Origin of the sequence: Acinetobacter sp. Gutcm_16 (genome assembly GCF_028649355.1) — a bacterium.
GTDB classification, from domain to species: Bacteria; Pseudomonadota; Gammaproteobacteria; order Pseudomonadales; family Moraxellaceae; genus Acinetobacter; species Acinetobacter johnsonii.
In genome coordinates, this window is record NZ_JAQSUV010000021.1 from 1 (window position 1) to 57,671 (window position 57,671).

The 57,671-nt window shown below is 43.9% G+C and carries 44 protein-coding genes (1 of these 44 running past the window's edge); 27 read left to right on the top strand and 17 right to left on the bottom strand.

Going from position 1 to position 57,671, the window contains the following annotated elements:
- Positions 1–2,531: type VI secretion system Vgr family protein (locus tag PTT44_RS04455; RefSeq protein ID WP_273795549.1), on the bottom strand; the 2,531-nt coding region annotated here is incomplete at its 3' end.
- A gap of 171 nt (positions 2,532–2,702) precedes the next feature.
- Complete coding sequence (gene tusA / locus PTT44_RS04460; protein ID WP_004692640.1) at positions 2,703–2,960, bottom strand: sulfurtransferase TusA; 258 nt, start codon at positions 2,958–2,960, stop codon at positions 2,703–2,705.
- Between the two features lie 212 nt (positions 2,961–3,172).
- On the opposite strand from tusA, the gene PTT44_RS04465 reads away from it, so the two are divergent.
- Together PTT44_RS04465 and lnt are read left to right on the top strand one after the other, a co-directional pair.
- Positions 3,173–4,012: an HlyC/CorC family transporter gene (locus PTT44_RS04465; RefSeq protein ID WP_004978829.1), complete on the top strand. Its 840-nt coding sequence runs from the start codon at positions 3,173–3,175 to the stop codon at positions 4,010–4,012.
- On the top strand, positions 4,009–5,568 hold the full coding sequence (gene lnt / locus PTT44_RS04470; RefSeq protein WP_168159338.1) for an apolipoprotein N-acyltransferase: 1,560 nt from the start codon (positions 4,009–4,011) through the stop codon (positions 5,566–5,568). The genes PTT44_RS04465 and lnt overlap by 4 nt, the downstream gene beginning before the upstream one ends.
- Before the next feature lie 66 nt (positions 5,569–5,634).
- On the opposite strand, the gene PTT44_RS04475 is transcribed toward lnt, so the two are convergent.
- From PTT44_RS04475 to gspF, 4 genes are all read right to left on the bottom strand, one after another.
- Positions 5,635–5,973, bottom strand: a complete 339-nt coding sequence (locus PTT44_RS04475) for a tRNA-binding protein (RefSeq protein WP_004692646.1) — start codon at positions 5,971–5,973, stop codon at positions 5,635–5,637.
- 160 nt (positions 5,974–6,133) lie between these two features.
- Positions 6,134–6,469, bottom strand: a complete 336-nt coding sequence (locus tag PTT44_RS04480; RefSeq protein WP_168159339.1) for a hypothetical protein — start codon at positions 6,467–6,469, stop codon at positions 6,134–6,136.
- A gap of 283 nt (positions 6,470–6,752) precedes the next feature.
- Entirely contained in the window at positions 6,753–7,190 is a 438-nt protein-coding gene (gene gspG, locus PTT44_RS04485; protein ID WP_010325797.1) for a type II secretion system major pseudopilin GspG, read from the bottom strand.
- 33 nt (positions 7,191–7,223) lie between these two features.
- The gene (gene gspF / locus PTT44_RS04490) at positions 7,224–8,429 is read right to left on the bottom strand and encodes a type II secretion system inner membrane protein GspF (RefSeq protein ID WP_273795550.1); all 1,206 of its coding nucleotides are present in this window, start codon (positions 8,427–8,429) and stop codon (positions 7,224–7,226) included.
- Positions 8,430–8,581: 152 nt separating this feature from the next.
- On the opposite strand from gspF, the gene PTT44_RS04495 reads away from it, so the two are divergent.
- From PTT44_RS04495 to PTT44_RS04525, 7 genes are all read left to right on the top strand, one after another.
- Complete coding sequence (locus PTT44_RS04495) at positions 8,582–10,804, top strand: primosomal protein N' (protein ID WP_168159340.1); 2,223 nt, start codon at positions 8,582–8,584, stop codon at positions 10,802–10,804.
- 82 nt (positions 10,805–10,886) lie between these two features.
- On the top strand, positions 10,887–12,728 hold the full coding sequence (locus tag PTT44_RS04500) for a monovalent cation:proton antiporter-2 (CPA2) family protein (RefSeq protein WP_010325794.1): 1,842 nt from the start codon (positions 10,887–10,889) through the stop codon (positions 12,726–12,728).
- Positions 12,729–12,778: 50 nt separating this feature from the next.
- Positions 12,779–13,654 carry an Hsp33 family molecular chaperone HslO gene (hslO, locus tag PTT44_RS04505; protein WP_168159341.1) on the top strand — a complete coding sequence of 292 codons (876 nt, stop codon included), beginning with the start codon at positions 12,779–12,781 and terminating at the stop codon, positions 13,652–13,654.
- 201 nt (positions 13,655–13,855) lie between these two features.
- Complete coding sequence (locus PTT44_RS04510) at positions 13,856–14,308, top strand: DUF2147 domain-containing protein (RefSeq protein ID WP_168159342.1); 453 nt, start codon at positions 13,856–13,858, stop codon at positions 14,306–14,308.
- Positions 14,309–14,453: 145 nt separating this feature from the next.
- Positions 14,454–15,407: a DnaJ C-terminal domain-containing protein gene (locus tag PTT44_RS04515; RefSeq protein WP_168159343.1), complete on the top strand. Its 954-nt coding sequence runs from the start codon at positions 14,454–14,456 to the stop codon at positions 15,405–15,407.
- Between the two features lie 10 nt (positions 15,408–15,417).
- Positions 15,418–15,774 carry a chaperone modulator CbpM gene (locus PTT44_RS04520; RefSeq protein WP_004978810.1) on the top strand — a complete coding sequence of 119 codons (357 nt, stop codon included), beginning with the start codon at positions 15,418–15,420 and terminating at the stop codon, positions 15,772–15,774.
- Positions 15,775–15,847: 73 nt separating this feature from the next.
- Positions 15,848–16,108 carry a YdcH family protein gene (locus PTT44_RS04525; RefSeq protein WP_004692664.1) on the top strand — a complete coding sequence of 87 codons (261 nt, stop codon included), beginning with the start codon at positions 15,848–15,850 and terminating at the stop codon, positions 16,106–16,108.
- 120 nt (positions 16,109–16,228) lie between these two features.
- Here PTT44_RS04525 and PTT44_RS04530 read toward each other — a convergent pair whose 3' ends face one another.
- The 3 genes from PTT44_RS04530 to rpsO form a co-directional block, all read right to left on the bottom strand.
- On the bottom strand, positions 16,229–17,464 hold the full coding sequence (locus PTT44_RS04530; RefSeq protein ID WP_004978806.1) for a magnesium transporter CorA family protein: 1,236 nt from the start codon (positions 17,462–17,464) through the stop codon (positions 16,229–16,231).
- A gap of 141 nt (positions 17,465–17,605) precedes the next feature.
- Positions 17,606–19,693: a polyribonucleotide nucleotidyltransferase gene (gene pnp / locus PTT44_RS04535; RefSeq protein WP_273795551.1), complete on the bottom strand. Its 2,088-nt coding sequence runs from the start codon at positions 19,691–19,693 to the stop codon at positions 17,606–17,608.
- 260 nt (positions 19,694–19,953) lie between these two features.
- Positions 19,954–20,223, bottom strand: a complete 270-nt coding sequence (gene rpsO / locus PTT44_RS04540; RefSeq protein WP_004692669.1) for a 30S ribosomal protein S15 — start codon at positions 20,221–20,223, stop codon at positions 19,954–19,956.
- A 251-nt stretch (positions 20,224–20,474) separates the two neighbouring features.
- Here rpsO and PTT44_RS04545 point away from each other — a divergent pair, with 251 nt between their 5' ends.
- Positions 20,475–21,773 carry a serine hydrolase domain-containing protein gene (locus PTT44_RS04545; protein ID WP_168159344.1) on the top strand — a complete coding sequence of 433 codons (1,299 nt, stop codon included), beginning with the start codon at positions 20,475–20,477 and terminating at the stop codon, positions 21,771–21,773.
- Between the two features lie 698 nt (positions 21,774–22,471).
- Here PTT44_RS04545 and recD read toward each other — a convergent pair.
- Genes recD through PTT44_RS04560 form a run of 3 tightly spaced genes read right to left on the bottom strand, consistent with a single transcriptional unit; the run spans position 22,472 to position 31,732 of the window.
- Positions 22,472–24,256 carry an exodeoxyribonuclease V subunit alpha gene (recD, locus tag PTT44_RS04550; protein WP_168159345.1) on the bottom strand — a complete coding sequence of 595 codons (1,785 nt, stop codon included), beginning with the start codon at positions 24,254–24,256 and terminating at the stop codon, positions 22,472–22,474.
- 39 nt (positions 24,257–24,295) lie between these two features.
- Positions 24,296–28,048, bottom strand: coding sequence for a UvrD-helicase domain-containing protein (locus tag PTT44_RS04555; protein WP_168159346.1), 3,753 nt, complete (start codon positions 28,046–28,048; stop codon positions 24,296–24,298).
- A 3-nt stretch (positions 28,049–28,051) separates the two neighbouring features.
- A complete protein-coding gene (locus tag PTT44_RS04560) occupies positions 28,052–31,732 on the bottom strand; it encodes an exodeoxyribonuclease V subunit gamma (protein WP_168159347.1) in 3,681 nt (1,226 codons plus the stop codon).
- Between the two features lie 178 nt (positions 31,733–31,910).
- Here PTT44_RS04560 and PTT44_RS04565 point away from each other — a divergent pair, with 178 nt between their 5' ends.
- Entirely contained in the window at positions 31,911–32,453 is a 543-nt protein-coding gene (locus tag PTT44_RS04565) for a hypothetical protein (RefSeq protein ID WP_004692676.1), read from the top strand.
- Positions 32,454–32,505: 52 nt separating this feature from the next.
- Here PTT44_RS04565 and pap read toward each other — a convergent pair whose 3' ends face one another.
- Positions 32,506–33,933: a polyphosphate:AMP phosphotransferase gene (pap, locus tag PTT44_RS04570; protein WP_168159348.1), complete on the bottom strand. Its 1,428-nt coding sequence runs from the start codon at positions 33,931–33,933 to the stop codon at positions 32,506–32,508.
- Between the two features lie 196 nt (positions 33,934–34,129).
- Between pap and PTT44_RS04575 the strand changes: the two genes are divergently transcribed.
- The 16 genes from PTT44_RS04575 to PTT44_RS04650 all read left to right on the top strand — a co-directional run bounded on the left by PTT44_RS04575 (position 34,130) and on the right by PTT44_RS04650 (position 52,413).
- Positions 34,130–34,834 carry an FFLEELY motif protein gene (locus PTT44_RS04575; RefSeq protein WP_004978789.1) on the top strand — a complete coding sequence of 235 codons (705 nt, stop codon included), beginning with the start codon at positions 34,130–34,132 and terminating at the stop codon, positions 34,832–34,834.
- A gap of 167 nt (positions 34,835–35,001) precedes the next feature.
- Positions 35,002–35,946, top strand: a complete 945-nt coding sequence (gene ubiE / locus PTT44_RS04580) for a bifunctional demethylmenaquinone methyltransferase/2-methoxy-6-polyprenyl-1,4-benzoquinol methylase UbiE (protein ID WP_058868807.1) — start codon at positions 35,002–35,004, stop codon at positions 35,944–35,946.
- Positions 35,947–35,969: 23 nt separating this feature from the next.
- Positions 35,970–36,641, top strand: coding sequence for a ubiquinone biosynthesis accessory factor UbiJ (locus PTT44_RS04585; protein ID WP_168159349.1), 672 nt, complete (start codon positions 35,970–35,972; stop codon positions 36,639–36,641).
- 12 nt (positions 36,642–36,653) lie between these two features.
- Positions 36,654–38,273, top strand: a complete 1,620-nt coding sequence (locus PTT44_RS04590) for an ABC1 kinase family protein (RefSeq protein ID WP_168159350.1) — start codon at positions 36,654–36,656, stop codon at positions 38,271–38,273.
- 161 nt (positions 38,274–38,434) lie between these two features.
- Positions 38,435–39,511 (top strand): patatin-like phospholipase family protein, encoded by a 1,077-nt coding sequence (locus PTT44_RS04595; RefSeq protein WP_062035151.1) that lies wholly within the window; start codon positions 38,435–38,437, stop codon positions 39,509–39,511.
- 72 nt (positions 39,512–39,583) lie between these two features.
- Entirely contained in the window at positions 39,584–40,642 is a 1,059-nt protein-coding gene (locus tag PTT44_RS04600; protein ID WP_168159351.1) for a DUF7738 domain-containing protein, read from the top strand.
- A 12-nt stretch (positions 40,643–40,654) separates the two neighbouring features.
- Entirely contained in the window at positions 40,655–41,941 is a 1,287-nt protein-coding gene (locus PTT44_RS04605) for an FAD-dependent oxidoreductase (RefSeq protein WP_168159352.1), read from the top strand.
- Between the two features lie 189 nt (positions 41,942–42,130).
- Positions 42,131–42,913 carry a bifunctional phosphoribosyl-AMP cyclohydrolase/phosphoribosyl-ATP diphosphatase HisIE gene (gene hisIE / locus PTT44_RS04610; RefSeq protein ID WP_168159353.1) on the top strand — a complete coding sequence of 261 codons (783 nt, stop codon included), beginning with the start codon at positions 42,131–42,133 and terminating at the stop codon, positions 42,911–42,913.
- 11 nt (positions 42,914–42,924) lie between these two features.
- The gene (locus PTT44_RS04615; RefSeq protein WP_168159354.1) at positions 42,925–44,427 is read left to right on the top strand and encodes a 3'-5' exonuclease; all 1,503 of its coding nucleotides are present in this window, start codon (positions 42,925–42,927) and stop codon (positions 44,425–44,427) included.
- A gap of 38 nt (positions 44,428–44,465) precedes the next feature.
- On the top strand, positions 44,466–45,830 hold the full coding sequence (locus tag PTT44_RS04620) for an ATP-binding protein (RefSeq protein WP_168159355.1): 1,365 nt from the start codon (positions 44,466–44,468) through the stop codon (positions 45,828–45,830).
- A 361-nt stretch (positions 45,831–46,191) separates the two neighbouring features.
- On the top strand, positions 46,192–49,032 hold the full coding sequence (locus PTT44_RS04625; protein WP_168159356.1) for a monovalent cation/H+ antiporter subunit A: 2,841 nt from the start codon (positions 46,192–46,194) through the stop codon (positions 49,030–49,032).
- A 1-nt stretch (position 49,033) separates the two neighbouring features.
- Positions 49,034–49,399, top strand: a complete 366-nt coding sequence (locus PTT44_RS04630; protein ID WP_004692695.1) for a Na+/H+ antiporter subunit C — start codon at positions 49,034–49,036, stop codon at positions 49,397–49,399.
- Positions 49,399–51,207, top strand: a complete 1,809-nt coding sequence (locus tag PTT44_RS04635) for a monovalent cation/H+ antiporter subunit D (protein WP_114836918.1) — start codon at positions 49,399–49,401, stop codon at positions 51,205–51,207. The genes PTT44_RS04630 and PTT44_RS04635 overlap by 1 nt, the downstream gene beginning before the upstream one ends.
- Positions 51,208–51,209: 2 nt before the next feature.
- The gene (locus PTT44_RS04640; RefSeq protein WP_004692699.1) at positions 51,210–51,731 is read left to right on the top strand and encodes a Na+/H+ antiporter subunit E; all 522 of its coding nucleotides are present in this window, start codon (positions 51,210–51,212) and stop codon (positions 51,729–51,731) included.
- Positions 51,728–52,003, top strand: coding sequence for a monovalent cation/H+ antiporter subunit F (locus tag PTT44_RS04645; protein WP_004692700.1), 276 nt, complete (start codon positions 51,728–51,730; stop codon positions 52,001–52,003). The genes PTT44_RS04640 and PTT44_RS04645 overlap by 4 nt, the downstream gene beginning before the upstream one ends.
- A gap of 11 nt (positions 52,004–52,014) precedes the next feature.
- Positions 52,015–52,413, top strand: coding sequence for a Na+/H+ antiporter subunit G (locus PTT44_RS04650; protein WP_004692702.1), 399 nt, complete (start codon positions 52,015–52,017; stop codon positions 52,411–52,413).
- A gap of 400 nt (positions 52,414–52,813) precedes the next feature.
- Here the strand turns inward: PTT44_RS04650 and PTT44_RS04655 are convergent, their stop codons facing one another.
- The 4 genes in view from PTT44_RS04655 to rimP are tightly spaced (at most 39 nt apart) and all read right to left on the bottom strand, a layout consistent with a single transcriptional unit that may run on beyond the window.
- Positions 52,814–53,218, bottom strand: a complete 405-nt coding sequence (locus PTT44_RS04655; RefSeq protein ID WP_004978763.1) for a ribosome-binding factor A — start codon at positions 53,216–53,218, stop codon at positions 52,814–52,816.
- On the bottom strand, positions 53,218–55,917 hold the full coding sequence (infB, locus tag PTT44_RS04660) for a translation initiation factor IF-2 (protein WP_010325772.1): 2,700 nt from the start codon (positions 55,915–55,917) through the stop codon (positions 53,218–53,220). Before infB ends, PTT44_RS04655 begins: the two co-directional genes overlap by 1 nt.
- Positions 55,918–55,926: 9 nt before the next feature.
- On the bottom strand, positions 55,927–57,411 hold the full coding sequence (nusA, locus tag PTT44_RS04665) for a transcription termination factor NusA (protein ID WP_004692706.1): 1,485 nt from the start codon (positions 57,409–57,411) through the stop codon (positions 55,927–55,929).
- Positions 57,412–57,450: 39 nt separating this feature from the next.
- Positions 57,451–57,671 carry the 3' end of a ribosome maturation factor RimP gene (gene rimP, locus PTT44_RS04670; RefSeq protein ID WP_004692708.1) on the bottom strand. It continues 304 nt past the right edge of the window, so 221 of the gene's 525 nt are visible here — the last part of the coding sequence; the start codon falls outside the window, past its right edge; its stop codon occupies positions 57,451–57,453.

The following is a 57,671-nucleotide window of genomic DNA, read 5'->3' on the forward strand; positions in this document are numbered from 1 at the left end:
TTAGTCCCACCCAAAAACTGATGCTGCCCCGCCTTACTCTCAAACTTTCCAGCAGTCGTTGAAAAGATACCTGTTCCATTCATCTTGATTTGAGAACCACCTGCTGTCAGATTAATCTCAGTTGGACTCGTGATATAAACGGTATCTTCCGTAGAAATAATCTGAATGCCTTTACGCGCAATAACATCCAGTGCATCACCTTGCGCTTGGATTTCAACCTTGCCCTTGCCTGCATAGGCTCTTAGCCCGTCCTGTGCTGCAAAGAGACTGATTTTCTCACTGGCATGTGCAATCAACGATTTCTGCGTAGAAAGGTTAATACTCTCCCCTGCACTTTGGCTGATCTGACCATCGGCTGAGAGATAAATATCTTCATTACTGCTAACAGCTATGGAGTTTGGTGCAGAGAGAATCATGATGGCTTGTTTAAATGCATCTGCCTTGTTTTGATCTTGTTGTTCAATCTGTTCTAAGAAGCCTTTTAAGTTTTCTAAAACATCAAGCGGATCCGTCTGTTGATTCTTCGCCACTTCACTTAATGCTTGGCTATTGTTTAAAGTCCCTTCAAGTTGTTGTTTGGCAGGTTGAGCATTCAGATGTGTACCTGCAGCTTGATCTTGTTTATGGCTACTGAGCAGTAACCCCTCACCTGCTCGAATCGCGCCCCATTGATCAGTTCGAAGCTCAAAGCCTTCTCCTCGTCCCTCACTTGTCTCCGTTTCTTTGGGGTGGCTGAGGTTGCCGAGGTTCAACTGAGTTGCCCCATGGCTGCTTTGCAGTTGAGTACTGATCTGGTCAGTTGTGTCATCGAAGCGCAGTTGGTTATAACCTTCACCTCCAACTTCTTTAGAGCGAATCCCAGCTAGTTTCTTGGTTTCTGGCAATTGACCTTTCTGATCAAATTTCGTTGGGCTGCGCTGCGCTTCATGAATCCGCCCAACCACAAAGGGACGGTCAAGATTGCCGTCAAAGAAATCAATCACCACGATTTCACCAATGCGTGGTAAAAAGCGTGCGCCATAGCCCTCACCCGCCCATGGGGTCAAGACATCAACCCATGCCGAGTCTGTATCATTGTCATTGGCGCCTGCACCACCGTCATGACTGTGGTCATCGTTGCGGGTAAAGAGGAAGCGAACTTTGATCCGCCCCCATTCATCCACATGAATTTCTTCGCCACTTGGTCCCACGACTTTGGCACGTTGTGGGTGTGTGGCTGGTCGGTGCTCTATCGGGTTATAAACTGGAACGGTCGTGATGTGACGACGCTGTAAACTCAAGTGGTTGGCTTGGCGTTCACTTGGCACTGTGCTGGTTTTGAGTGACCATTGGCTTTGTTTCAGCAAATGCTGAATTTGCTCACTCAAATCTTTGGGCAAGTTGTTTTGATTATAGAAAGTCTTGGTCGTGATCAGAAATTCTTTGTCTGCGTCACTGTGTTGATCAAGTTCAGGATGTTCATGTAACTCAAACCAATACCCTACTTGGGCATCACGTACGGTGCTCTGTGCAGTGAATTGTTTCGCCTGTTGGTTGTAGACATTACTCAGGGTTTGATTGAGTTTTTCAATTTGGCTGTTTGATGCTGCGGTCGCCTGATCTTCTCCATTTAAATCTTGCATCCATGCAGGGCTAATATGCCACGCTTGTTCTAGGCTGAGGCTAGCATTGTCTTGTTGTGTGCTATGTTGATGTTGGCTTTGGACTGAACCTGCGCCTTCTTCTTGACTCAAGTGATCGGCTTGCCAACGTTGGATATAGACTGCAGTCGGTTGTAGGCTGCGCTGTGCACTCAGACTGATGATGCTATCCTTTTGTTCGGTAGCACTAGAACGATGAAAACGAATTTGTCGACGCTTTAAGGCTTGGAACTGACTGTTGTCATCCAAGAGTCTAAGTTTTTGAGCTTGAATCGGATGACGAGTATGAGGTACATACAGTTCAGCTTCATCAATTAGCCAGTTGATGCCTTCACTGCGCCAGAGCCGTGTTAGAAAGTCATAATCGGTTTCATTTGACTGCATGATGAAGGGACGGACATCGGTCTCTGTATTTAAACCAGAAAGATCAAGACTGAGGCTAGCAGCAAATAGCGGACTTTTGCTCTGCCATTCCTTAAAGAGTATTTCACTGACATCTCGCACACTTTTATTCATAAACACTCGGCTGTTGCGACGTTTATGCCAAAGTGCCGTTGCGTCTTCTAAGCGAAGTTTATACAAGGTCAGTGCACCATCACTTTGTCCTTGTTCGGCTTGAGTGATGATCCCTGTGCTGCGAAATAATGTGCCTTGGTCTGTGACCTGATCGACCGCGACTTGTACCCCGATAAATTGTTTCAGTGGAATCAGAGCATTGGTTGAGAGGCAGATCAATTCAACGTTTAAACCTTGGTTTAATGCATGTGTGCCTTCAATATGCTGCAAAAAGATGTCATGATTTAATGCAGCATGTGAAAATTGTGCATGAATGGCACGTTTTTGTGCACTTAACCCCAATTGCTCAAGCACTTGAGTGATTGTATTTATCATCGTCTATATTTTTAAAAAGTAAGTTTCAGTCAACATTGATCGCAAACAACGATCATAAATTAGGCGCCATTATAGCCAGATCAATCCGACAAATGAGCAGAGTTTTATTCTTATTATGTAAACAACATAATGCTCCGAGCAGCTGCGGAGCATTTTTATGGAAAATAGGATTTAACCTTTTTTAACTAAATAATGAAATTCTTTATTGCCGTTTTCATCTAAGCGCTCTTCTTGCAACAAAAGTTCATGTCCAAGATGCATACAAAATTTCGGAATATCCCATGAAGTTGAATTGTCCGTTGCAAATACCTCCACTACATCTCCCGATTTAGACTTGCGAATGGCTTGATGCAACATCATCACAGGCTCTGGACAGCGTAAACCACGGGTGTTTAATTGGATGCTTGGGCTCACTTCCAAATCAGACATATATAAACTCAAAAATTTAAAAACTTGCCAATTTTAACACAACTGCCCATTTCTCATATCTGTTTGCATAGCTTGATGGCAGATGAACCTCGTATTTAAAAGTATTGATCTAATCATTCATGCAATCCTTGCTTAATTACAATAGACAACTGTGTTTTCTACGGTATGATAAAATTAAGTTTTTTAGATATTAAGCGTCTTTAGGAAAGATCATGCACGAGGAATCAGGCCCGTCGTGGGGAATGCGTGGCTTACGCAAATGGTTAGGTACCGCGCCAGAAACTCGCGATGAACTGTTAAAGTTAGTTCAAGATTCACGTCGTTTTTTAGAACCCGACACTGTTGCGATGTTAGAAGGCGTATTAGACCTTCCAGCAACCAAAGTCCGCGAGGTCATGACACCGCGTACCTCAATGATTAGCCTACAAGAAGATGATGAGTTACTCGACATTTTGCATACTCTGGTTGAGTCGGCACATTCACGTTTCCCTGTCTTTTCATCCGATCAACCAGACAATGTCGTGGGCATTTTATTGGCCAAAGACTTATTGCCTTTTTTGACTGAACCAAACAATAAAGTGGATATACGTGCGCTGATGCGCCAACCTTTATATGTCCCTGAAAGCGCACGCTCAGACCAAGTGCTTCGCATGTTGAAAAACACCCAAACGCATATTGCAGTAGTAATTGATGAATATGGCACAACCTCAGGTTTAGTGACGTTAGAAGATATTTTGGAAGAGATCGTCGGTGAAATTGAAGATGAACACGACAAGATCGATGAAGAAGCGGAATATATTATTCCCGACAATGACCCAACGACCGCAAATACGTGGCTGGTTCAAGCACTTACACCAATCGAACACTTTAACAATCTTTTAGATGCAGACTTTTCTGATGATGAGGTTGAAACTGTGGGCGGTTTATTGCTTCAAGAAATTGGTTTAGTGAGTGATTTGCAAGGTCAGGTGATTGATCTTGAAAATTGGGAATTTACCATTGTAGAAGCAGATGCACGTTCTATTCATCTGATTCGAGCCGTTCGTAAATGAGAGCTTACTTTGACAAACTGTTAACCCCCAATCCACAACAAAAACAGTTACCTTTAATTTATCCGCTTTTAATTGCCTTATTTTCAGGGGCGGTCTTTAGTTTTGCACTCGCCCCTTATCATTATTGGTGGTTGGCAATCTTATCCCCTGCACTGCTCTATGCCACTTTACGCAAACGCAGTGCAAAGCAGGCCTTTGGTATTGGTTGGGCCTATGGTTTTGGCCTATGGTTCGTGGGGGCTTTTTGGCTCTACACTTCCATCCATGTCTATGGCGATACCAATAGTGCCTTAAGTGTCGGTATGATCGGCATTATGGCCTTGGTCATGGGCTTATTCACAGCTGTTCAAAGCTTTATTTACCGCCGTTTTTTCCCTGAAACACCCCTAACCTTCGCCCCGCTTTGGGTGCTTTTTGAATGGGCAAAAACGTGGGTTTTCACAGGCTTCCCATGGCTGTTTGCAGGCTATGCCTTTACCGAACGTTTACTGGATGGTTATGCGCCATTATTTGGTATCTTCGGGGTGTCGTTTGTAGTCTTGGTGTTGGCCTGCGCACTGGTCGAAGTTTTAAACCGCCGCATCTTTTGGGTCATCCCCTCTGCTTTATTGGTGCTCGGCGCATGGGGCGCATCAAAAATTGAATTCGTCTCCGCAAAAAATACGCCGCCATTATCGGTTTCTTTAATTCAGGGCAATATCCCACAAGACTTAAAATGGCTCACTGAGTATCAACTGAAAACACTTGGAATCTATGCGGATTTGACCAAAACAGAATGGGGACGAGACCTCATTGTTTGGCCTGAATCCTCTATTCCGATGTTCCAAAGTGATATCGAACCCTTTTTAGCTGCAATGACAGCACAAGCCAAGAAAACCAACACGGCGTGGGTCACGGGTATTCCATACTGGGATATTTCAGGCTCTGAAACGGCAGGTCGACCACTGTACTACAACAGTATTATGGCCAATGGTGCTGAAGCCGAAGGACTCTATAAAAAGCAACGTTTAGTGCCTTTTGGTGAATATATTCCACTATCTGGTTTACTGAAATGGGTGTTGCCTGCCATGCAGAATGATCCGTCGATGAGTGGTTTTTCGCGTGGCGAACAACAGCAACAACCGCTTTCTATTCATCAGCAGCATTTAGGTGCAGCCATTTGCTATGAAGTGGCTTATCCGAACTTGACGCGTCGTAATGCCAGCCAAAGTGATTTCTTGGTGACAGTTTCCAATGATGCATGGTTTACGGGAACCGCAGGCCCTTTACAGCATTTACAGATGGTTCAAATGCGTGCCAAAGAAAATGGACGCTGGTTTATCCGTGCCACTAATACAGGCGTGACGGCGTTTATTGACCATCAAGGGCATATCGTAAAACGTGCCCCACAAGATGTAGCAACCGTGCTTCGCGGCGAACTACCTGCTATGCAAGGTCAAACGCTGTATACCCGTTTAAGTGACTGGCCAATTTTAGGTTTCTCAGTTTTTTTACTGATCTTGGGCTGGATCTATCGTCCACGTAAAGTCGATGTATCGTTTAAGTCTCGTCGATAGTTGCTATTGTTAGATCAGACTTTTCCAAAGAAAAACCCAAGCTGAGCTTGGGTTTTTCTTTTTCATTTATAGTAGTTTGGTACCTACTGGAACCTCTGTATCAGGCACACACAGCACCACGCCTGCATCTGAATCATGAAAGCCTGTCACTAAGCACTCAGACTGGATGGGACCAATTTGTTTGTTTGGAAAGTTAACCACTGCCACCACCAATTTACCCAATAACAGTTCAGGTTGATAACGCTCAGTAATCTGCGCACTCGATTTCTTAATGCCAATTTCATGACCAAAGTCGACATGTAAAATATAAGCGGGCTTACGTGCTTGCTCAAACACTTCGGCCTGAATAATACGCCCGACTCGGAGCTCGACTTTTAAAAAATCCGCCCAATCAATCTGTTCCATATTTCACTCTATATTTATATTTTCTACAGTATAGGGAGCGAACACGAGGATCATATACAACGAAACAGACAAGCGATCCTATCTTTCCGCCATTCTTCATGACGCAATAAAAAACCGAGCGTATGTGCTCAGTTTTTTATCACAACTATAAATGTCAGTATTAAATTTGACTGACCAAATAGGACACCATACTGGCTAAAAAGAGCATCGGGGTATAACGGTAGAACATGACCACTTTTTGTTCTAATGCTGTAATCTGTACTTGATCGAGTGTGAGTACGGTTGCTTTTAACGCAGACCAAAAGCTCAAAACCGCCCATGTGCTGAACAGACTGATTGCAAAGAAACCCACCATAATTTGGCTGCTGCCTTCAGTCGACTGCCAGACACTTAAAACACCTTGAGCAACAGGAAGCATACTCAAAATCAAAAGAACAGATTTGAGCATCGACCAATGGAATTGGCTCATTTCATCCAACAAGGTTAATGCTTTCATTCTATTCTCCTCAGGCAAATCAGTTGCCATTGAGAACATTATGCAAGGATTTAAATAAATAAAAAGCCTATTTTTATCCATAATTTACATTATTTGTAATCAATAAATATGGGAATAATTCTTATTATAAATCTCAGCTGATGCTTATTATATTTAATATTTTAAAATCATAATCTTAGATATTAATTTTAAATTAAGATGTATTATCATTACAGTCCACATCGACATAACCTATGCACTGTAATGATATATTCAATTAACCCCAATATAAAATAATTCTCAATTAAGGTTGATACTGAATATCAGCATCGGTTTCTTCACCACCTTGCTGTCCATCTGCGCCAAAAGAATATAAATCAAATGGTCGTCCATCAGTCCCAGGTGCAACATATTGAATGTCATTATCCCAACTGTCTTTCGGATATCCACCCTTCACATAACCGCCTGGCAACCAATTTTTTGCAGACTCAGGCTTATTCACCAAAGCGTCGAGTCCACCCTCTTGCATTGAAGGGTATTTACCATTGTCCAATTTATATTGATCCAATGCCGCAGCAACACCTTTGAGGGTTATGACAGTAGTATCCACTTTGGCTTTTTCACCGCGTCCCATCACATTGGGTACAATTAAGGCTGCCAACACACCTAAAATAACAATCACCACCATGACTTCAATTAAGGTAAAGCCTGAAGCTTGGCGTCTATAGATTTTTGATTGCATGTGAATTTTCTCTTCCATCTTATATTTTTAAAATTAAATCATGTTGTTCATGTTGACGATTGGCAGCATCACTGCGATCACAATCACCAAGACAATGCTTGCCATCAGAACCAACATCAGTGGCTCAAGTAAAGCCAGCAAGGTCGATATGAGCGTTGTCACCTCTCGGTCTTGCATGGTCGATGCGCGCTCCAACATCCGATCCAATTCACCCGACGTTTCACCACTTTTAATCATTTGTACCATCATCGGTGGGAAATAACCACTGCGCTCCAGCTGGGTCGCAAGGTTTCCACCTTCGGTCACTTTTTCTGCGGCATGATTGACCGCATCGCGAATCACCCAGTTGTTACTCACCGCCGCGCCAATTTTTAATGCATCTACCAAGGGCACACCCGACTGGGTCAAAATCGATAAGGTACTGGCAAAGCGTGCGGCATTTATACCACGTGAAAGTTTACCGAATAATGGCAGTTTGAGCGTTAAACGATCAAAGGCATAATGCCCTGCGGTGGTTCTTAAAAATCGCAATAATAAGCCGATGCCGAGTACACTGCCCACCAATAAAAATGGCCATGCCACTCGAATAAAATCACTGGCTTTCATTAGTGCAACCGTAATCCATGGCAAGGCATCTTTGCTTTGGTCAAAGGTTTTGACAATGTCAGGCACCACATAGGTCATAAGTCCCATCACGATGGAAAAAGACATCAGCATTAAAATAATCGGGTAAATCATCGCGCCTTGGATTTTTTTTTGCATCGCAAAGCGATTTTCGGTGTAATCTGCCAGCTGATCTAAAATTAAGTCTAAATGCCCTGAACGCTCGCCAGCGGCAATCGTGGCAATATACAACTCTGGAAAACGTCCAGATTGCTGTAAACCCTGCGCCAATGAGTGACCTTCCAATACTTTAGAACGTACTGACATCAATAGATTTTGTACATGTGTTTTTTCTGACTGCTTTCCAACCGCACGAATGGCTTCTTCCAACGGAATGGCTGCCGCCACAAGTACCGAAAGTTGACGTGTCAATAAAGCGAAATCATAGGCGGTAATTTGTTTTTGAAACCATGTTTTACTGCTGTGCTTATCTTTTTGTTCAACAGGATCAACCGAGACTGGAATCAGCGCTTTATCACGAAGTTGTTGCCGAATTTGACGTGCTGAATCCCCTTCGAGCACGCCTTTTTGCTGCTTTCCTGCGGCATCGAGTGCGGTAAATTGATATGCTGGCATGTTTACGCTTTCTAATGGTCCATTTAGTCATTTGGCGCTGTTGCATGTCGGCACCAAAATCATTCATATTCTAAGTTATAAATTATGTCATCACTCTAACACAACTCATTCATCGCACAACGACAATTTCATCAGGACATTTTGAGCTTTTTATGCCAGAAAATACACTTTCCACAACACCAAGCTACCGTATTCGTGTGGCTGTTCCCGTTTATCTATATGACTGTTTTGACTATAGTTTAACGGCTGAACAATACCACCAAGCTGAAGTGGGTGCACGTGTGGCTGTCTCATTTGGTCGCCAAAATGTGGTCGGTGTCATTGTTGAGAAACTCACTGATGAGAAACCACTCGATTTAGGCTTTAAACTTAAAGCCATAACTGAGTTGCTCGATGACAACGCTATTCTAGATACTAAAGTTTTAAGTTTATTGACATGGTCAGCGCAATATTACCAATTTCCCATTGGTGAAGTGATGCATGCTGCTTTGCCCAGCTTTTTACGCCAAGGCAAACCTTATAACCTACTGGCGCGAATGTGGAAGCTGATTGATGATCATGCCGAAGACAAATTGAAGCGTTCTGAAAAACAACAAGATGCCTATAAAATTTTAAAGCTGCATCCCACAGGAACGTCTGAAAACATTTTAAATTTGGCTGGCATTGAAACTGCGACCTTAAAAGCCTTAGAAAAAAAGCAAATCACCCAGTGCATACTTGAAGCTCAAGACTTTAAACCGCAAGCGATGACGCTAGCGCAAATGCCCCTCACACCCAATGATGAACAAAAGCGAGCCATTCAAAACATTCTCAAAGCTCGTCATAGCTACCACGCTTTCTTACTGGATGGTTTAACGGGTAGTGGCAAAACTGAAGTCTATTTGCAAGTCATGCAAGAGGTTTTAAAACAAGGCAAACAAGTCTTGGTATTAGTGCCTGAAATTGGTCTCACCCCACAAACAGTGAGCCGTTTTCAGTCACGTTTTCACTGTCATATTGCGCTACTACATTCAGGTTTAAATGATTCTAAGCGCCTGCAAGCCTGGCAAAGCGCACAAACGGGCAAAGCTTCGATTGTGATTGGCACACGTTCTGCCATCTATACGCCCCTTCCACATTTGGGTTTGATTGTCTTAGATGAAGAGCATGACTTATCTTTCAAGCAACAAGAAGGCTTCCGCTACCACGCTCGTGATGTGGCTTTATACCGTGCGCACTTAGAAAACTGTCCGATTATCCTCGGTTCTGCAACGCCAAGTATCGACAGTTATGCATTGGTTGAACAAGGTAAAATGACCCGTTTGGAGTTGGACCAACGTGCAGGTGTGGCCGTGATGCCGAAAATGCATGTGATCGATCTGAAAGTGGCACAAAAACAAAATGGCATCAGCCAACAGCTGATTCATGAAGTACAAAAGCGCTTAGACAAAAAAGAACAGGTGCTGATTTTCTTAAACCGTCGCGGCTATGCACCTGTGTTGATTTGTGAAAGTTGTGGCTGGCAGGCCAAGTGCCCCCACTGCGATGCCAATTTTACCGTGCATCGACAGCCCTACCAGCATTTGCACTGTCACCACTGCGGCACCATCCACCGCATGCCTGAACACTGCCCGCAATGTCAGCATAGCGAACTGAAACCAATTGGTTTAGGCACCGCAAAAGTTGAAGAAAACCTACAAGCACTGTTCCCAAATTTTGACGTAATTCGGGTTGATCGTGATTCGACCAGTCGAGTCGGCAGCTGGCAAAAAATCTATAACAAGATTCAGAAAAGTGAACCCATCATTTTGCTCGGCACCCAAATGCTGGCCAAAGGACATCACTTTCCTTATGTGACTTTGGTGGCGATTTTAGACATCGACTCGGGCTTACTCAGTGTTGACTTTCGTGCCACAGAACGTACTGCACAGCTCATTATCCAAGTCGCTGGACGTGCTGGGCGTGGCGAGAAAAAAGGCGAAGTCTATTTACAGACTCTACGTCCAGATCATCCTTTGCTGAATACCCTGCTGGAATCTGGCTATCGTAGCTTTGCCAAGCAAACGTTGAAAGAGCGTAAAGCTGCATGGATGCCACCTTATCGCTATGCGGCTTTATTGCGCTGTGAATCCAAAGACCAAGAACTGAACCAAAGCTTTTTACAAGAGCATGCACAAGCACTGCGCCAAGCCTCCGAAAACAGTATTGATATTTGGGGGCCTATTCCTGCGCCGATGGAACGTAAAGCAGGCCGCTATCAAGCGCATATGGTATTACTGTCCAAAGATCGGGCGCGTATGCATTTTTACATTCGTCAGTGGTGGCAAAATGTCTGGCATAACAAACCGCATGGTATGAAATTGAGCCTTGATATTGATCCACAAGAGTTAAGTTAAGACTTGACGTGAATAAGGTTTAGACCTGAGTCGCGTTCTCCCTTAAACTTCCAACATAAAGAAAAAAATTTAGGACAGGGCAATGTCTCTACTGCTTCAAATCACCCTCTTTTTGGCTGCGGCACTGATGATCGTTCCGTTGGCAAAACGGCTGGGGATTGCCACGGTACTCGGCTATTTATTCACGGGTATCTTACTCGGCCCCAGTGTATTAAATGTCGTCCATGACCCTGAAGACATTCATAAACTCGCTGAATACGGCGTGATTTTCTTGATGTTCATTATTGGACTAGAACTTCGCCCGCAACGTTTATGGGAAATGCGTAAATCCATTTTTGTGATGGGCAGTTTACAAGTAACACTCTGTGGCGTGCTACTGGCGTGCATCGTCTTTTTTGCCCTGCAGCAACAGATTTCGGCCAGTGTTGTGATTGGTTTTGCCCTTGCCCTATCCTCCACCGCATTTGTGTTGCAACTGCTAAGCGAAAAACAGCAACTTAATACCACTTTTGGTCAGCAGTCCTTTTCCATTTTACTCTTTCAAGATATTGCCGCGATTCCGCTGATTGCGATTATCCCCCTGCTTGCGGGAACAAACTCAACCCATCATGGCGTGGCCTACTTTGCAGCAATTGTGGCCACCTTTACAGGCTTGTTTTTATTTAGCCGCTATCTCATGCGCCCTTTTTTCCGCTTTGTGGCCAAAAGTGGCGCGCATGAACTGATTACTGCAGTCGGTTTGTTTATTGTCTTAGGCGTAGTCGCGCTGATGGATGTCTTAGGCATCAGTACCACCTTGGGCGCATTTTTAACTGGAGTGTTACTTGCTGACTCTGAATTCCGTCATGAACTGGAAGCCAGTATTGCACCATTTAAAGGTCTACTTCTCGGTCTATTTTTCATGACCGTCGGGATGAGCACGCAAGTTTCGCTCCTGTGGGAAAGCCCAAGTCTGATTATTGGCGGTGCGTTATTGCTGATGTTGGTCAAACTACTGGCCTTAACAGCCATCGCTCGCTACTTCGAGTTTTCATGGCGCAATAGTTTGATGCTGGCAACCTGTTTGGCACAAGGCGGTGAATTTGCTTTTGTGGTGCTCAATGTTGCCATGAGTGAACACGTGATTACGCAAGCCATTTTAGAGCCGATCAATTTGATCGTGACGTTGTCGATGATTCTGACGCCTATTCTATACTGGCTGATGAGTTCGTGGGTGGTGCCTCTATTCGAGAAAGAGGCTACACCTGTCTATGATGAGATTCCTGAACAGCATAACCCGATGATCATTGCTGGCTTTGGCCGTGTCGGCCAAATTGTGGCACGACTGGTTCACTTACAGCACCAAACCTTCACGGCGATTGACAGCAATATCGACAAGGTCGATTTCGTTCGTAACTATGGCGGCAAACTCTACTATGGTGATGCCACTCAACCCGATATCCTGCGTGCAGCCGGTATCGAACATGCCAAAGTGTTTGTATTAGCCATTGATGATATTGAAGACTCGATGAATGTGGCACGCCATATCCGACTCAATTATCCAGATTTAAACTTGCTGGTCCGTGCCCGTGACCGACATCATGTGCATTTGCTGCGTGACTTGGGGGTGGAGCATATTTGGCGTGAAACCTATTTATCGTCTTTAGGGATGGCTTATTTTGCCCTGCGTAATTTAGGCATAGCAGAACAAGATGCTTATAAGAGCATTGAGTTATTTCGCGATTATGATGAAAAACTGCTCGCACAGCAGCAAAGTATTTATAACGACGAACAGAAGGTCTACGAAACACATCGTAATGCTTTGGCCGAATTAGAACACTTATTTGAAAGTGATACGCAGCTCCGTCAGAGTCCTGTCGGCGTTGACCTACAACGCGAGTTACAACATGACCGAATAGATGTCACACGGGATGAAGTAAAATGACTTGTGTTTTACAATATCGTCACCATTAAGACAGGATATTGGAGAAATTTATGTCTGATTTGCGTCAACGCTTTTATATTGAAGATAGTCCTGTTCGTGGTGAAGTGGTTCATCTAGAAGAAACCCTACAAACCATCTTGGCGCAGCGTGATTATGCACCTGCAGTACAAGTGCTGTTAGGTGAAATGCTCAGTGCCACGGCATTACTTGCCAGTACTTTAAAAATTAAAGGCCGTATTAGTTTACAAATTCAGGCTTCAGGTAGTTTCAAATGGGCCATGGCTGAATGTAATCACCTTGGTGAAGTGCGTGCCTTGGCGGATTATGAAGCAGATCCACGCTTTAATGCTGCCGAAAGCAGCAGTACGGTATTGAGCACCCTCATTAGCCCTGTACTATTTATTAATATTGAGCCTGAATTTGGTGAGCGTTATCAAGGGATTGTGGCTTTAGACAAGCCAAATCTTGCAGGTTGTTTAATGCAGTACTATGACCTGTCTGCTCAAATTCCAACGCGTATCGTTTTGGCCAGTTCAGCCCAACGTGCTGGCGGTTTACTCATTCAGCTGTTACCACGTAACAGTGAAGAAGAACAAGAACGTGTCGATCAAGACTTATGGCCACGTCTAACCATGTTGACTGAAACGCTCAAAACCGAAGAGTTAACCGACTTAGAAGCGAGTGAAATTCTTTACCGTTTATACAACGAAGAAGAAGTACGCTTACCTGAAGTTGAAGTACTGAAATTTGGCTGTACCTGTTCGAAAGAACGTTGTGCTCAAGCGCTTGAACAAATTGGCGCCGAAGCCGTTCGTGAAACGCTAGAACATCAGAACCCAATTACCATGGACTGCCAGTTCTGTAACACGCAATACAGCTTTAGTGCAGAAGAAGCCTTGGGTTTATTTGGTGAACACTTAAGCTAAGCACATCATGTGCAATAAAAAAAAGAGCAGCTAAACTGCTCTTTTTTTATGCATTTGTTCTCATAAAAATAAGATAATTCAAATGATTCATCACTTTTATTCATAGATATTTCACTGGTCACACCGCATAAATTTCGTTATAAATAAACCCATAATTTTTATATGTCTTTATTTTTCTCTTCCATTTGGGGTTTTATCATCATGAAATTTTCTTGCAGTCTTTTCGTACTCAGCAGTTTATGCGCCTTCTCCAGTTTTGCAGCCACCGATCCCTTGGTCGGCAAATGGAAAACCATCGATGATAAAACAGGATACTCTCTCAGTGACGTCATGATTGAAAAAGACAAAAACAATAGCTATAAAGCAGTCATCGTAAGTACGCGTGAAATTCCAGGTGCGGTAAAAATAGAAAACTGTAGCAAGTGTGATGGGGTCAATAAAAATCAGCCCATCGTCGGCATGACAACGCTCAGCCATTTGCAGTTAGACAATGCCAATGATTCGACCTATAGCCATGGACAGCTCCTCGACCCTTTCACAGGACTACGTTATGACGCATATGCACGACTCAGCAATAATGGTAAGCACTTACGAATTCGAGGAACGTCGACCGAAAATGGCGGTGGGCGCAACATCACATGGGTCAAATATTAAGTATCCCTCATCCATCAAAGCCCCCTTTCATCGGGGGCTTTTTTATTGTCATGTTTTGAAACAATAAGGAACATATCTTTACTGTTGAAATCTGCTGAAAGGCTGAATAATGATTAAAACTTAATCAATTTATTTAATCTTATTTATGCCGAAGAACCATTATGAAATACTCGGTTTAACGCGAGATGCGACCGCCGAACAAATTAAAAAAGCCTATCGAAAATTGGCACGTAAGTATCATCCCGATGTCAGTAAGGAGCCTGATGCTGAGGCACGGATGCAAGAATTAAATGTCGCCTACGACACCTTAAGTAATGAAACAAAAAAAGCTGAATATGACTTTGAACTCGATCATCCGCAAGGCTCACAGCAATTCAACCCCAATACAGGCTTTGGCGGTTTTGAAGATGCATTTCGGAACGCCCAAGGCGGGCAACAGGCACATGATTTTTCAGGGTTTGAAGACTTATTTGGCCGTTTTGGTTCAGGTTTTGGAGGATCAAACTATCAATATCAACGCCAAAATAGCACTCGCCATAAAGGCGAAGACCAACATGCGCGTTTAGAGGTCGATCTTGAGGTTGGATTCCACGGTACCACCCAAACCATTACCTTACAGATTCCCACTTTAAATGCCTATGGTGAAGCGGAAATTCAGCGCAAAACGCTGGAAGTTAAAATTCCCAAAGGCATGAAAGAAGGGCAACAAATTCGCTTAAGTGGTCAAGGACAGTCAGGTATTCAAGGTGGTGAAAATGGCGACCTGTATATCGAAATTTATTACAAAGATACGGAGACCACACGCATTGAAGGAGTTGATGTCTATCACCAACTGAATATCAGTCCTTGGGAAGCTGCTTTGGGGCAAAGCATCACCGCCGCGCTACCCAATGGTCGGACATTACAAATTCAAATTCCGAAAAATGCCAAAACGGGGCAGCAACTCCGTTTAAAAGATCAGGGGATTCCAGCCAAAACGGCAGGACATTTATATTTAATTTTAAACATTGTTCAACCTCCTGCGCAGAGTGAGCAAGAACAGCAAGCCTACCAAGCCTTTGCTGAAGCCTTCCCTCACTTTAAGCCGCGTCAGTCTTAAGGAGAAAATTATGACGACTATTCAATATCGTGAAATTATTTTAGACGGATGTCGACACGCTGAAATTGTTGATGAACAACATAGCTTTGATTTAAAGCATTTTGCTGAAGCCTGCGGACAAAGTCCTGAATGGGTTTTACAGCTGTTGGAATATGACATTCTGCCTAACCGACCCGATAACCGCATTCACCAATTTTTTGGTGATGATGTCTCACGTGCACGGCGAGCCTATCGCTTACAACGTGACTTTGATGCCAGCTTTACTGCAGTCGCAATGATGCTGGATTTGATTGAGGAAGTTCAAAAACTTCGTCGTGAAGTAAAACATTTACATCTCACTGACCCAGTTCAAACGACTCAACACTAGTTCTATAAAGAAAGATTGGCGCGTGCCTTTCTTTCTTTTTTTTATTTTTGAATAAGAGGATTAGACGGCAACCATGAAACTCAAAGTTTGTAATAAAAAGACTAAGCTCATGTTTCCTGAATACCGAGACATGATTCAACAGCTTAGAGAAGACAATCCGCATTTTTCTAAAATGTTTGACGACCATGAAGCTCTCGATCAGGAAATTTGTTTACTCGAACAAGACCCTGTCAGGATTCATCGTGGAGAGATTGAGCCCCTCAAACGCAAAAAGCTGTTCATTAAAGATCAGCTTTACCGGATTTTAAAAGGAGCCCAGTTAAAAACCTCTTAAATTAAATCTCCCTGCGACGCCCACATATCCGAATAATAAATTGAACAAGGATAGCGTCAGCATGTAAAGAAACACCTTAAAGCCCATTTGCTTTAATGGTCTATGTGGAAAATCACCGAATTATTTTAATTTGGTGATTTTCTCTAAATCTTTGATGGTGCCCTTCACGGTTTGCTTGATCGGCTCATAATCGATGAACCAAAATAAATTCATATGTTGATCCGCATGCTGCTGTGCCAACATATCAATGACACTTTTTTCGCCACGCCCGACCAAATGACGTCGATAAAAATAATACAGTAAGATCAATGTCGTCATTAACATGATGCCCAACATGATCCAAAACCCTGTTGGAGACTTCAGCCCCGGAATAAACTCGAAGTTCATACCATACACCCCTGTCAACAAGGTTAGCGGCGCAAAAATCGCGGTAATAATGGCTAAAATCCGCATGTTTTCATTGGTTTGATTGGCAATGGCTGAAAAATGTAGATCGATAGCTGCTTGCACTGCATTTCTCAAGCGAATGGTATGCTTTTGAATACGTTCAATATGACTGGTTAAATCATCGACACGTACTAGCATGATGTCTTGTTTTTCGCTACGCTTTTTCCCTTTCAAGTGCGAATAGTTATCGACAATTTCATCGCGTAATTCCTGCAAAGTTTCGATTTGTTCTTCGCACAAATTTTCCACTTGTTGGAAAGCCATATTCTCTTGTAACAGTTGATGCCACTTGGTAAAACGACGATGCCCTTGTAAAAGCTCTTGCTGCCAAAACTCTACTCGACGTGTCAACGGCACACGTAAATCAAGATAACCATCTACCATATTATTAAGCAGTCTCAAGGTCAAATCTAAAGGCGTTGCGGGTAGTTTTCGGGGTTTATTATGTTCTTCAATCGGACGGCTCAACACCGTTTCCATACGCTGAATATAGCTTTCAACTTCTTTATTGCCCTGCTCTCTAACCGTAATCAAAACTTGCGGCGTAAGCATAAAGCTAATCGGGGTCGTCGCCAGACCAAAAACCCGTTCATGTTTTTCAGCCGCTTGCGTATCAAGCTTGATTTGATCATCAGGTGTGATCAGCTTACGAAAGATCAGCAAGTCATAATCTTCCAAAGTGTCAAAGGCACAAGGGTGTTCTAAATTGAGAATATCGCGCAGATGATATTCATTCATCCACAGTCCCGTTGCCGCATAAATGTCCTGCTGCCAATGTTCTGCCCGATTGACCACATCGTCACGGCTACACTCCACCCAAATAAACTCAGCTTCCTGCTCTGCAATTGGCTGTTTCTGCACATAGGTATGCTGTGCGGTGGGATGTTGATAGAAATAATAGCTTTGCATATCTCATTTATTATTGTCTGTCTTAGCCAGCATGATGCCATAAAAAAAGCCCTGAGCAAGCCAAAGTTTACATTGGCCAAGCTCAGGGCTTTTTAAGACAACTCAATTCACATGGCAAACACCATGTGAATTGACAAGAGATTAAACTTGTTCGATGTCTTTCATCGTCAATTTGATACGACCACGGTTGTCTACATCCGCAACTTGCACCTTAATTTCTTGACCTTCTTTCAACACATCTGCCACGTTTGCAATACGCTCGTTTGAGATTTGTGAAATGTGAAGTAAGCCATCAGTACCTGGAAGGATGTTGACAAACGCACCGAATTCAACGATACGAATGACTTTACCAACGTAAATTGTACCTGGTTCAATTTCAGCAGTCAGTGCTTGAATTTTTGCAACCGCAGCAGCAGCAGCAGCTTTGGTTTCACCAAATACACGAACAGTACCGTTGTCTTCAATATCAATTGCAGCTTTGGTTTCTTCAGTAATGGCACGGATGGTCGCACCACCTTTACCAATCACGTCACGGATCTTGTCTGGGTTGATGTTGATCACTTGGAATGTCGGGGCATGCATTGAAATTTCAGGACGAGCGCGTGAAATCACTTGGTTCATTTCATTCAAGATATGCATACGACCCGCATACGCTTGGTTCAATGCCGCTTCCATGATCTCTTCAGTGATACCTTCAATCTTGATATCCATTTGAAGTGCAGTAATACCGTTCGCAGAACCGGCTACTTTAAAGTCCATGTCACCTAAGTGATCTTCGTCACCTAAGATGTCAGAAAGAACTGCGAAACGCTCGCCTTCTTTCACTAGACCCATTGCAATACCTGCAACTGGCGCTTTCAATGGAACACCTGCATCCATAAGTGATAATGAAGCACCACATACAGAAGCCATTGAAGATGAACCATTTGATTCAGTAATATCCGATACGATACGAATCACGTACGGGAAGCGATCAGCCGCAGGAAGAACAGCTTGAACACCACGACGCGCCAAACGACCGTGACCAATTTCACGACGCTTAGGACCAGATTCACGACCTGTTTCACCTACAGAGTATGCAGGGAAGTTGTAGTGCAACATGAAGTTGTCAGTTTTAGTACCAGCTAGGGTATCAACCATCAACGCATCACGGGTATTACCTAAAGTGGTAGTTACCAACGCCTGAGTTTCACCACGTGTGAATAATGCAGAACCGTGTGCACGGTCTAATACACCCACTTGAACATCAATGGCACGCACTGTTTTGGTGTCACGACCATCAATACGTGGTTTACCAGACAAAATGTTGTCACGTACCGTACGGTATTTAAGGTCTTCGAATAATTCGTCAACTTCAGCAGCAATGCCAGTTTCATCTTCTTCAGGAACAAACTGAGCAACAGCTTCAGCGTGAAGCGCATCTAATGCTGCATAACGCTCTTGCTTAACAGCAAGTGTGTATGCTTCAGAGATTTTCGCTTCGAATGCTTCTTTCAATTTACCAAGAAGTTCTTCGTTTTTAACTGGCGCAACCCAAGTAGATTCAACTGCGCCCGCAGCTGCAGCAAATTCTTTAATCGCTTGAATTGCGATTTGCATTTCGTCATGACCGAAAAGTACAGCGCCTAACATTTGGTCTTCAGAAAGCTCTTTCGCTTCAGATTCAACCATCAATACAGCAGCTTCAGTACCTGCAACCACAAGGTCAAGATCAGATTCCTTAAGCTGTTCTAAAGTTGGGTTAAGGATGTATTCGCCGTTGATTAAACCAACACGTGCGCCTGCGATTGGGCCTGCAAATGGAACACCAGCAATAGACATCGCAGCTGAAGCGCCCAACATTGCAGCGATATCGCCTTCCATGGTTTTGTCAGAAGAAATAACAGTCGCTGTTACTTGGATTTCGTTGTAGAAACCTTCTGGGAACAATGGACGGATTGGGCGGTCAATAAGACGTGAAATTAAAGTTTCAGCTTCAGACTGACGACCTTCACGCTTACCGTAACCACCTGGGATACGGCCTGCAGCATATTGTTTTTCTTGGTAGTTAACAGTCAACGGGAAGAAGTCTTGGCCTGCTTTTGCTTTTGGTTGAGCAACGATTGCAACAAGAACCTGTACACCACCCATGGTGATCACAACAGTGTTCGCTTGACGAGCAACACGACCCGTTTCTAAAACAACCGTGTGTTGACCATATTGGAATTCTTTACGAATAATATTAAACATAGACATGTATTTTTCTTTCCTGATTTTTATTCTAGTGGAGACCCCTAAGGTTTGGCATTCACATCGCCATTTCAGGCAACTGTATAAATGACAAAGCTTAGAAGCCGACCTCACCAGAGACTAAAAATATGATTTTAAGACACAAAGAAGGAGCGAAACATTCGCCCCTTCCCCATTACCTCACAGAAGCAAGGTAGACTTTCTTTTTCAGTAATAAAGCATTCAAAATGCGATAGTCCGAAAATAAAAGTTTAATCGAATTAACGACGTAAACCTAAAGCAGCAATCAAGTCGCTGTAACGAGTAGCGTCTTTACCTTTAAGGTAATCAAGAAGCTTACGACGTTGGTTAACCATACGGATAAGACCGCGACGGCTATGGTGGTCGTGTTTGTGCTCTTTGAAGTGACCTTGTAAATCATTGATTTGAGCAGTTAAAAGAGCTACTTGAACTTCTGGTGAACCAGTGTCGTTTTCAGCGCGAGCAAATTTAGCAATGATCTCTGCGCGATCTGCGTTTGTTAAAGCCATTCGATTTCTCCGAGATGCTTATAAGTTACATTTGATACAAATCAAATTGATTCTTCAAAACCAAGTTGACTGCCGTGCATCACTACAGCAAGGCATTATTTTAAGGGATCTAGCGCTATATTGCAAAAATGTTTTATGTTCACAGTCAATTCAGCAACTGACGGCTTTGCACAAATCATGCACAATCATGACAATTCTGATTTTCAGTATCAGACTCAGACCCAATAAAAACGAAAAATAGAGAGAAATTTGTGAAAATTTTATCTGCCAATACCTGTTATATCCCGCATGACCTCAACCACGTGATTCGTTCTAAAGATGAGGTCTCCGCTACCTTGGGTGGCATGAATGACGCACAAATTCAAAGCATTTGGGCCAGTGTAGAGTCTCTATATAAAACAGGAAACTACCCTTTCATCAGCCTCTGCTTACGTCGTCGGGGACAAATATTGTTAAATCGCAGCATTGGTTATGCGCAAGGCAACTCAGCCGATGGTTTAGCGGCAGATGCGAAAATTGGCACACCCGATACCCCAGTTTGCTTATTTTCCGCCTCTAAAATCATTACAGCCATGCTGATTCATATGTTGGATGAACGCGGTGATCTGAATTTACTCGATCCAATTAGCCACTATATTCCCGAATATGGCGTAAACGGTAAACGTCGTGCCACCATTTTCCATTTGCTCGCTCATCGTGGTGGCATTCCGCGCATTGACAGTAAAGTCACGCCTGAACTGTTGTTTAATCAAGATCAAATTTTAGAACGTCTTTATGCGGCACAACCCGTTTCAGCTTCGGGAACACATCTGGCGTATCATGCCGTGACGTCAGGTTATATTTTAGGGGAAATTATCAAGCGGGTAACAGGTCAAACAGCCCGCGAATTTCTTGCTGAAAATATCGAAAAACCCATGGGCTTAGATTATTTTAACTATGGCCTAAAACCTGAGTATCGGGCGGATGTCGCTTTAAACTATGCCACAGGTCTACATCCACGTTTAGGCACAGACCATTATCTCAATCGGGTACTGGGTGGTGGTTTACAGTTGGCGGTCGATGTGACCAATGATGCACGGTTTATGGACACGATTTGCCCAGCGGGCAACATTTATACCAGTGCCGAACAAGCTGGACGTTTCTTTGAAATGCTCTTGAGTGGTGGCGAATACCAAGGCAAGCAAATCATGAGTGCCCAAACGGTATTTCGCTCGACCTTGGCCACGTCAGGAGTCAGTTTAGATCGGACATTATTAGTTCCGATGCGTTATGCCTTAGGCCCAATGTTAGGTAGCAATCCTATTGGGTTATTTGGACCCATGACTGGGCAAGCCTTTGGACATCTCGGGTTTTCCAATATTCTCTGCTGGGCCGATCCAGAACGTGATATTAGCGTATCGCTATTAACCACAGGAAAATCTGTCGTCGGGACCCACTTACCTGCTTTAGCGAAAACGCTTTATCAAATATCAAAGCATTGTCCCAAAATCTTAAAGCACCAACGTCGCTCATTATTTGCAACCGATCGAAGCGAAACAGACTTAGTCTGAGCATAAAAAAAAGCCCAAGTAAACTTGGGCTTTTTTGCGCTGTAGTGTTCTTTTATTTTTGTTCTTGTTGTTTTGGTTATCATTATAATAATGCGCTTTTCCGCGTCTTGTATTAAACATTCCATGTTTAATCATTTACATCCTTATGTGACAGATTTTGCCACATCACACAGAAGAAAAAAGTCGCATTTCACTCATCTTCATGTAAGCGATTTCTTACATAAACTCCTCATTTTCTCCATTATTCAACCTAAACCTCTCTAAAAAATGCAATATTAAAAATTTAATTATTAAAAAATAACCACTTAAAGACATGAGAACTAAATTTAAAAAAGCATAAGCCGTGCAATACTGAGACAGTATCTCTTCGATATTCAATCTATAACTGTATTTTATGCTTCGAGGAATGAATGGCTATTTTTTGTCACATTTTGCCAATTTATCAGATATAAAAAAGCCTTGTAGTCTCTCCCAAAACTACAAGGCTTAGCGGCTGTAAGTTTCCTCTTTCACCTACTTCACTGTAAGTTCGCTGTCTACTGACGTTATTATTATCTTTTTGCGATTATACTCAACATTCCGTGTTGAGCTCTTTATGTGAAGCCATCTTCTCAAAATCCTCAGCAAAGCTCTATGCGCAAATCTCCTGAATCCCTGTAAGCCATTTCGTACAAAGCTCCTGTTTGTTTATTAAATCTTCACAATTGAATTTGTTGATTAATTTTTCTTGATAGACCACTTTCTCGGGTGGTTCGAGTCACCATAGCATGTACGAATGCATCGGCATCGACCAGTAAACTGACCACTTTTTTCGCCCGCGTAATTGCGGTATAAATCAACTCTTTACTGAGTAATTTTTCAGCCTGCCGATCTAACACCACCGCGGTATGGGTGAACTCAGAGCCTTGCGATTTGTGAATGGTCAGCGCAAAAGCCGTTTCAATATTTTTGGGTAATCGTGTTGCAGCTACCCATTTATCCAAGCTGGGGAAATACACCTCAAATTGCAACTTGCCTTGTTGAACGCGCTGTAAACACAGTCCAATATCGCCATTCGACACCCCTAACTGATAGTCGTTATAGGTCATCATCACAGGACGGCCCAAGTACCACTCACCCTGCTTGATTTGTTTTGACTGTTCTAGTAGGCGCTGCTCGATTTGCAGATTGAGCTGTTTTAAGCCGAAATGACCGTGACGTATGGCGGCTAAAATACGGTAATCATCAAAATGTTGAATCACTTTGGGTACGAGAGACTCATTAGGATTTTGCTGATATTGCTTTAAAGCCTCGACATAGCCCTGAAAGCCAAGCATTAACAGATCATAATAATGCTGTAACTGCTCTACAGATAAAGCCTGCTCGGGCAACAATTCGAGCTGTAGACAATCGACCTTGACCTGATCCAACTCAACCGCCTTCAACGTCATGGCATGTACCACTTGCTGTTGAAAAGTGTGCAATACTCTCTGTTTTTCAGCAGGATGCGTCATTAAGTCAAAACAAGATTGCTGCTGAATAAATTGTGCCAACTTTCCAATCCGTGCATCTGATTTGAAACGACGGCTATTGACCAAATTGACTCTATTTTCAGCCAAAGCTGGAACCTGTTGTAGATCGGCGAGTACAGAGCCGACATCGACCGAAGCCAACTGATCGGCATCTCCCAATAAAATCAAACGAGCTTGATTCGGCATGGCAGCAAAGAGCATCTGTGCCAAATTTAAATCCAGCATGGATGCTTCATCAACGACAATCACATCATAAGGTAAAGGTTGTCTGCTATGAAAACGCGGTTGCTGCGTATTCCCAAGCCCCAAAAGGCGATGTAGCGTCACAGGGTTTAAGTTTTTCAAATCTGGGGTAACTAAGTCTTGTAACTTTTCATCCTGAAAAGAGTTCTGAAGGGCTTCTTTCATCCGCTGCGCCGCCTTACCTGTCGGTGCAGCCATCGCAATACGAATATCAGGCAGACTTTGTTTGAGCACTGCAATAATACGCGCCAAGGTATACGTTTTCCCTGTGCCCGGACCACCTGTAATGATCGCGAGCGCCTGCTCGGCTACCATAGCCAAAGCCTGTTTTTGGTGTGGATCTTCTAGTAAATGAGCATAAGCTGAAATATCCACTTGCGTTAAATTTTGCAATTTTAACCGTGCTACTTGCTCGGCCAAAGACTGCTCTAAAGCCCAATAACGATACAGATATAATTGCTGCTGATCGTAAACAAACGGCGCTTTTTGTTGCTGTGCCTGCTGTTCATCCATCACCAAATCATCTAAGACTGTGAGGGCTTCAGCTGCAACCGAGATACAACTCTCACCGCGTAGCATGGCTTCAAGAACCTGTTGAATCATTTCACTACGTGCTTCAGTGACCCCTGTTTTACTCAGTGGCGACTGCTGAATAAACTGACTCCAACGCGTTAACCATGTGTCTACCACGACAGCCTGATCAATACTGGCTTTATGAACATTTTCCACACGGTTATCCTCAAAGTTATCCACAACTTAATTCTTTGTTTATGATTGACTAATTTCACTTAATTCAGAATTTTTGCCTACATGATTTTCAGTAGAAGTATCCTCAGCAAAATGACCCAAGATGGCATCTAATCTTAAAATAAACTCGGGGCTAGCACGCCAACTTAAAACCCCTTGATCGGGCTGCCCATTCATCCCTCTCAAATAAAGATAACTCGCCTGTCCCAGATGTTCTTCAATGTCATAGTCCAGCAAATTCACTTTTAAATAGCGATGCAAAGCCACCAAATATAAGCCCGCCTGCAACCAATAACTGGCATGTGACATATTTAATTGGATTGCGTCATGATTGTAGCTCTGCTGATCCGCCCCTAAGAAGTTACTTTTATAATCGGCAATGTGATAACGCTGACCATCAAAATAAACCAAGTCTATCGAACCAGTTAGATATCGAGCAGAATTGGCTTCATTTAAGTCGAGCAGATCAATGCCGTATTCTTGAAACAATGCTTGTATGCGTTTAATCGCCAGTACATGATCGGACAATGACAAATAAAAAGGAAACTCAGCCAAGTGTTCATCGGCTTTGAGTTGCTTCAACTGAAAGCCTGCATGTAAAGGTGTTTCTAGTACATCTGCTAACCACGCTTGCATCCACTGCACCAATTGAGTTTCATCACCCTGTCCAAACTCGTTTTGATATTTGCCCAATAACTCTTGCCACAGTAAGGGACTATCATTTTTAAAACGCCGATGAATTTCCAGTCCCCAGTCACCCGAGTCCTGAAAGTCAATATGCTCGAAAATTTCGTGCAGGAAGGTTCCCGCAGTCGTCCCCATTGGAAACTGCCGTTTAATCCAAGCCAAAGGCTGACTCAGTTCCACATCCTCAAGTACGGGATGATTGATCTCGTCATCCGCACTGCCCACTTTCTCGCTCAAAACCGCTAAGGCATCCATTGCCTCTTTGCGACTCAAATGCTGTGCCAACGCGCTAAAACTGGTTTTGGAACGTGGATAAAAACGCTGTTCAGGAAAAGCCAAAGCTTGTAACTGAATGATCTCTTGATGATCGTCTGGTTGTAAACGAATCGGCTTTTCGGCCAATAATGCTTCATCACCACTGGCAGGATGCTCAAACAGATTACCGGCTTGACCACGCCAAAACGCCAATGCCGTATTTGATTTATATTCCTGATCTTGCAGCAAGGCATACACGCGGTGGCTGGCACGGGTCAGTGCGACGTACCATAAGCGATGCTGTTCCGCTTCGGCTCGCTCATTGTGTTGATCAATCGCGGCTGGGTCTAACAGGTTGGCATCATTTACTGCCACGATGCGCTGTAACTCGCTCTGCCCTGTCGTCGGATTGATCTGTTCCAGTGTTGAAAAGTTTAAGGTTTTATTCATTTCCTTAAAGTCTTTGTCGGCACCCAGCAAGAACACAATTTTAAACTCTAGACCTTTGGACTGATGAATAGTCATCAGCTGTACGCCTGTGGCATTGGAGAGTTTGCGTTCCAACTCCCACTCACGTTCCGCAGGCAAATGTAACTGTTTGAGATACCAATGATACAGTTTCTGCGCGCCTTGGAACTGCTCACTATGTTGGCTCAACAACTCAGTCAAATGTCGAAGATTAACCACAGTCCGTTCGTTGTCTCGGCTTTGGTAAGCCACCAAGTTTTTCCACACTTTAAAAAGGTTTAAAGCGTACTGCCATGCACTTAAAAAGCCTTTATTGATCCACATGTCGCGGATGTCATCAAAATCCGCCATAAACTGGCTCAGACCGTTGGCTTGCTTTTCCACTTCTAGTAACTGTTTTAAATCAATCGCCAACAGCCGGCTCAAAAGCGCACGGCGAACTTTGGCTTCATCAAAAGGATGCATCATTGCGGTCAATAACGCACCGACATCTTTCGCGACCTGACTTTCAAACACACTGCGTTTAGACGGACGATTGACCAAAATTCCCAAACGCTCTAGTTCAAACTGAACTTTGTCCAAGCCATCATGGTTTTTCGACAACACTGCGATATCATTTTCCCCCATAAACCGTGGCGGATCATCTGCCACATACAGTTGCTGTTGAATGCCTTGGTTGATTAAATCACGAATTTTCCATGCTACTTGTTGAGCTTCATTTTTTTTGTCTTCAAGTAATAGCCAGCGCAGCGGTACATGGTTTTCACCCTGTGCATCGACCAAAGCGGGATGTGGTCGAGTCCCTGCTTCTACAGGCTGGTAATAGACCTGCTCACCAAAGTCCTGTTGGCGTTGAAATAAAGCATCCACCACCTGTACCAGTTTTTGTACAGAACGATGATTATATTTCAAACTATACTGCCGACCTTGCTTTGCCAAAACATCTAAACGTGCCTTGTTATAGGTCAGCATGTCACCACCACGAAAGCCATAAATAGCTTGTTTTGGGTCACCGACCATAATCATACAACCTTGATGATAGCGCTGTGCATCACGCCAAATTCGCGCCAACATATCATCTTGGTCTTGGTTGGTGTCTTGAAACTCATCCACTAAAATGAGTGGATAGCGTGCTTGTACAAACTGGGCAAAGCGCCGGCCTTGTTCGCCCTGTAAGGCTTCTGACAAGGTACGGATTTGCTGGGCAAAAGTCGTTTCACTCTTTTGCTGCAAGACTTGTGGTAATCGCTTTTTCACCTCAGAACTTAAGTGATATTTTAAATACGCATCCAGCACATCCAAATTGAGCTCTAGCTCTGCCAATGCGTCTAAGAAAATGCGGACCTGTCGCCACACAGGATGCTGCTCAAACTGTTCCAACACATCTACAGCACATTTGTTTAAGACTTTTTTCGTTGCAAGGTCAGTCAGGTGCTTTAAGGTTTTTTCAAAATGTGGCGCAAATAAGGCATAAGCCCGCTGCTCTTTCAGTGCAGTCAAAAAAGCCGGTAAATCCTGACATAGAATGCGTTGCATCAAAGCATCGGTACGCCATTTTTTCCCCAGCACTGCATGGTATTGCCCTTCAGGGGCATAATAGTCTTTCAAGCGTTCAATCTGCGCCACATCCAGCGCGGTAAATTGATCAATGGCCTGCTCAAATTGCGTCAAATCAAGCACAGGTTTTTCCACCTGTTGAAACTGTGCCGATGCAAAGTTCAAACTATTTTCAACAATCGGCACATAAGCCTGTTCAGTTTTTAATTTTTGTTTTAATAGTAAATAATTCACTACAGGCTGCGGCTGTGCCTGAATCCACTCGCGTAATACGTCATGAATAAGCTGTTGAGTATAACTCTGCGCATCATCGGTGATATCTGCACGCTCAATCTTGCCACTTTCAAAAGAAAACTCACGCAATAACTTTTGACTAAAACTGTCCAATGTCCCGACGAACAGCTCATCTAACTGATCAATCACCAACTTCAAACGCTCTTGGGCAAAACCGACCCGCTGTGCATAGTCTATGAGTACCTTGGTAAACAGCGGATCTTGTTCAACAGCTATTTTGACCTGTATTTCTCGCTCGGTCAGACTCTGACAACCTTCAAAATAACGTAAGGTTTCAATCAAGCGTGCCCGAACGCGACTTTTCAGCTCCGCAGCGGCAGCACGGGTGAAGGTGGTTGCAATGACCTGATTCGGCAAATAGGCCCCAAGAAAAATACGTACCATCAAACTGGATAAAGTAAAAGTCTTGCCTGTGCCTGCTGAAGCTTCAATCCAATGCAAGCCCTGAAAGCTCATATCGGCAATAGGTTGATAAGACATGTTCGATGTGGTGGCCTGAGACTGTGCTTTCATGACTTAGTCCTCAAAGCTTTGCTGATGCAAAAAAATCGGATGATATAGTTCATAAGAAAACTGCTCGCAGGCATGGGCAAGTAATGCTTTGGCATCCTGCTCTTGTAAAATAAACTGCCAGTCGCGGTGTGCTTTATTGGCTTCGTTTTCAGTCATTGAAAAACCACTAAAGCGACCATCTTCTTCCCACACTTTATAAATGGCGTCCATGTCTGCAATCACCATCTGCTCCTGATCATTCAGTTGCCATTCATGGGTTTTATCTTTTTCTGCAATTTTTAACAACAGAGCGGCAGGTAATACCAAAGGCTGCGTTTGTGCATACTCCCATGCTTTAAACCAAGCATTGAGCCATTCACGCGCCTGATTTGAACTCACACCCGTACATAAAATGCTGCGGTCACTAAACACCACAATGCGTTGGTATTGCTGACCGCCATCGCCTAAGTTCACATAGGCCAGCCACAGTAAATACTCTAACCAGACTTTAGCACGCCGCTTAGCCCGCGCACTGGAAGCCTCTAAACTGAGCCATTTTTCAGCACTGTGTTTGGCGAGAGTGACATTGATTTGTAAATGCTCATTCACCTTCCAGACTTGTTGAGTCGTTGCGGTTACTTCGGGTGCATAGTGCTGTAACCGTGTCAGCAAGCGCTGCTGCTCAAGCACGCTCATTTGCCAGACCCCATCTTGAACTTTACCAATCGGCAGTTGATCCATCAGAAGATTGGCATCTGCCGCTGCCTCATGTTGTTGTAAAAAATGACGGATGGCATAACGTCCTAAACCATCGAGCAGTAAAGGTTCTTGCGTTGCAGGAATCTCTTCTGGTTTTAAGTTTTCCACGCCTAAAGTCTTGAGATACAGCCTTGCAGGGAAAGTGATGTCTTGAATCCACTGCTGACTGTCGAGCACTTGAATGTCTTGCTCTAATTTTGGATAAGGCGTGTTGACCCAACTACTCCGTTGTCCTGATGCATGTTGCAATTGTTTCGCGACCTGAAACCATTGATCTTGAAAACGAATACTGTGCTCAGATTCAAAACCACGCGGATCAAAAGGCAATAAAGGATGAACATGATACAGCGATGCCAACTGTTCAGGGACAGTCACACCATGCTGATCAACCGTTGCATTGGCACTCTTGGTCTGTGTGTCAGGCTGAACAATAAAGGCCATATGCTGAATCAGTTCTTGCAACACTGTAGACGGGTCACGGACTTCACCATCGTTGATATCAAAGCCATTATAAAATAACCATAAGTTCTCTTGTGCCAACAACAAGGCATCTAGAAAAGCCCCTTGATCATCTTCCAAACGGGAACGATCCCCCAGTTGTGGTTTCAGTAAATCCATCAGGTCAAAAGGCAAATGTGCACTGCGGTTGGGAAACTTGCCACTGTCCAAGCCCAACATCACGATCAACTTATATGGCACAGGTCGAATCTGGCCAATTTGACTAAACGTGATCTGCCCCGTGGGTTCTGCATAGTCCAGTTGCGCTTCTAAGGTCTTTTGGATTTCTTCTAATACATAAGGCAAAGGTAGACTTAAACTGCGCAGTGCATGATGATCGTGTTCGTCATAAAAACTCGCCAAGGTCAGCATCCGTTCTTGTTTTTTGACTAGCTTATACACGACCGCCAAAGACTCAACACCAGCGGCTTCAAACTCACGAATATCCTCCATTAAACGATTCAGCCAGGCTTCCGCAGTCGTCCGCTGTCCTGTTTCATGCGCGATCATCCACTCAGCGCGATGTTTAAAATCCTGATAAATTTCAATCAAAACCCCAATCAGCTCAAAATCACTCGACTGCACTTGAGCATAGCTGAGGGTCTCATGAAACAGCACATGCTCAGGTATAGCGACGCCTAAAGCCAAACGATCTAAAGCAAACCTCAAACTATAACGATAGTCTTCATCCCCTTCGGCCAAATGACGTTTTAAATGCTCGGCATCCAAGCCGCGCTTAAAGCCTGCATTGATCAACAGCTCCGTCATGCGCTCGATCATATTCATGTCTAAGCCATAACGTTGCTGCGTTGCATTTAAACTGAGCCAATCGGCAAAGTCCTCAATACTGAAACGGCCCCGCACCAAGACCATTCGTCCCAACACAGCACGCCATGCATTTAAGGCATCGAGTTGAGTCACGCCGGCCAGCTTAATCGGCAAATAAATACTGTCTTTACTCAGTTGGTGACCCTTTTGCAAAGCCTCACGCTCATGGGGAGGAGGCGCAAAAACACTGCGAATAAAAGGTTCTAGCTCAGTCAAACTGGGCGTCAACACCAAAATATCGCTTGGACGTCGCGGTGCATCAGCCGTGCCCTGAGCCAACCAATGCGTCAGTTGATCTTTGAGGACTTCAAGCTGTCTGAGGCTGGAGTGACAGACATGAATCTGTATCGAATCATCTTGTTCAGCCAAAGCATACTGATGCTGTTCAGGTTCTACCAAATACAGTACATCAGACTGAATTTTACCGAGTAGAGTTTCTGGATATTCATCGACAAAGATATCGGCCCACACCCCGTCTTCACCTGAAGAAAGGCTGGAAAGTAAAGAGAAATGGTCGCGTGCTTGTTTACCAAATCGGGTCAGTAAAGGATGGCGAGACTCTCGGGTTTCTGCATTAAAATTGAGGGTAAACTCATCAAAAAACTGCTGAATCTCTGCATCATTGGCATTTGGGTTTTTTTCAATAAAACGCTGCTTCACCCGTGCGTCATAACGCGCTTTCCAGTTGGGATCGACACTGTCTGCCCAGTATTCTTGTGAAGGGTTATAGTGAAAAATAAAGATATCGAGGTATTGCCCCAATCGATGCAAAAACTCCAATTGTTTTGGCGGTAAATCTAAGACAGTAAACACCACCAACTGTGCAGGCAATTTTTTCAGTGCAGCATCTCGGGTCTCTGCTTGATCGAGTAAGTCCCAAAATGCAGTATCAATACGCTGAATTTGTTCAAAGTCAGCATGAAATACCACTTGCCAGAGCCAACGCTGCCACGCTTCCAGCTCATGCGCTTGATTGAGCTGAAAAGCACTGAGTTCTTGCTGAGTTTTAAAAAACATCTGCTCCAAATCGAGCGGCTGGTTTTTGCCCCACGCTTGTAACCAATTGGTCTGGCAACGGCAACTTTGCGGTGGACAGCCTTTGGTGCAATGCCCTCGATAATCCATATAAAAACTAAACAGCCGTGAAACCTGCTCCGCGACCCAATACAGCATGCTTTGCTTTTTGAGCTGTTTATCAATACCCTGTTGCAAACGGTCAGCACTAGCATAGATCCGCTGAATAATCGGATACAACGGATGAGCAACCTCTAAAGGATTCAGCTCAGCTTGTATAAATTCTTTTAAGGCTTGAAAGACACGCCATTTAATAATCAGTCGCGGAATATTGGCTTTACGGACTTCGTCTTTTTGATCGACCAAAACCCACTGATAAGCCGACCATTGAAAACCACGAATACGATGATGAAACTGCGTGTTGGCACTGATGCCCTGCTGCTCAGCCAACTTTTGTGTTAGCCAGGCCTCAACCGCAGGCGAAGGTACAATAAAATGCTGGGCTTGCAACACTTGAAAGGCATTTCTGGCTGGTTTAAAGACGGTTTTTTGCATGGCCTGCAACAGAACATCAATACGCTGACTTTGTATTACGTGTATCGCCATGTTTCCCCTCAAATGACCGTCTTATGAAAAATCTACAAAAGCACACAGATTATTGACTATACTTCTGGTTCTGTCTATGTCACTTTGATGACATATTTCTATTTAAAATTTGCTTTAAAATACGTACTTTAAGCAAAACTAGAATCAATGTGAATCAGGATATTTTAGGGTTTAGAAGATGAAATTAGAGCACATTCCAGAAAAAATTGATCCCTCTTTAAATTTAGAACAAATCCGCGAAGAATGTTTGGACTTAGTTAAAAAGCGCGCCTATTTTTCCGCAGGTGCTGCGGTTATTCCAGTCCCCTTCCTCGATGTGGTGATTGATGTGGGCATATTGTCGCAGTTGATTCCCGAAATTAACGCCCGCTTTGGTTTAACCCCTGAACAAGTCAGTGTCTACGACCCAGAAACCAAGCAAATACATTGGTCAGAACTACGTAAACGTGGTGTGGAGTTCTCTGGACTGGTGGTGGCACGTACAGCCGTGAAGAAATCCCTCAACAACATGGCAGCCAAATACATCACCAAACAAGTCACCAAATTCATTCCTCTTGGCGGACAAATGATTGCGGCCAGCTTGGGTTATGTCGTGATGAAAAAAATTGCGGAAACCCATGTGGAAGAGTCGTATAAGCTCGCCAAAGGCATTCAACTGAAACAAGCCGCTGAACAAGGTGTTCCTGTTGCAGCGCCAGTGACCCAAATTCCCTTAAGTTAAAGAACTAAATCCACCTCTATAAAAAACGGTCAAATGACCGTTTTTAAGCTTTTTAATCTGTGTCGCGATCCGCTTTGAGCTGTTTTAAAATTGCCCTTAAGACTTCAATGCGGGCCTGCTGTTTATCATTGGTGGAAATAATATACCAAGGAGCATAACCTGTATCAGTATGTGCAAACATATCCGCGGCTGCCTTTAAATAGTCATCCCATTTGTCGCGATTGCGCCAATCTTCTTCGGTAATTTTAAAGCGTTTATGCGGAGTACTTTCGCGGGCTTTAAAGCGCGCTGCTTGTTCATCTTTATCAATCGCCAGCCAAAACTTAATCATCACGGTTTGGCTGTTACTGAGGTTTTTTTCAAAACGATTGATTTCCGCATAAGCGCGTTGCCACTCCACCTCGGTTGCGAAGCCTTCTATCCTCTCTACCAAAACGCGTCCATACCATGTCCGATCAAAAATAGTGATGTCATCCGACTGCAATTTGCTCCAAAAACGCCACAGATAAGGACGGCGTAACTCATATTTTTCAGGTGCGGCAATGGTATGAATTTCATATTCTCGTGGGTCGAGCTTTTTCACAATACGCTTAATCGCCCCCCCTTTACCCGCAGCATCCATACCTTCAAAAGCGATCACCACTTTACGGTCATCACAGCGGATGGCATCGGCCACTTGTTTGGTGAGTTTTTTTAACTCTGCTTTATAGTTTGCATCCTCAGCTTGAGGGGCTTCAAACTGAGTCAGAATATCCGGTATCGGTGCTTGCTGCCATTTTAGCGCGGCCTTTTTTTCATGCTCTGGACAGTGTCGCAGCGCTGTTAAAATCGCTTGTGCAAAATTGTGATTACGCAAATCTTCATCTTCACCATCAATGATTTGCCAGTCATCGGTGAAGCGCGTACGTAGCTTTTGTAAGGTGTCATATTGTTTTTTATTGCGCCAGTCTAGCCCATGCAACTTATGCCAATGCACTTCGCTCGGGTCCATATCATCCAGACGCTTTTGCAAAGACTTCCACGACAAATCGAACCAAACTTTTAAGACATCTACGTTGTTGTTTTTTAAGTCCTGTTCAAAAGCCCGCATATTGCTAATGTATTCATCAAACAAAGTGTCGTCCAAAGGCTTTGAAGCATGCATGGCCGTAGCCAACAAGTCCCCATACCAGTTACCAAACCACACCATAATTTGCCCTTCGGCAGGTACAAATCGGGTATACGGTTGCCAAAAAGGCTGTTTTAGATTAAACAGATGCGGTGGATCGGCTTTGACATATAAAAAACGCGGATCGACCCATTCGCGCAGCTGTTTCACCGCTTCGCCTTTACCCGCAAGTTCAATTCCACTGACCAAAATCACTAAACTTTTTGCATTGCTCTGATCACGGGTATTCATCAACGCATATTGCGCTTCAATTAAGTCCAGTGAAAGCTGTTCTTCGTTCAGCACTGTACTGGCGATCGCTTCTGTATCCATTGCCCCCTCCTTTTTTCTATTTAATCAAATCACTAGATCCTAAAAGATGATGGTCTAGATGATTTTCATATGTATCTTTTGACTACTTCTACATCAAACTGACCACAAATAAATAGTTTTTTTGTCACTTTGTCATAGCGAGTTCCGTCATCACGCACTAAGATTTAGCTATCTTTAAATAGAACTGAGACAGCAAATGTCCAAACTCGCCGCCCTCGATGAGCTTTTAGAACAGTATTACCAATTGCATTATCATCAAGATTCGGTGCTCTTCCAACGTTTACAAGATGTACAAGTCTGGCAAAAGCAACGGATGCAACGCACGCATAACCGTGCTTTCGCAGAAAAACAGAACCTCTTGATGGCCGAGTATTTTATCAACCGTTTATATGGTGGCCCAGATTTTGACGCTTTGGCAGGACAAATTGCGCGCTTGAGCAAATATGCGCACAAAGCAGAGAAATTAATTCCTGAAAATGCCATTAAAACCGGTACCTCTGGGGTTGAGTTGGCGATTTTGGCGGTGCGACTGGATGAACAAGTGGCAATGCAATTACTGAAAGATCACCATCCCTCTGAAGCCTTAACCGATGATTTGATGCGCCAAGCCTACTTAAAACTAGAACAAGGCGAAGAACGCTTGAAACAGCTATATTTACTCGATCAATTGGGTAAGAACCTCGATAAATACATGCGCTCTTTTATGGTCTATACCGCTTTTAAGATGTGTAAAGGGACTGCCAACAAATATAACTTCAATGTCATGTATGAATTTATGCAGGATGGCTTTTTGGCCATGAAACCGCTAAAGTCGGCGGAGAAATTTGTGAAAGACTTTACGGCGGTGGAACGTCAAATTATTGATAAAGTCCATGCGGGACATTTGTATCCTTTTCAGTAAATTTCAACGAATGACTTGATAAAAATAAGCTAGCAGCAGCTTTGCTCTGCTGTTTTTCTGTATATTATTCAGCACAATTGCATGATGGTTACTGTACAACGTCCTAGAATCTGTCATCATGCATGCACTGCAACATTTACCCTATTGCTATGTTAGGAGTGACTCCCATGTCGAATGAAAATCAAACGCCTACCGCTACTCAAGAGTCGGCACAAAACACAGACAAAGTGAGTCCATTTTTAACTGAACCATTACCCCAAGGCACAGCGCAAGGTCAGCAAAAATCATTACAACAACAGTTGACTGATACCCCAGTAACGGGTTCTGTACCCAAATACAATCTTCCTCGCGGTGCCAACACAGGTAACGTCGGCAGTACCACACACTTTGGTTACCAGACGGTGAGCAGTGAAGATAAAGCTCAAAAAGTGGCGGAAGTTTTCCACTCGGTTGCCAGCAAATACGACATTATGAATGACTTGATGTCTTTTGGTATTCACCGTCTATGGAAACGCTTTGCGATCAATATGTCAGGGGTACGTCGTGGTCAACGCGTGCTAGATATTGCTGGCGGGACAGGCGACTTGGCTAAAGTGTTTAGTCGTGAAGTCGGCCCTACTGGTCATGTAGTACTTTCAGACATTAATGAATCGATGTTGAATGTGGGGCGTGATCGTTTAATTGATGCAGGCTGTACCAATGTTGACTTCGTATTAGCCAATGCTGAAACCCTAGAGCCATTTGAAGACAACAGCTTTGACCTACTCACGATCTCGTTTGGTCTACGTAATGTGACCGATAAAGATGCAGCACTTGCAGCGATGTACCGCGTGCTTAAGCCAGGTGGTCGCCTACTGGTATTAGAGTTCTCTAAACCTGTGTTTGAGCCTTTTTCAAAACTGTACGATCTATATTCGTTCACCGCACTGCCGATCATGGGCAAAATTATTGCCAATGACTCAGAAAGCTATAAATATTTAGCCGAGTCCATTCGTATGCACCCAGACCAACGCACGCTAAAAGGCATGATGGAAAATGCAGGCTTCCAAAACTGTGACTATCACAACCTGACAGGCGGTATCGTTGCTGTACACCGTGGTTTTAAACTTTAAAATTAAACGTTTAAGGGCAAATTATGTGGTCGATTCTGGCACTCGGTGCAATTGAACGATTAATTCATCATGTGATTAATTTGGATGCGATCACTCGCATCCAGCTCAATGAACTACAAGGCAAGATGTTACGTGTGGTGATCGCATCCCCGCAACTGTCTGTAGATGTGTTCTTTGACCAAGCCAAAGTGCGCTTAGAACCTACCGTTACAGGGCATAGTGAAACAGCGTCCATTTTCGAACAACGCCCTTTTGACCAAGCTCAATCTCACACCCCAGCAACCGCAACTTTAACGGTGGCCAATGTGGTTGAGCTGCTCAAGCTATTACTGGCGGATGATGTCGGCAATATCCCGCTCCAAGGTGATTATCACCTTCTACAGGATATTCAATGGATTATGCAACACGCTGAGCCTGACTTGGCTGCGCATTTAAGCCCATGGATTGGCCCAAGTTTGGCGCATGAATTGGCTAAAATTCAGCTGGCACCAAAACACATCAAACAGGCCTTACAAAGTCATTTGTTTTTTGCTGAAGATGCCTTGAAAGAAGACAGTGGTCTATTTGCCCCGCGTTGGCAAATGGATGATCTGCATCAAGATACCCGCATTTTTAATCAAAACTTAGATCGTGCCGAAGCCAAAATTCAACAGCTTCAAGCACAGATTGACACTCAAGACTCAACTCAGAATTAGGTATTTACATATATGATTCCGCACGTTTCACGTTTACTCGAACTTTGGCGCATTGCCGCGCACTATAGACTCGACACGTTGTTTCCTGCGGAAGAATTACCTGAAAAAGCGCGTCATGCGCTGGGTGTAATTCGTATGCACCCTGCGGCATGGTCCAGTCGTGAACGTAAAAACCCACTGAAGCTCAAACAAGCTTTAGAGGAAATGGGACCACTGGCGATTAAAATGGGACAACTGCTGTCTACTCGTCGTGACCTAATTCCACCTGAAGTACTACAACAACTGGTTCTACTCCAAGACCGTGTCAAACCCTTTGGTTCTGATGTCGCGAAAATGCGTATTCAAGACTCATTGAAAGCCGATGTAAATACGCTGTTTGCACGCTTCGACGAACAACCCTTGGCAGCAGCCTCAATTGCTCAAGTACATACAGCCGCTTTACATGATGGTCGCGAAGTGGTGGTGAAAGTCACCCGTCCCGCTATTCGTAGTCAAATTTTACAAGACTTTGAAATTTTAGAATGGTTGGGCGATTTTCTTGAAAAACGCCTAGAAGCCGCGCGTGCACTGCACTTATCTGAAATTATTCAGGACTATCGTCAGGTCATCTTAAATGAACTGGATTTGACCTTAGAAGCCGACAATACCCGTCGTATGCGCCATTACTTTACAGGCTCAAGCATGATGTATGTGCCTGAAGTCTATATGGATAGCAAAGACGTGATGGTGGCTGAACGCATTACCGGCGTTCCCATTTCAGACATTGAAACCTTTGAAAAGCTGGGGATGGATCGTAAAGATCTGGCGGAAAAAGGCTTAACTATTTTCTTTACCCAAGTCTTCCGTGACAATTTTTTCCATGCCGACATGCATCCGGGCAATGTCTTCGTTGAAACCCTAAACCCAAACCAACCCCGCTATATTGCGCTGGACTGTGCCATTATGGGTGAGTTGTCGAAGCACGACCAAATGACCGTGGCACGTATGCTGCTTGCGGTCATGAACAGCGACTTTATGCAACTGATTCAAATCGTGCATCAAGCTGGTTGGATTCCACCGGGCACAGACCAAGATGCACTAGCACGTGAAATGCGTCGCACGGTCGGGCCAATGGTGTCCAAACCTATGCATGAATTGGACTTCGCGGGCATTTTGATTCAAGTGATGGATATTGCACGGCGCTTCCATTTGGAAATTCCACCACAGCTGATGCTGCTGCTTAAAACCCTCGTACATGTTGAGGGTTTAGGGACTGACCTTTATCCGGAGCTGGACATTTGGAGTTTAGCTAAGCCAATCCTGACCGATTGGATCAAAGCGCAAATGAATCCACAAAAGAACCTAAAAGAGCTGGGACAAAAAATTCCAGACTTACTTTTAGGGGCACAAGACTTCCCAACGCTGTTGGTCGATAGCTTAAATGGTCTCAAAAACCAATCAGCTTGGCATGCTAAACAGCTCAATGAACTGCAAAGTATGCGCCTACAAATGGAGCATCAGCAAAAACGCAGTTGGATTTTTGGCAGTCTCATGGCCATTTTGCTGTCGATTGCGATTATCTCGCCTTGGTTTATTTCAGTGATTTTAATTGTACTCACCAGCTTACTGGCGGTGTGGCGCGTGTTTAAATAGACGCTTTCTGCTGTATTTAAAGCCTGAGTTTCTCAGGCTTTTTTATGTTTAACGTCTATGTAGGAAGTGACTCCTAAGTCATTCTTGGATCACTTTTGCCAATGCACTCATTCACTCGCCAGTTAAAATGACAATACATATTGTCTTTTTGAATGATCACGATGACTCAAATCCTGCAGAAACACCCTCCCGCTTTAAGCATTCGTGCAGGTAAATTAGCACGTCAACTGATTCAAAGCGAAGGCTTACAAGCGGAACAGGTCGATATTGTACCCGGCGCCGCAGGTGGGCCCAAAGGCATCGGGATTCAAGGTTTAGACCAAGCCATTTTTGGTGAGTTCTTTGCTCGTGCACCGCAAAGACGGACGTTGATTGGTTCATCCATTGGCAGTTGGCGCTTTGCCAGCATCTTAGCGCACGGTGCAAAAGCAGGTACCGAACGTTTAGGTGAACTCTATACCAATCTCTATTTTGACAAAAAAATGCAGCGCCAAGAAGTCAGTGATATTTGCCGTGGCATGCTGCTCGACTTGGTGCAAGGCAAAGAAGCGGAATTGGTCAATCATCCCGATTACCACCTCACAGTGCTGTCGATTAAAGCACAGCACATCTTCCAAAGTGACCAAGTTCTCCCGCTATTGGCCTCTGTGGCAGGTATCATCGGCACAACCGCTGTTTCGCGAAAGCATAGTCGCCACTTTATGCAACGGGTAATTAGTCAGCCCAGCAATGGTAAACAATTTAAAGTGGAAGATGATTTCCTCACTCATTATCACAGTCTCACCGCTGCAAACGTTCTGCCTTGGCTGATTGCTTCAGCCTCTATTCCAGGCGTGATGGCCGCAATTCGCGATATTCCAGATGCGCCACAAGGCAGTTATCGCGATGGTGGTCTGATTGACTATCACATCGATCTGCCTTTTGAGAGTCAAGGCATTGTGCTTTATCCGCACTTTACGGACAGCATTACGCCCGGTTGGTTTGATAAACTGTTTAAACGTCGCGCCAACCCTGAAAACCAAGCCCGCACGCTACTCCTGTCTCCGTCCCAAGACTATTTACGGAGTTTACCTTTAGGACGCCTGCCCGATCGTAAAGATTTCACCCTCAAAGGGCTCGACCAAAAACAGCGCATTCAAATGTGGAACCAATGTATTTCTGAAAGTCAGCGCTTAGGTGATGAATTCTTGGAAATGTTGGAAAAACAGCATTTTGCACAGGCGATACAAGATTTATAAACAAAATTTGCGCATGAATGTAATCTTGTTTAATCTGACCAAATAAAGAAAAATCGAGATTACATTTTTTCTATGCTAACAATTAATTTAAATGAAAATACTTTTTTATTAAACCAACACCCCCTTCACTTCCCCATTCCAACAGAAAAATTGATTTCTGTATTGGATACAACGCATCGGGTTTTAAACTGCGAAACCAATACAATCTATGTTTGGGATGAACTTGGTATCACAGCCTATGCTAAACAAGATCATCTTATTGATACAATTGATGTTTCATTTAAACGTCGAGAAAATGATGCCGCTCCAAAACATGCCTTTAAGGGACAATTCCATTACGGCCAACATGAAGCAATCTCTTATTTTTTTAAACATCCTGAGTTACGTATTCCTATTTATGAAGGCGACCGCAACAAAGCCTTAGTTGCACATGACGTTTATGCATGGTTTCATGGCGATTTAAAAAACCAGAAAATTGATGGCATCAGTTTCTCAGCCTATATTAAATCTGAAATACCAGAACCCTTAGCCTTAGCTCCAGAATATGCCCATTTTCAAACCCTATGGTCAAATTGGCTCAATGCAATTCATAGTATCGTTCCCCAACACAATAATTACTATAATTTAAAGCACGGTATACAGCGTCAAGACATTCAGAAAATCCACATGCAAAATGAAATGCATATGTCTGAAATTTTGATTAATTTTTATAAAGTTCATAATGTGTATTGGAATCCGGTTACAGCTGTCTTTACTTTTTTTGTGAAGGGCTGGAATTACGATTTACTGCCTTTTGAAGATATTTATAAGCATTGGCAACATAATGTTGAACTCAATACTGGAGAAAATCTCGATCACTCGAATTACCCAAATTATTATGTTCGAACAAAAATAAGTGACTATACCAATCCCAACTGGATTCCGTTTGCAGAAGGGAGAAATGGTGATTATTTAATGATTGATCTTGATCCTAGTGAACAAGGACAATATGGTCAAATTATTGAATTACAAAATGAATCTTGGGAACGAAATGTGATTTCAAGCTCTTTAGAGGATTTCATTCAAATCAACATCGACCAATTAAAAAAATCTGATGATATTCGTTATGCATTCATTTTAGACAATGGTTAAATCATTCGATCTATGATTTCTAATCACTCCCCCCACTTCGCCATCATCGGTGCTGGAACCGCAGGATTAGCCACTGCGATTTTACTGGCTCGGCAAAATATTCAAGTCAGTATTTTAGAGAAAGCCTCAGAACTCGAACCTGTCGGCGCAGGACTGTTGCTACAGCCCTCTGGTTTAGCTGTTTTTGAGCATTTAGGCCTTTTAGATGAAGTTTTAAGACTGGGTGCAAAAGTCACTGGGCTCAAAGGTCAATTACCGAATGGAAATTTACTGGTCAATAGTCATTATCAACAAGCGCATCCTGATTTTTATGGTGTAGGGATTCATCGAGCAACATTATGTCATGTTTTAGAAAATAAATGCCGTGAATATCCAGAACTCATTACGTGGTATATGAATACCGACATTCAGAAATTAGAAGAAATATCCTATCAAGTTCGGGTTTTGGGTAGTAAAGATAGTGAATCATTTGATCAAGCTTTTGATGCTGTAATCATTGCCAATGGCGCACGCAGCCTTTTAAGACCGAAAGAATGGGTAAAGGTTGATCAAGCTTATCCTTGGGGAGCCAAATGGACAATTGTTCCCGAATGTCTTGAATTAGATACAGAAATTTTACATCAGTTTCATGATCGCTCTAAAATGATGATGGGCATTTTACCGACAGGTACAGTGCCACATGAACCCAAGCAAAGACTATCGAGTATTTTTTGGAGTCTTCCCAGCCATCAACTGAATAATTTTTTACACAATTCACAAGCGCACTCAGACTGGTTAAACCAAGTGTCTAAGCGCTGGAAACCTGCTGCGGATTGGTTAGAACAAGTCATTGCCCAGCCTGAACAAAAATCGCAATGGTTGACTGCAAATTATCGTGATGTGGTACTGTCTAAGTTTGGTGAGGGTCGTATTGGTGTCATGGGTGATGCAGCACATGCGATGAGTCCACAACTGGGGCAAGGTGCAAATATGGCTCTTTTAGATGCATGGGCTTTGGGGCAAGCGGTTCAAAGCGCAAGAAAAAATGAAAACATTGATTATGTCCAACTCTGGCAAACGTATCATCAACACCGTCAAAGTTCGACGGCGTTCTATCAATTTTTAAGTCGTTTACTCACACCACTTTACCAATCTGACCTATGGTGGGCAGGTGGTTTACGTGATTTAAGCTTTGCTTGGATGTATCGAATCCCCTATTTCCGTAAAGAAATGGCGGTGACGATTTCAGGTTTAAAATTAGGCATGTTCAGTCAAATGAACTATCGGGATATTGCAAAACAAAACAATCATTCTGTGTAGAATGCGATGACAATCATCGTCATCCGCTTTGGATGGGTGACTGATGGTTGAGTTTCTAAAATACATCAATTAAGCCGCTGTGAGATAACTGTAGAAAGTTTCTCCTCTATTCTGTTTAAATCACGTAGACTATAGCGCGCTACGTTAACATCGTAACACTCTCAATATTTATTCGCTTGGTGAAATCTTATGAACAATTTGCAATGGCTCGATGAAGTAAAATTTAACGAACAAGGTTTAGTCCCTGCCATTGCACAGCATCACCAAACGGGACGTGTCTTGATGGTTGCATGGATGAACCGTGAAGCTTTGGCTTTGACGGCTGAGAAAAACCAAGCCGTGTATTTCTCTCGTTCACGCAACAAGTTATGGCACAAAGGCGAAGAATCTAGGCATTTTCAAACCGTGCATGAAATTCGTCTCGACTGCGATGCCGATGTAATCGTGCTACAAATTGAACAGCACGGCGGAATTGCCTGTCACACAGGTCGCGAATCATGCTTCTACCGTAAACTCACGCCAAATGGCTGGGAAATAGTGGATGCACAACTCAAAGACCCGAACGCAATTTATGGTAAAAAATCAACCAACCCACATACATTGGTAATGAATGCCTCAACGGCACAGTCTGAGCAAGTTGAAGTTTTGTCCTACCTCGGGCAAATGATGGCTGAGCGCAAAGCGGCGGATCCAGACTCATCTTATGTCGCAAAGCTGTACCACAAAGGTCTCAACAAAATTTTAGAAAAAGTCGGTGAAGAAGCGGTTGAAACCATTATCGCGGCTAAAGATTTTAAATCTGAAGCCAATGAAGACCATAAAAATGATTTGATCTATGAAGTGGCAGATCTTTGGTTCCATACGATTGTGGTTTTAGGCTATTTCGACTTAGACCCTCAAGTGGTTCTTAATGAATTGGCACGTCGTCAAGGGCTTTCTGGTTTGCTTGAAAAAGCCAACCGCAGCCACTAAGTTTATTGCCTGTGTCGAATATCATCAAACCGAGCGCGACTTATGAGCAAGCCATTGCCATTGATAACGCGCGTCTGGGCAAATCGTTTAAAGTAATTGCTTATGCAGGCACAGGTAAAACCACCACACTGCAAATGATTAGCGATGCCATGCCACAAAGATGTGGCATGTATTTAGCGTTCAACAAAGCCATTGCCAGCGAAGCGCAAACGAAGTTTCATGGCAATGTCGACTGCCGAACCTTCCACTCGCTTGCTTTTCGCAGTGTTCCACGTGGAGTGACGGACAAACTTCGTCTGCCTCGTTTAAGTCCGAGTTTTATTGCCAAAGAATATCGCCTAGAACCGATTACCTTAAGACGGATGATGGGTGGACGTTATGAAAAATATGTATTGATGCCATCACGCTTGGCCAGCCTTGTGGCGAATGCCGTGAGTCACTTCTGCTCAACCAGTTCTCAGTACCCAGCACCGCGACATTTACAAGCACCGAGCTGGTTACATCCCGATGATATCGATTCACTACAAAAGCACCTCTACCCTGCCATTGAACGTCGTTGGTTAGAGTCCATCGATCCCAACCATCAAGCTGGGATTGGTCACGATATTTATTTAAAACTGTGGGCGTTGTCTGAACCCAATATCCCAAGTGACTATGTGTTGTTTGATGAAGCACAAGATGCCGATCCGCTGATGTTGGGCATCTTACTGAAGCAGCGTAATACACAAGTGATCTATGTCGGAGATGCACACCAACAGATTTATGCATGGCGCGGCGCAGTCAATGCTATGCAACAACTGCCTTTGCCTGAGTCACGCCTCACCACCTCATTCCGTTTTGGTGAAGAAATTGCATTGCATGCCAATGCCATTTTAGGCGCCTTGAATGAAACCGTACCGCTCATGGGCAACCCTCTACTCAACTCCAAAGTGGTCAACAAACCTCATACCAAAATGCGCGATGCGATTTTATGTCGCACCAATGCGCGCGCTATGGAACTGTTGCTCTCAGGATTGGTCCATGGCGACAAAGTCAGCTTACAAGCCGACCATGTCAAACTGAACCGCTTTGTCGATGCCGCAGCGATGCTTAAACAAGGTAAGCGCGTCACCGATGTGCCTGAACTGGCCTGGTTTAATTCTTGGCATGATGTACATGAATACTGCGAAACCAATGACGGTAGTGACATCAAACCTTTAGTAAAATTGGTAGATGATCATGGCACCGATCCACTCAAAAAAGCCCTCGCGAAGATTACGCCGATTGAACAAGCGGATTATATTATTTCCACTGCACACAAAGCCAAGGGCTTAGAGTGGAATCGCGTTCACATCGAAGATGATTATCAGTTTAAGGTCAACGACAAAGACCATAAAATTAGTGATGAAGAGTTAAGACTGCTTTACGTGGCCTGTACACGTGCTAAAGTAAGTTTAAATATCCATCACATTTACGACCTGATGCAACAGCTAAAAAAACAAATGCCAAGCTCATTACGTAAAGTTGTTGGATAGTCGAATGTAAAAATAGTCACAACCGCTGCGGGTGTTCTATGAAAATTCAATCGATTCACCTGAAACACATCCTGCATTTTGCTGACCTTAAAGTCGATTTTTCTTATCACGATAAACCCGTCACTTTAATTTTAGGAGATCAAGCCTCAGGCAAGACCTCGATCTTACGTTTTAGCTATCAGGCTCTAACTTGGTTTGCGGCCCGTTATAAAGATTTACGCTCTGCAGGTGTGGTGATGTTAGATCACGACATTATGCTGAACCGCCTTCAGTCCAAAATTGATATTCAAGTTGCTGTGCCCGCTGAGCTGTATGCTCTCAAACCTACGGCAACCGATACTGCGACCGAACCCTATGCATGGCAACTCTACAAAACCTTAAACCAACAAGGCATTGGCATCAGTCGAGTTGAAACATTAGAACTCGAACAACTGGTGAACTTATATCAGCAGGCAACGCTACAAGATCCGCTGCAAGGTTTACCGTTGATTGCGTATTATCCTGCGGAACGTTTTGTCAATGAGATGAATATTCTCAGCAAGAACAATCCCCTGATTTTCCAACATGCACATGCCTATGAAATTTCAGCTATTCCCTATACCACCTTTGCGCGCTTCTTTGAGTGGTTTCGTGAAATCAGCGATATTGAAAATGCGCAAACTGCACAGTTTTTACAAACGATATTGCATCAGCCCAAAAGCATGCCACCCGATATTCCCTTAAGCTATAAACTGGCTCAGGCTCAAGCACACATCCAGTCGCCCAGCCTACAAGCGCTTAAGCAAGCGTTAGCAACCGTTCTGCCCGAAATAGAAGATCTTTATCTGCAATATCATCCCAAGTTACAACTGATGGTGCGCTACCATGGCAACAGCATGCTCTATCAACAGCTGTCCAATAGTATTCGCAACTGGGTGGCGCTCGTTGGCGATATTGTGCGGCGTTTATGCCTACTCAACCCTGAAAGCCTGTTCCCTTGTTTAGAAGGTGACGGCGTACTGTTGATTGATGCAATTGATCATCACTTGGATCAAAATATGGCGCAAGTCATTTTAAAACGTTTAAATCAGGCTTTTCCTCGACTACAAATTATCGCCTCAGGCAACCGAAGTGAGTTGCTGGAACAAGCCAGCGAGTTTCAATGCCTCAAACTGGAAAATAAGCAATTAAGTCCTATCCAACTCGAACCACTGCAACATCAGTTCGATGTGATTTACCAAAACCTTGCCAATTATGAAGCGATGAGTGGAAGCACCGAACCGATTGCGGCTGAACCCCAAGATTTAAGTGTGGCTGAATTATTCACACAGATTCAACAGCAACTCTCTTCCGAACAGCAACAGCATTTGATTACTTTACTCAGTGCTGAAGATGATGCTTCATCGGCAAATCCATTAACTTAGCCTGCTTCATCAGCATCACTCTTTCAACCCTCAAAAACAGGCGACCAATGGTCGCTTTTTTACATTTCTTGCACTGAGAAAGTACCTGCCATCCACCAAGAAACAACCATCACGCGTATAATGTTTTGCGTCAGCGCAAAAAAGATTGATGTTGTTTTAGTCATGTTATATGATCGGTTTTACTTGCAAATTTCTAACTGAAATCGGATTTTGCTATAACGCTTCATGAGTTGCGCAACACAACTTCATTATTTTTAAATTTCACATTGGCTTTCAAGATTGAGACTCTTGGGCTGCTCTTTGCAGTCCTGTAATCCTTGAAAGATGAGATTCACCAATAGGTTTTGACCTATTCACGACAATGGAAACGAGTGTGCTACCGATTATTATATTGTTACCGTTAATACTTGGCACAACCCTTGTCTCATTACTGAAGCAGAGCTCACGCAGGCTAACCGCCTTCGCAGCTGTTGGGGTCAGTATGACAAGTTTAGGCTTATTACTGACCCAAGCACGAGAGGTGTTTAATGGCGCTGTCATTATGCAGTCGTGGTCATGGTTGCCGCAGCTTGGAATTGACTTCAGCTTCCGTCTAGACGCATTAGGCCTTCTCTTTGCCTTACTCATTAGTGGCATCGGGACGCTCATTTATATTTATGCCTATTTTTATTTAGGCCCAAAAAATTCTCTCAACAAACTCTATCTACTGCTCATGTTGTTCATGGCAGCCATGCTCGGAATTTCACTCTCCAATAATTTAATTTTACTCCTCGTTTTTTGGGAGTTGACCAGTATCTCCTCTTTCCTATTGGTCGGTTATTGGAGCAATTACGACGCGGCACAACGTGGCTCACGCATGGCATTGACCATTACGGGTATGGGCGGATTAGCCATGCTAGGTGGTTTCATCTTGCTCGGCCAAATCACAGGTACCTACGAGATTGATCAAATCTTGACGATGACAGCGCAGATTCAAAGTCATGCTTTATTTGTTCCTACGTTGCTGCTGATTTTACTCGGTGCTTTTACCAAAAGTGCGCAATTTCCATTCCATTTTTGGTTACCCAACGCGATGGCAGCCCCGACCCCCGTGTCTGCTTATTTACACTCAGCAACCATGGTAAAAGCGGGTATTTTCTTGGTGGCACGACTGTTACCAATTTTTGCAGGTGCGGCACTGTTCCATAATTTGGTCACCTTTATTGGCCTATTTACCCTCTGTATGGCTGCATTTTTTGCCATCTTTAAAGAAGACCTGAAAGGTTTATTGGCCTATTCAACCATCAGCCATCTCGGCTTGATCATGTGTCTATTGGGAATCGGATCACCATTGGCTGTGGCTGCGGCTATTTTCCATATTATTAACCATGCCACCTTTAAAGCAGCGCTGTTCATGATCGCAGGTATTATCGATCATGAGTCAGGCACACGTGATTTACGCAAGCTTAGTGGGTTATGGCAACTGTTGCCTTATACAGCCACTTTGACGATGGTCACTGCAGCATCGATGGCTGGCGTGCCCTTGACCAATGGTTTCTTATCTAAAGAAATGTTCTTTACTGAGCTGCTTAGCAATCTGTCTGGTCCTGTGCTCATCTGCTCCGCGATTGTCGCGACACTGGCGGGGATTTTTGCAGTGGCTTACTCCGTGCGTTTGGTGCATGGGGTTTTCTTCGATGGCCCAGTGGGCAAACAAGTTCCGAACAAAGATGCACATGAGCCACCGTTTGGCATGCGTGCACCCGCTACTTTACTGGCGATTCTGTGTATTTTAGTCGGCTTATTCCCTGCCCTTTTGGTTGAAAACATCGTCAACAGTACAGCACGCGCCAGCACCCAAGTGATGGACTTTGAAGGTGCACATCTTGCCCTATGGCATGGTTTTAACATGCCTTTATTGATGAGCGTGATTGCGTCGATTGGCGGTCTGATTTTCTATTTCAGTCTAGCGAAGGGTGGCAAAATTCGAGAAATTGATCTCGATCCATATTTAGGTCGTCTACAAGGTCGAGTTGCCTTTGACTTATTCTTGAAGTCACTCCTGCTCAACTCGCGCAAATTTAAACGATTGACTGAAAACGGTAAATTACAAAGCTATATTCTTTGGATTGTGATCTTCAGTATTGCCATAGTCTCACTTCCATTTTTAGGACAAGGGCTAACCACAGGTACCCGTGAACTCACCCATGCCCCTGCTTTAGCGGTCGTACTATGGCTACTGTTATTCTCTTCGTGCTGGATGATGTTGTGGTTCCACCACGAACGGATTAAAGCAGTATTGATCAGTGGCGCGATTGGTTTAGTCGTGACTATGGTCTTTATCTGCTTCTCTGCACCTGATTTGGCTTTGACACAAATCACCGTCGATGTGGTCACCACCGTACTGTTATTGATGAGTTTATCACTTTTACCACAACTCACTCCCTATGAGTCGAGTGTCTCACGCCGTTGGCGAGATGCCCTGATTGCGATTGGCGGCGGGCTCGGCATTGCATGGATCACATGGCTCATCTTGACCCGTGATCACAACTCCATTTCATGGTTCTTCATGCAGCAGTCGATTCCATTAGGCGGCGGTACCAACGTGGTCAACGTGATTTTGGTCGATTTCCGTGGTTTCGATACCTTCGGTGAAATTACAGTCCTCGGCATTGCAGGCATTGGCGCGCTGTGCCTAATGGATGGTATGCGTACCCACGGCACGACTATGACCCAAGGTCTCAGTTACCGTTTTAATCCATCGCCATTGATGCTTCGTATTACTGCATCTTGGATTTTACCGATTGCCTTGGTGGTCAGTCTGTATATCTTCCTGCGTGGACACAATCTGCCTGGGGGCGGGTTTATCGCGGGTCTAATTACCGCTTTGGCCTTAATTATTCAGTACATGGCACTCGGTCAAGATCATGCAGAACAACTGCTCAAAGCCAAGTCTGGTCGTTTGTATGAAATCTGGATTGGAACAGGTCTAGTCATTGCAGGATTAACAGGCTTAGGCGCATGGTTCTGGGGACGTCCCTTCCTCACCAGTGCACACTTTTATGTGTCGCCACCGATCTTAGGCGAAATGCACCTAGCAACAGCTGCACTGTTCGATGTCGGGGTTTATATCACGGTCGTAGGTGCAACCATGCTACTTATTTCAGTACTTGGGGACTCGCGTCACTCTAGTATGTCTGGTCCAGTACCAAAGGGGGATTAATATGATTAGTTTAGAACTGTTACTTGCCTCCGCTATTGGTCTGTTGACTGCCACAGGCATCTATCTGATTTTGCGTGCCCGTACCTTCCCTGTGGTACTTGGCTTGGCCATGATTGGTTATGCCGTCAATTTATTTTTATTTGCCATGGGGCGACTTCAACTTAATGCACCCGCAGTACTCACTGAAGCCAGCAAAGCCACTGACCCTTTGCCACAAGCCTTGGTGTTAACCGCGATTGTGATTGGCTTTGCCACCACGGCGTTTATTGTACAACTGGCTTTACGCAGTCGTTATGAAACAGGAACCGACCACGTTGACTCTAAAGAAGAAATACCACAAATTGACCCACGTGAGGATGAGCCATAATGAATGACTTCATCCAATTTTGGACCGAACACACCCCAATTTTTAGTATTTTAATTCCTGCCATTACCGCCTTTATTTTGGTGTTATTGGGTAATCCGGGATCAGGTTCTTTAGCACAAGACTGGCGACAACCTTGGCGTCGAGGCATCAGTTATACCTCAGGCCTGTTGGGTTTATTTACAGCGGTCAACTATCTGATCTTTGCCAGCTCTGGGCAAATCAGTGTTTATAACCTGAGTGAATGGGCTGCACCATTTGGTATTGTTTTGGTCCTCGACCAACTGTCTGCCCTGATGCTGGTTTTAACCTACGGTTTGGCAGTTCCAGTGATGTGGTTCGCCAGTAAAGAATGGGATGAACGTGGCCGTTATTTCCATGCCATGTGCCATTTCCTACTGATGGGTTTAACCGGTGCCTTCCTGACAGGCGACTTATTTAACCTGTTCGTATTCTTTGAAATTTTGTTGATGGCCTCTTATGTTTTGTTACTGCATGGCCAAGGCAAAGCACGTTTTCAACTCGGCATTCACTATGTCACCATTAACCTGTTGGCATCAGCTCTGTTTCTGATTGGTCTGGGCATGATTTACGGCAGCGTCGGCAGCCTCAATATGGCGGATGTTGCACGTTTGATGCCATTGTTAGAAGGCGATCAACATCGTATTGCTGTTGCTGGTGGACTGTTGTTGTTTACAGTCTTTGGCATTAAAGCAGCCATGCTACCTGTCGGTTTTTGGCTACCGAAAACCTATGCGGTCGCGACCACTCCTGTAGCGGCTCTGTTCACCATCATGACCAAAGTCGGTATTTATGCCATTTTACGTGTTAATGGTACCGTATTTGACGATGCGATTAGCCGTGAGATTCTGCAATACATTCTATTGCCGATTGGTTTAATTACCTCAGTCTATGGTGTGATTGGCGCGATGGGTGCGGAACGCTTACGTCGTTTCATTGGCTTTATGATTTTGTCTTCTGTCGGCACGATTTTAATCGCCATTTCCCTGTTCAATACCTTGGCATGGGCAGCGGCACTGTATTATTTGGTGCACAGTACCATTATTGCGGCAGCTTTCTATATTTTAAGTGGTTGGATTACCTCTCAACGTGGTGAGTTTAAAGACCACTTTAAAATTGCACCGCAAATGAAACAGCATAAGGTGGTGGCGTTAACCTATTTCACCATTGCCTTGATGATGGCAGGTTTACCACCCTTTAGTGGCTTCTTAGGCAAAGTGTTTATTCTTCAAGCCACCGCACACTCACCGTATCAATTGCTGATTATTGTGACCGTTTTAGTGGTGAGTTTATTAAGTATTATTGCGTTTACACGTGTGGGTTTCGTGATTTTTTGGCGCGCAACTAAACCAGAAGACAACCCTGATGAAGCTGCTTATGCCGCGTACCAAGCTTTGCCTGAACAAGCACCGAAGCGCAATGACAAAACCATCTATCTCTTGTTGGTCGGTTTAATCGCTTATATGGTGTTTGCAGGTCCAATTCAAAAGTACACTTACCAAACGGCTGAGCAAATCCAAAATAATGTGCTCTATGAACAGACTTTACTCAAAACTGATGAGCATGGGCAAACCATTAGCGTACAACCTTTCGACAGTGAAAATTTACCCGAGACCAAATATGGTGGCGAACGCGTAGATCCGAATGCACATTTGATTCCATATTTAATTTCAGAGGAAACACTGGAAGGCGAACATATTTCCGAATACAAAAAACGCCAAATGCAACAGCAACAACAGGCTGAAGTGAATCCCGATGCTGAAAGCCTACAACCCATGGTGGAGCCTTAAACATGAAAAAAACGTCGTTTTTGGAGCGTTGGTTACCCCACCCTTTTGTCTCGGTGATTGTTGCGCTGAGCTGGGTGATGTTGGCACATAGTGTCGATGCAGCCAGCTTAGTGATGGCATTTTTACTGGCTATTTTTATTCCGCGTCTGATCAGACCATTCATTACGTATACTCCAAATATTGAATGGAAAGCGGCGGTGAAACTATTTTTTGTGGTGTTATACGACATTGTGATGTCGAATATTCAAGTGGCTAAATTGGTCCTCGGCCCAATTGATCGTCTACAACCCAAATGGTTTCGCGTTCCGCTGGAAACACAACATGAGGAAGTAAACACCTTACTGGCGATGATTATTACCACTACACCAGGCACTGTTTCAGCAGGCATCGATCAAGATCGCGGGGACATTTTAGTTCACGCCCTCAGCACCGATGATGAAAATGCCGAGATTGAAAATATCAAAGCGCGTTATGAAAAACCGTTGATGCAAATTTTTGGTGTCGAAGCAGGAGACAAAGCATGACTATTTTGCCTTATGCCCTCGGGATTTGTTTAATCGCCGTCACCATTTCAATGTTGCTGTGCTTAATTCGCTTAATCATCGGCCCATCGATTGTAGACCGACTCTTAGCACTCGATACACTCTTTTTAAATGCAATCTGCCTCATTATTATTTTAGGCATTTACTGGGCCAGCACTTCATTATTTGAAGGTGCTCTTTTGGTTGCGATGCTCGGCTTTGTCTCTACAGCCGCTTTAGCACGCTACTTCACCTCAGGTCATGTGATTGACTAGGAGCAAGATCGATGCAACTTACGATGGAAATTTTAGTCTCCATTTTTCTCATGATCGGCACTTTCTTCATGCTGGTCGGAGGAATTGGAATGGTGCGCCTGCCCGATTTATTCATGCGCCTGCATGCCCCAACCAAGTCCAGTACCTTAGGCTTAGGGAGCTTCTTGATCGCGGCAATGATCTATTCTGCATTTCAAGGACGCTTTGGTTTTGCTGAGCTGTTATTAACGCTGTTTGCCTTCTTAACTGCACCTGTATCGGCAAATTTGATGGCGCAAGCGGCGCTACATTTGCGCTTACGCTCGCTGAGCGGTGACGTTCCAGAAGCACTCAACCGTCCACTTCCTTGGCAACGTACTCGTCGCAGAGCTTTTAGCAATAAGCATGAAGACACTGAACATCGTCTTTAAATGCTTGTGTCCTTAAAGATATAAAAATAAATACATTTCTAGCGCTTCAGCACTGACATGGTGGTGTTGCGCTAATTTGAACATTGTAATAACGATAATGTTCTAACGTATTAGATGGTGTCGCATCCATTACATTGACCAACACAGGTGGACTGATCAAGCTAATTGATACTCAATCCACTCAATAATTAAAATGAGCAAAGTGTCCCGCTAGTAAATCATTGCCCATATCAATCCAGTCCACAGCAACTTAATGATCAAAATAATCCCTAAAAGCTCAACCCTCTACTCCCCTATCATAATCCTATGCAATATCTTTCAAGTCTTAATCTAGCTTCAGCCATTACTCCGCATAAAAAAAAGCCACCCGAAGGTGGCTTTTTGATTCAGTTAGACTGAATTATTCATCATCTTTGTTTGCTTCGTCAGCGGGTAAATCCTTTACTGCTTCAGCAATCAGGCCAAACATATAGTTACCATATGCATTGGTTTTATCGTAATGGAAACGCAAACGCGGTGTAATACGTGTCTTAATACGACGGCCGAGTTCGTGACGCAAGAAACCAGATGCTTTGTTCAGCACATCTAGGGTTTCTTTATTGGCTGCTTCACTTTGCTCATCGCCAAGCTCACGGCCCATCACAGTCACATATACTTCAGCATAACCTAAGTCCGGACTGACCTTCACCGCAGAGATGGTCACGAGACCACCTAAGCGTGGATCTTTCAACTCTTGACGAATCAGTTCAGACAACTCACGTTGTACTGTATCCGCCATGCGCTTAAGACGTTGACTACCCGCCATTAAAGACTCCGTTTGATCAGTTGAACATCATAGACTTCGATCTTGTCTTTTTCTTTGATGTCTTTATAACCTTTCACCGCAAGACCACATTCCATACCTGCGCGAACTTCTTCAACCACTTCTTTATAGCGACGAAGTGACTCAAGCTCACCTTGGAACACCACCACATCATCACGAAGGACACGAATTGGTTTATTACGGTGTAACATACCCTCAAGTACCATACAGCCTGCTGCTGCACCAAACTTACTTGAGTGGAACACTTCACGTACTTCAGCCACACCCAGAATTGTTTCACGGTGTTCAGGCGCAAGCTTACCACTCATCGCTGCTTTCACATCATCAATCAATTGATAAATGATTGAGTAGTAACGAATGTCGATGCCATCAGCATCCGCTTTTTGACGCGCTGCGTTATCCGCACGTACGTTAAAGCCAAGAAGTACCGCTTCAGAAGATTCAGCTAGTGTTACGTCAGATTCAGTGATCGCACCAACACCTGAGCCAATAACACGGACTTTAACTTCGTCTGTTGCAAGGTCAGCAAGAGCAACGTGTAATGCTTCCAATGTACCACGTACATCAGTTTTCAATACCACATTGACGATAGGCACATCTTTCTTGCCCATAGACGCCATGATATTTTCAAGACGCATTGCGCTTTGACGCTCAAGACGTTTTTGACGTTCACGATCCATACGTGCATCGGCAACTTCACGTGCTTTCTTCTCGTCATTCACAACAAGAACTTCATCACCCGCCATTGGCGCTTCAGGTAGACCTAAAATTTCAACCGGAATTGAAGGACCTGCAGATTGAATACGTTTACCGTTTTCATCTGTCATGGCACGTACGCGACCGTAAGATGCACCCGCAAGAACCAGGTCACCTACTTTCAATGTACCGTTTTGAACAAGGATAGACGTTACCGCACCACGGCTGTTGTCTACACGTGCTTCAATCACGACACCTTGAGCAGCACCTTCTTCAGATGCTTTCAACTCAAGTAATTCAGCTTGGATTGAAATAATATCTAGAAGCTCATCAATACCTTGACCTGTATGTGCTGAAACCATTGCAACAGGAACGTCACCACCCCATTGTTCAGGCACGATTTCTTTCACAGTCAATTCATTCAATACGCGATCTGGATCAGCAGATTCTTTATCCATCTTGTTGATTGCAACAATAATTGGCGTACCTGCAGCACGTGCGTGATCAATCGCTTCAGCTGTTTGTGGCATTACACCATCATCTGCTGCAACAACCAATACCACGATGTCTGTCGATTTCGCACCACGTGAACGCATTGCAGTAAATGCTGCGTGTCCCGGAGTATCTAAGAATGTGATAATGCCTTTATCCGTCGTAACATGATACGCACCGATGTGCTGAGTGATACCACCCGCTTCACCAGCTGCCACTTTTGAACGACGAATGCGGTCAAGTAACGATGTCTTACCATGGTCAACGTGCCCCATGATGGTCACAACAGGAGGACGAGTCGTTTGAGCGCCACGTGCTTCTTCTGCTGCTTCCAGTAAGTTATCTTCAGCTTGCGTATCTGATACAAGAACTGGGTTATGGCCCATTTCTTCTACGATTAATGCCGCAATTTCTTGATCAATCGCTTGGTTCTGAGTGACAAGCTCACCCATTTTCATGAGTGACTTAATTACTTCACGTACCTTAACTGCCATTTTTGCAGCCAAGTCAGCAACCACAATGGTTGAACCAATTTCAACATCATAAACTTGCTTTTTAACCGGTTTTTCAAAACCATGCTTGTTTGCAGAGCTTGTTTTTAAACCACGTTTATGCGAGTTATCACGGAAAGATTGCTCTTCACCACGACGACCACCTTTCTTCGGTGCGCGTGTAGCTGGCGTATTGGTACCACGTTTGATTTCGCGGTCTTCTTTCGCAAATGAGTCTTCATATGCTTGACCAACCAGGCCCGCAGCAAGTGGAGAATCATCCACTACACGAATGGTCGCAGTTGCATCTTCGTTTGAATACTTAGATGCCATTTGACGCATTTGTTCAAGTGTACGTTGCTGCGCTTCTTCAGCTGCCTTACGACGTGCTGCTTCTTCAGTCGCTTTTAATTGAGCGGCTTGAGCTTCACGTGCTTTTTTCTGTTCAGGTGTTTCAACAACTTTAACTTGTGCTTTAACCACAGGCTTATTGTTTGATTTACGCTTCACAACTACCGCAGCTTTTGCTACTTCTTGCTTCGTCGTTTCTTGCTTTGCAGCAGCACGCATCGCTTCAAAGTTTGCAGCCGCTTTATTTACTACTGGAGTTTCAGCTTTTGGTTCAACCATAGCTTGAACGTTCGCACGAGCCTGTTGCTCAGCTTGCGCTTTTGCCAAAGCTTCCGCTTTAATTTGTTCTGGATCTGGCTTGGTAAATGTATGTTTCTTGCGAACTTCTACATTAATCGTTTTTGCCTTACCTGAGGTACTCGCTACTTTAGCGGTACTGGTCGTTTTACGTTTCAACGTGATTTTTCCTGCCTGACCATCGTCTTGACCATGAATTTTCTTCAAATGGTGCACGAGGGCATCTTGTTGTTCAGTAGAGATTATATCGTCCGATTTACGCTGTGGTAAACCAGCATCACGAACCTGCTCTAGGAGCTTCTCAACAGGGCGGTTCACACTGAGAGCTAACTCTTGTATCGTCTTATCCGTCATGTAGATCTCCTAGTTAAACCATGATTCGCGCGCTTTCATAATAAGTTGACCCGCTTTCTCTGTACCCAGACCTTCAATATCAGCAATATCGTCAGTCGCTTGGTCAGCCAAGTCATCAATTGTGATGACACCACGTGCTGCAAGTGCATAAGCAATCTCTTGCGTCATCCCTTCCATTGCAACGAGTTCCGCGCTTGGATCTTGGATGTTTTCTTGCTGCTGTAATGCATCAGCCAATGCAACTTCTTTGGCACGACTTTGAAGTAATTCAACAACTTCAGCATCTAGCTCGATTTCGTCAAATGTTTCAGCTGGAACATAAGCAATCTCTTCTAAAGAAGTAAAGCCCATTTCAACCAATGCCATTGCCAAATCTTCTTCAATATCTAGACGCGATACAAATAGGTCTAAGTATTGTTGTGCTTCATTTTGCTGACGAGCATGATACTCATCTTCAAGCATCATGTTGAGTTTGTAGCCTGTAAGTTCAGAGGCTAAACGTACGTTTTGACCTTGTGAACCAATCGCACGCGCCAATTGATCGCTAGTTGCGAAAATAATGTCCGCTGTACGTTCTTCTTCATCAATCACAATACCCGATACATCTGCTGGCTCTAAAGCACTTGCAATGTACTGTGCAGGATCATCAGACCATACAACAACATCAATACGCTCACCGTTCAACTCTTGCTGAACTGCTTGGATACGTGTACCACGCATACCAATACATGCACCCACTGGATCAATACGATGATCATTGGTTTTCACAGCAATTTTAGCACGAACGCCAGGTTGACGCGCTGCCGCTTTAATCTCAATGATTTCTTCAGAAATTTCAGGAATTTCTTTCTTCATCAAAGCGATGAGCATTTCAGGCTTGGCACGTGACAATTGTAGTTGTGCACCACGACCTTCACGATTTACGTTAAACAAAATCGCATTTACACGTTGTTTCGGACGCAAAATTTCTTTTGCAATCATTTCTTCACGTGCAAGATACGCTTCTGCGTTATCGCCAAGGTCAATGATAAAGCCATCTTTCGTTTGCTTTTTCACTTCACCGTAGATCAACTCACCCACTTTAGACTCGTAGGCATCTGCAATCAACGCACGTTCCGCTTCGCGAATCTTTTGGACAATCACTTGTTTTGCAATTTGCGCCGCAATACGACCGAAGTCAATTGAAGGCACTTCAAGCTCACGAATATCACCAATCGACCATTGTGCAGGATCAACATCTGAAATCGCATCTTGACATGCTGGCATCTCATGATCTTCATCCGCAACCACTTCCCATTGACGGAAAGTGCTGTATTCGCCCGTTTTACGATCAATCTCTACACGAAGCTGAGCTTCTTCAGAGTTTGTTCCTTCGTAAAATTTCTTTTTAGTCGCAGCAACAAGCGCTTGTTCTAAGGCTTCGAAAATCGCTTCACGAGGTACACCTTTTTCATTACTAACCGTTTCAACTACGGTAAGAATTTCACGTGCCATAAGCCACCTATTCGTTCAGATTCTTATTTATTAAATGAATTAATCTTGATAGACCAAATTGGCTTTATCAATATTATTACTATCGATTTCAAGCACCTGTTGCTTTTCCACTTCGACTTGAATCATTTCAGCTTCAAGATCTACAGCAACCAATTTAGCTTGGAATTTACGACGGTTATCGACCGCACTGATCAAACGGAAAGCGATCTGTTGACCAATATATGCAGGTAATTGTTCAAGTTGGAAAAATGGACGATCCC

Coding starts and splice junctions, on each gene's coding strand:
- PTT44_RS04595 (WP_062035151.1), top strand. CDS start 38,435: ATGACTCAAATCCTGCAGAAACACCCTCCCGCTTTAAGCATTCGTGCA.
- PTT44_RS04565 (WP_004692676.1), top strand. CDS start 31,911: ATGAAATTAGAGCACATTCCAGAAAAAATTGATCCCTCTTTAAATTTA.
- PTT44_RS04575 (WP_004978789.1), top strand. CDS start 34,130: ATGTCCAAACTCGCCGCCCTCGATGAGCTTTTAGAACAGTATTACCAA.
- PTT44_RS04520 (WP_004978810.1), top strand. CDS start 15,418: ATGACGACTATTCAATATCGTGAAATTATTTTAGACGGATGTCGACAC.
- PTT44_RS04635 (WP_114836918.1), top strand. CDS start 49,399: ATGAATGACTTCATCCAATTTTGGACCGAACACACCCCAATTTTTAGT.
- hisIE (WP_168159353.1), top strand. CDS start 42,131: ATGAACAATTTGCAATGGCTCGATGAAGTAAAATTTAACGAACAAGGT.
- ubiE (WP_058868807.1), top strand. CDS start 35,002: ATGTCGAATGAAAATCAAACGCCTACCGCTACTCAAGAGTCGGCACAA.
- gspG (WP_010325797.1), bottom strand. CDS start 7,190: ATGCAATCAAAAATCTATAGACGCCAAGCTTCAGGCTTTACCTTAATT.
- PTT44_RS04630 (WP_004692695.1), top strand. CDS start 49,034: ATGATTAGTTTAGAACTGTTACTTGCCTCCGCTATTGGTCTGTTGACT.
- PTT44_RS04555 (WP_168159346.1), bottom strand. CDS start 28,048: ATGAAAGCACAGTCTCAGGCCACCACATCGAACATGTCTTATCAACCT.
- PTT44_RS04495 (WP_168159340.1), top strand. CDS start 8,582: ATGCCAGAAAATACACTTTCCACAACACCAAGCTACCGTATTCGTGTG.
- lnt (WP_168159338.1), top strand. CDS start 4,009: ATGAGAGCTTACTTTGACAAACTGTTAACCCCCAATCCACAACAAAAA.
- gspF (WP_273795550.1), bottom strand. CDS start 8,429: ATGCCAGCATATCAATTTACCGCACTCGATGCCGCAGGAAAGCAGCAA.
- pnp (WP_273795551.1), bottom strand. CDS start 19,693: ATGTTTAATATTATTCGTAAAGAATTCCAATATGGTCAACACACGGTT.
- PTT44_RS04525 (WP_004692664.1), top strand. CDS start 15,848: ATGAAACTCAAAGTTTGTAATAAAAAGACTAAGCTCATGTTTCCTGAA.
- rpsO (WP_004692669.1), bottom strand. CDS start 20,223: ATGGCTTTAACAAACGCAGATCGCGCAGAGATCATTGCTAAATTTGCT.
- PTT44_RS04600 (WP_168159351.1), top strand. CDS start 39,584: ATGCTAACAATTAATTTAAATGAAAATACTTTTTTATTAAACCAACAC.
- pap (WP_168159348.1), bottom strand. CDS start 33,933: ATGGATACAGAAGCGATCGCCAGTACAGTGCTGAACGAAGAACAGCTT.
- PTT44_RS04585 (WP_168159349.1), top strand. CDS start 35,970: ATGTGGTCGATTCTGGCACTCGGTGCAATTGAACGATTAATTCATCAT.
- PTT44_RS04650 (WP_004692702.1), top strand. CDS start 52,015: ATGCAACTTACGATGGAAATTTTAGTCTCCATTTTTCTCATGATCGGC.
- hslO (WP_168159341.1), top strand. CDS start 12,779: ATGTCTGATTTGCGTCAACGCTTTTATATTGAAGATAGTCCTGTTCGT.
- PTT44_RS04590 (WP_168159350.1), top strand. CDS start 36,654: ATGATTCCGCACGTTTCACGTTTACTCGAACTTTGGCGCATTGCCGCG.
- tusA (WP_004692640.1), bottom strand. CDS start 2,960: ATGTCTGATTTGGAAGTGAGCCCAAGCATCCAATTAAACACCCGTGGT.
- PTT44_RS04560 (WP_168159347.1), bottom strand. CDS start 31,732: ATGGCGATACACGTAATACAAAGTCAGCGTATTGATGTTCTGTTGCAG.
- PTT44_RS04645 (WP_004692700.1), top strand. CDS start 51,728: ATGACTATTTTGCCTTATGCCCTCGGGATTTGTTTAATCGCCGTCACC.
- PTT44_RS04620 (WP_168159355.1), top strand. CDS start 44,466: ATGAAAATTCAATCGATTCACCTGAAACACATCCTGCATTTTGCTGAC.
- PTT44_RS04625 (WP_168159356.1), top strand. CDS start 46,192: ATGGAAACGAGTGTGCTACCGATTATTATATTGTTACCGTTAATACTT.
- PTT44_RS04475 (WP_004692646.1), bottom strand. CDS start 5,973: ATGGAACAGATTGATTGGGCGGATTTTTTAAAAGTCGAGCTCCGAGTC.
- PTT44_RS04640 (WP_004692699.1), top strand. CDS start 51,210: ATGAAAAAAACGTCGTTTTTGGAGCGTTGGTTACCCCACCCTTTTGTC.
- PTT44_RS04510 (WP_168159342.1), top strand. CDS start 13,856: ATGAAATTTTCTTGCAGTCTTTTCGTACTCAGCAGTTTATGCGCCTTC.
- PTT44_RS04465 (WP_004978829.1), top strand. CDS start 3,173: ATGCACGAGGAATCAGGCCCGTCGTGGGGAATGCGTGGCTTACGCAAA.
- PTT44_RS04515 (WP_168159343.1), top strand. CDS start 14,454: ATGCCGAAGAACCATTATGAAATACTCGGTTTAACGCGAGATGCGACC.
- PTT44_RS04655 (WP_004978763.1), bottom strand. CDS start 53,218: ATGGCGGGTAGTCAACGTCTTAAGCGCATGGCGGATACAGTACAACGT.
- nusA (WP_004692706.1), bottom strand. CDS start 57,411: ATGGCACGTGAAATTCTTACCGTAGTTGAAACGGTTAGTAATGAAAAA.
- PTT44_RS04500 (WP_010325794.1), top strand. CDS start 10,887: ATGTCTCTACTGCTTCAAATCACCCTCTTTTTGGCTGCGGCACTGATG.
- PTT44_RS04480 (WP_168159339.1), bottom strand. CDS start 6,469: ATGAAAGCATTAACCTTGTTGGATGAAATGAGCCAATTCCATTGGTCG.
- infB (WP_010325772.1), bottom strand. CDS start 55,917: ATGACGGATAAGACGATACAAGAGTTAGCTCTCAGTGTGAACCGCCCT.
- PTT44_RS04605 (WP_168159352.1), top strand. CDS start 40,655: ATGATTTCTAATCACTCCCCCCACTTCGCCATCATCGGTGCTGGAACC.
- PTT44_RS04530 (WP_004978806.1), bottom strand. CDS start 17,464: ATGCAAAGCTATTATTTCTATCAACATCCCACCGCACAGCATACCTAT.